The 42,898-nt window shown below is 58.7% G+C and carries 56 protein-coding genes (2 of these 56 only partly in view); 43 read left to right on the plus strand and 13 right to left on the minus strand.

The window, feature by feature from the left end; translation table 11 throughout:
- Positions 1-220 carry the final stretch of a bifunctional GNAT family N-acetyltransferase/hotdog fold thioesterase gene (locus ACTG2T_RS10270; RefSeq protein ID WP_330125276.1) on the plus strand. 689 nt of this gene lie to the left of the window's left edge, so 220 of the gene's 909 nt are visible here — the last part of the coding sequence; its start codon lies off the left edge, out of view; its stop codon occupies positions 218-220.
- Positions 221-274: 54 nt separating this feature from the next.
- Here the strand turns inward: ACTG2T_RS10270 and ACTG2T_RS10275 are convergent, their stop codons facing one another.
- From ACTG2T_RS10275 to gntU, 4 genes are all read right to left on the minus strand, one after another.
- Positions 275-2,392, minus strand: a complete 2,118-nt coding sequence (locus tag ACTG2T_RS10275) for an AsmA family protein (protein ID WP_330125275.1) — start codon at positions 2,390-2,392, stop codon at positions 275-277.
- Between the two features lie 31 nt (positions 2,393-2,423).
- The gene (recG, locus tag ACTG2T_RS10280; protein WP_204480654.1) at positions 2,424-4,493 is read right to left on the minus strand and encodes an ATP-dependent DNA helicase RecG; all 2,070 of its coding nucleotides are present in this window, start codon (positions 4,491-4,493) and stop codon (positions 2,424-2,426) included.
- Between the two features lie 190 nt (positions 4,494-4,683).
- Positions 4,684-6,033, minus strand: coding sequence for a CDP-diacylglycerol--serine O-phosphatidyltransferase (gene pssA, locus ACTG2T_RS10285; protein ID WP_005342654.1), 1,350 nt, complete (start codon positions 6,031-6,033; stop codon positions 4,684-4,686).
- Between the two features lie 150 nt (positions 6,034-6,183).
- A complete protein-coding gene (gntU, locus tag ACTG2T_RS10290; RefSeq protein WP_005355418.1) occupies positions 6,184-7,524 on the minus strand; it encodes a gluconate transporter in 1,341 nt (446 codons plus the stop codon).
- 245 nt (positions 7,525-7,769) lie between these two features.
- On the opposite strand from gntU, the gene ACTG2T_RS10295 reads away from it, so the two are divergent.
- From ACTG2T_RS10295 to ACTG2T_RS10310, 4 genes are all read left to right on the plus strand, one after another.
- Complete coding sequence (locus ACTG2T_RS10295) at positions 7,770-8,279, plus strand: gluconokinase (protein WP_005340649.1); 510 nt, start codon at positions 7,770-7,772, stop codon at positions 8,277-8,279.
- Complete coding sequence (gene edd, locus ACTG2T_RS10300) at positions 8,276-10,072, plus strand: phosphogluconate dehydratase (protein WP_021230776.1); 1,797 nt, start codon at positions 8,276-8,278, stop codon at positions 10,070-10,072. The genes ACTG2T_RS10295 and edd overlap by 4 nt, the downstream gene beginning before the upstream one ends.
- Positions 10,073-10,081: 9 nt before the next feature.
- On the plus strand, positions 10,082-10,723 hold the full coding sequence (locus ACTG2T_RS10305) for a bifunctional 4-hydroxy-2-oxoglutarate aldolase/2-dehydro-3-deoxy-phosphogluconate aldolase (protein WP_033115605.1): 642 nt from the start codon (positions 10,082-10,084) through the stop codon (positions 10,721-10,723).
- A 139-nt stretch (positions 10,724-10,862) separates the two neighbouring features.
- The gene (locus tag ACTG2T_RS10310; RefSeq protein WP_236297650.1) at positions 10,863-11,555 is read left to right on the plus strand and encodes a helix-turn-helix domain-containing protein; all 693 of its coding nucleotides are present in this window, start codon (positions 10,863-10,865) and stop codon (positions 11,553-11,555) included.
- Here the strand turns inward: ACTG2T_RS10310 and ACTG2T_RS10315 are convergent.
- Together ACTG2T_RS10315 and ACTG2T_RS10320 are read right to left on the minus strand one after the other, a co-directional pair.
- Positions 11,544-11,933, minus strand: a complete 390-nt coding sequence (locus ACTG2T_RS10315) for a nuclear transport factor 2 family protein (protein ID WP_330125274.1) — start codon at positions 11,931-11,933, stop codon at positions 11,544-11,546. The two genes, ACTG2T_RS10310 and ACTG2T_RS10315, sit on opposite strands and share 12 nt — an antisense overlap.
- Before the next feature lie 113 nt (positions 11,934-12,046).
- On the minus strand, positions 12,047-13,054 hold the full coding sequence (locus tag ACTG2T_RS10320; protein WP_005355407.1) for a substrate-binding domain-containing protein: 1,008 nt from the start codon (positions 13,052-13,054) through the stop codon (positions 12,047-12,049).
- Between the two features lie 89 nt (positions 13,055-13,143).
- Between ACTG2T_RS10320 and ACTG2T_RS10325 the strand changes: the two genes are divergently transcribed.
- Entirely contained in the window at positions 13,144-13,794 is a 651-nt protein-coding gene (locus ACTG2T_RS10325; protein ID WP_330125273.1) for a Qnr family pentapeptide repeat protein, read from the plus strand.
- 133 nt (positions 13,795-13,927) lie between these two features.
- On the opposite strand, the gene envC is transcribed toward ACTG2T_RS10325, so the two are convergent.
- Entirely contained in the window at positions 13,928-15,280 is a 1,353-nt protein-coding gene (gene envC / locus ACTG2T_RS10330; protein ID WP_330125272.1) for a murein hydrolase activator EnvC, read from the minus strand.
- A gap of 9 nt (positions 15,281-15,289) precedes the next feature.
- Positions 15,290-16,819, minus strand: a complete 1,530-nt coding sequence (gene gpmM, locus ACTG2T_RS10335; RefSeq protein ID WP_005356867.1) for a 2,3-bisphosphoglycerate-independent phosphoglycerate mutase — start codon at positions 16,817-16,819, stop codon at positions 15,290-15,292.
- 246 nt (positions 16,820-17,065) lie between these two features.
- On the opposite strand from gpmM, the gene ACTG2T_RS10340 reads away from it, so the two are divergent.
- From ACTG2T_RS10340 to gpsA, 3 genes are read left to right on the plus strand one after another with little or no spacing between them, the layout of a single operon-like run.
- Positions 17,066-17,497 (plus strand): rhodanese-like domain-containing protein, encoded by a 432-nt coding sequence (locus tag ACTG2T_RS10340; RefSeq protein WP_005340640.1) that lies wholly within the window; start codon positions 17,066-17,068, stop codon positions 17,495-17,497.
- A gap of 50 nt (positions 17,498-17,547) precedes the next feature.
- Positions 17,548-18,018, plus strand: coding sequence for a protein-export chaperone SecB (gene secB / locus ACTG2T_RS10345; RefSeq protein ID WP_042054222.1), 471 nt, complete (start codon positions 17,548-17,550; stop codon positions 18,016-18,018).
- 2 nt (positions 18,019-18,020) lie between these two features.
- Entirely contained in the window at positions 18,021-19,025 is a 1,005-nt protein-coding gene (gene gpsA / locus ACTG2T_RS10350) for an NAD(P)H-dependent glycerol-3-phosphate dehydrogenase (RefSeq protein ID WP_019445045.1), read from the plus strand.
- A 69-nt stretch (positions 19,026-19,094) separates the two neighbouring features.
- Here gpsA and nfuA read toward each other — a convergent pair whose 3' ends face one another.
- Entirely contained in the window at positions 19,095-19,673 is a 579-nt protein-coding gene (nfuA, locus tag ACTG2T_RS10355) for a Fe-S biogenesis protein NfuA (RefSeq protein ID WP_005340636.1), read from the minus strand.
- 80 nt (positions 19,674-19,753) lie between these two features.
- The gene (locus ACTG2T_RS10360; protein WP_330125271.1) at positions 19,754-20,482 is read right to left on the minus strand and encodes a ComF family protein; all 729 of its coding nucleotides are present in this window, start codon (positions 20,480-20,482) and stop codon (positions 19,754-19,756) included.
- A gap of 38 nt (positions 20,483-20,520) precedes the next feature.
- Between ACTG2T_RS10360 and bioH the strand changes: the two genes are divergently transcribed.
- The 4 genes from bioH to ACTG2T_RS10380 all read left to right on the plus strand — a co-directional run bounded on the left by bioH (position 20,521) and on the right by ACTG2T_RS10380 (position 22,723).
- Positions 20,521-21,285: a pimeloyl-ACP methyl ester esterase BioH gene (bioH, locus tag ACTG2T_RS10365; RefSeq protein WP_330125270.1), complete on the plus strand. Its 765-nt coding sequence runs from the start codon at positions 20,521-20,523 to the stop codon at positions 21,283-21,285.
- Positions 21,286-21,356: 71 nt separating this feature from the next.
- Positions 21,357-21,590: a flagellar basal body rod C-terminal domain-containing protein gene (locus tag ACTG2T_RS10370; RefSeq protein WP_005356862.1), complete on the plus strand. Its 234-nt coding sequence runs from the start codon at positions 21,357-21,359 to the stop codon at positions 21,588-21,590.
- Between the two features lies 1 nt (position 21,591).
- Positions 21,592-22,359, plus strand: coding sequence for a putative metalloprotease CJM1_0395 family protein (locus ACTG2T_RS10375; RefSeq protein WP_330125269.1), 768 nt, complete (start codon positions 21,592-21,594; stop codon positions 22,357-22,359).
- An 85-nt stretch (positions 22,360-22,444) separates the two neighbouring features.
- Positions 22,445-22,723, plus strand: coding sequence for a hypothetical protein (locus tag ACTG2T_RS10380; protein WP_005355353.1), 279 nt, complete (start codon positions 22,445-22,447; stop codon positions 22,721-22,723).
- A 70-nt stretch (positions 22,724-22,793) separates the two neighbouring features.
- Here ACTG2T_RS10380 and ACTG2T_RS10385 read toward each other — a convergent pair whose 3' ends face one another.
- Together ACTG2T_RS10385 and greB are read right to left on the minus strand one after the other, a co-directional pair.
- Complete coding sequence (locus ACTG2T_RS10385) at positions 22,794-25,103, minus strand: Tex family protein (protein WP_330125268.1); 2,310 nt, start codon at positions 25,101-25,103, stop codon at positions 22,794-22,796.
- A gap of 190 nt (positions 25,104-25,293) precedes the next feature.
- The gene (greB, locus tag ACTG2T_RS10390) at positions 25,294-25,767 is read right to left on the minus strand and encodes a transcription elongation factor GreB (RefSeq protein WP_005340627.1); all 474 of its coding nucleotides are present in this window, start codon (positions 25,765-25,767) and stop codon (positions 25,294-25,296) included.
- A 249-nt stretch (positions 25,768-26,016) separates the two neighbouring features.
- On the opposite strand from greB, the gene ompR reads away from it, so the two are divergent.
- Both ompR and envZ read left to right on the plus strand, forming a co-directional pair.
- On the plus strand, positions 26,017-26,739 hold the full coding sequence (ompR, locus tag ACTG2T_RS10395; protein WP_005340625.1) for an osmolarity response regulator transcription factor OmpR: 723 nt from the start codon (positions 26,017-26,019) through the stop codon (positions 26,737-26,739).
- The gene (envZ, locus tag ACTG2T_RS10400) at positions 26,736-28,046 is read left to right on the plus strand and encodes a two-component system sensor histidine kinase EnvZ (RefSeq protein WP_005340624.1); all 1,311 of its coding nucleotides are present in this window, start codon (positions 26,736-26,738) and stop codon (positions 28,044-28,046) included. The genes ompR and envZ overlap by 4 nt, the downstream gene beginning before the upstream one ends.
- A gap of 37 nt (positions 28,047-28,083) precedes the next feature.
- Here envZ and ACTG2T_RS10405 read toward each other — a convergent pair whose 3' ends face one another.
- On the minus strand, positions 28,084-28,998 hold the full coding sequence (locus tag ACTG2T_RS10405) for a DMT family transporter (protein WP_005355344.1): 915 nt from the start codon (positions 28,996-28,998) through the stop codon (positions 28,084-28,086).
- Positions 28,999-29,354: 356 nt separating this feature from the next.
- Between ACTG2T_RS10405 and rpsJ the strand changes: the two genes are divergently transcribed.
- The 28 genes from rpsJ to rplQ all read left to right on the plus strand — a co-directional run.
- A complete protein-coding gene (rpsJ, locus tag ACTG2T_RS10410; protein WP_005307944.1) occupies positions 29,355-29,666 on the plus strand; it encodes a 30S ribosomal protein S10 in 312 nt (103 codons plus the stop codon).
- Between the two features lie 22 nt (positions 29,667-29,688).
- Positions 29,689-30,321, plus strand: coding sequence for a 50S ribosomal protein L3 (gene rplC, locus ACTG2T_RS10415; RefSeq protein WP_005340620.1), 633 nt, complete (start codon positions 29,689-29,691; stop codon positions 30,319-30,321).
- A gap of 17 nt (positions 30,322-30,338) precedes the next feature.
- A complete protein-coding gene (gene rplD, locus ACTG2T_RS10420) occupies positions 30,339-30,944 on the plus strand; it encodes a 50S ribosomal protein L4 (protein ID WP_005340616.1) in 606 nt (201 codons plus the stop codon).
- On the plus strand, positions 30,941-31,243 hold the full coding sequence (gene rplW / locus ACTG2T_RS10425) for a 50S ribosomal protein L23 (protein ID WP_005307955.1): 303 nt from the start codon (positions 30,941-30,943) through the stop codon (positions 31,241-31,243). The genes rplD and rplW overlap by 4 nt, the downstream gene beginning before the upstream one ends.
- A gap of 15 nt (positions 31,244-31,258) precedes the next feature.
- Positions 31,259-32,080, plus strand: a complete 822-nt coding sequence (gene rplB, locus ACTG2T_RS10430) for a 50S ribosomal protein L2 (protein ID WP_005340614.1) — start codon at positions 31,259-31,261, stop codon at positions 32,078-32,080.
- 22 nt (positions 32,081-32,102) lie between these two features.
- The gene (gene rpsS, locus ACTG2T_RS10435; protein ID WP_005307960.1) at positions 32,103-32,381 is read left to right on the plus strand and encodes a 30S ribosomal protein S19; all 279 of its coding nucleotides are present in this window, start codon (positions 32,103-32,105) and stop codon (positions 32,379-32,381) included.
- Positions 32,382-32,391: 10 nt separating this feature from the next.
- The gene (rplV, locus tag ACTG2T_RS10440; RefSeq protein WP_005319741.1) at positions 32,392-32,736 is read left to right on the plus strand and encodes a 50S ribosomal protein L22; all 345 of its coding nucleotides are present in this window, start codon (positions 32,392-32,394) and stop codon (positions 32,734-32,736) included.
- Between the two features lie 3 nt (positions 32,737-32,739).
- Positions 32,740-33,453, plus strand: coding sequence for a 30S ribosomal protein S3 (gene rpsC / locus ACTG2T_RS10445; RefSeq protein ID WP_005307962.1), 714 nt, complete (start codon positions 32,740-32,742; stop codon positions 33,451-33,453).
- A gap of 13 nt (positions 33,454-33,466) precedes the next feature.
- Positions 33,467-33,880 (plus strand): 50S ribosomal protein L16, encoded by a 414-nt coding sequence (gene rplP / locus ACTG2T_RS10450; protein WP_005340612.1) that lies wholly within the window; start codon positions 33,467-33,469, stop codon positions 33,878-33,880.
- Positions 33,880-34,071, plus strand: coding sequence for a 50S ribosomal protein L29 (rpmC, locus tag ACTG2T_RS10455; protein ID WP_005307965.1), 192 nt, complete (start codon positions 33,880-33,882; stop codon positions 34,069-34,071). Before rplP ends, rpmC begins: the two co-directional genes overlap by 1 nt.
- Positions 34,071-34,319: a 30S ribosomal protein S17 gene (gene rpsQ / locus ACTG2T_RS10460; RefSeq protein ID WP_005307966.1), complete on the plus strand. Its 249-nt coding sequence runs from the start codon at positions 34,071-34,073 to the stop codon at positions 34,317-34,319. The genes rpmC and rpsQ overlap by 1 nt, the downstream gene beginning before the upstream one ends.
- A 147-nt stretch (positions 34,320-34,466) precedes the next feature.
- Positions 34,467-34,835 carry a 50S ribosomal protein L14 gene (gene rplN, locus ACTG2T_RS10465; protein WP_005307975.1) on the plus strand — a complete coding sequence of 123 codons (369 nt, stop codon included), beginning with the start codon at positions 34,467-34,469 and terminating at the stop codon, positions 34,833-34,835.
- An 11-nt stretch (positions 34,836-34,846) separates the two neighbouring features.
- Positions 34,847-35,164 carry a 50S ribosomal protein L24 gene (gene rplX / locus ACTG2T_RS10470; protein ID WP_005307977.1) on the plus strand — a complete coding sequence of 106 codons (318 nt, stop codon included), beginning with the start codon at positions 34,847-34,849 and terminating at the stop codon, positions 35,162-35,164.
- A 13-nt stretch (positions 35,165-35,177) separates the two neighbouring features.
- Positions 35,178-35,717 carry a 50S ribosomal protein L5 gene (rplE, locus tag ACTG2T_RS10475; protein ID WP_005331162.1) on the plus strand — a complete coding sequence of 180 codons (540 nt, stop codon included), beginning with the start codon at positions 35,178-35,180 and terminating at the stop codon, positions 35,715-35,717.
- Between the two features lie 10 nt (positions 35,718-35,727).
- The gene (gene rpsN / locus ACTG2T_RS10480; protein WP_005340609.1) at positions 35,728-36,033 is read left to right on the plus strand and encodes a 30S ribosomal protein S14; all 306 of its coding nucleotides are present in this window, start codon (positions 35,728-35,730) and stop codon (positions 36,031-36,033) included.
- Positions 36,034-36,054: 21 nt separating this feature from the next.
- A complete protein-coding gene (gene rpsH / locus ACTG2T_RS10485; protein ID WP_005307980.1) occupies positions 36,055-36,447 on the plus strand; it encodes a 30S ribosomal protein S8 in 393 nt (130 codons plus the stop codon).
- Positions 36,448-36,460: 13 nt separating this feature from the next.
- Positions 36,461-36,994, plus strand: coding sequence for a 50S ribosomal protein L6 (gene rplF / locus ACTG2T_RS10490; protein ID WP_005340607.1), 534 nt, complete (start codon positions 36,461-36,463; stop codon positions 36,992-36,994).
- Between the two features lie 9 nt (positions 36,995-37,003).
- Positions 37,004-37,357, plus strand: a complete 354-nt coding sequence (rplR, locus tag ACTG2T_RS10495) for a 50S ribosomal protein L18 (protein ID WP_005340606.1) — start codon at positions 37,004-37,006, stop codon at positions 37,355-37,357.
- Positions 37,358-37,371: 14 nt separating this feature from the next.
- Positions 37,372-37,872, plus strand: a complete 501-nt coding sequence (gene rpsE, locus ACTG2T_RS10500) for a 30S ribosomal protein S5 (RefSeq protein WP_005340605.1) — start codon at positions 37,372-37,374, stop codon at positions 37,870-37,872.
- A 6-nt stretch (positions 37,873-37,878) separates the two neighbouring features.
- Positions 37,879-38,058 (plus strand): 50S ribosomal protein L30, encoded by a 180-nt coding sequence (rpmD, locus tag ACTG2T_RS10505; protein WP_005307985.1) that lies wholly within the window; start codon positions 37,879-37,881, stop codon positions 38,056-38,058.
- A 2-nt stretch (positions 38,059-38,060) separates the two neighbouring features.
- Positions 38,061-38,498, plus strand: a complete 438-nt coding sequence (rplO, locus tag ACTG2T_RS10510) for a 50S ribosomal protein L15 (protein WP_005340604.1) — start codon at positions 38,061-38,063, stop codon at positions 38,496-38,498.
- 8 nt (positions 38,499-38,506) lie between these two features.
- Positions 38,507-39,835, plus strand: a complete 1,329-nt coding sequence (gene secY / locus ACTG2T_RS10515) for a preprotein translocase subunit SecY (protein WP_005340602.1) — start codon at positions 38,507-38,509, stop codon at positions 39,833-39,835.
- Between the two features lie 27 nt (positions 39,836-39,862).
- Positions 39,863-39,976 (plus strand): 50S ribosomal protein L36, encoded by a 114-nt coding sequence (rpmJ, locus tag ACTG2T_RS10520; RefSeq protein WP_005319705.1) that lies wholly within the window; start codon positions 39,863-39,865, stop codon positions 39,974-39,976.
- A 139-nt stretch (positions 39,977-40,115) separates the two neighbouring features.
- Positions 40,116-40,472, plus strand: coding sequence for a 30S ribosomal protein S13 (rpsM, locus tag ACTG2T_RS10525; RefSeq protein ID WP_005307991.1), 357 nt, complete (start codon positions 40,116-40,118; stop codon positions 40,470-40,472).
- Between the two features lie 14 nt (positions 40,473-40,486).
- Positions 40,487-40,876, plus strand: a complete 390-nt coding sequence (gene rpsK, locus ACTG2T_RS10530; RefSeq protein WP_005307993.1) for a 30S ribosomal protein S11 — start codon at positions 40,487-40,489, stop codon at positions 40,874-40,876.
- 39 nt (positions 40,877-40,915) lie between these two features.
- Entirely contained in the window at positions 40,916-41,536 is a 621-nt protein-coding gene (gene rpsD, locus ACTG2T_RS10535) for a 30S ribosomal protein S4 (RefSeq protein WP_005340600.1), read from the plus strand.
- Between the two features lie 25 nt (positions 41,537-41,561).
- Entirely contained in the window at positions 41,562-42,551 is a 990-nt protein-coding gene (locus ACTG2T_RS10540; RefSeq protein ID WP_005307997.1) for a DNA-directed RNA polymerase subunit alpha, read from the plus strand.
- Between the two features lie 43 nt (positions 42,552-42,594).
- Positions 42,595-42,898: the 5' portion of a 50S ribosomal protein L17 gene (rplQ, locus tag ACTG2T_RS10545; protein ID WP_005307999.1), read on the plus strand. Its footprint extends 80 nt past the window's final position; the window shows 304 of its 384 coding nt (coding positions 1-304); it begins with the start codon at positions 42,595-42,597; the stop codon falls past the right edge of the window.

The raw sequence follows: 42,898 nt of genomic DNA on the forward strand, positions 1-42,898 counted from the left end.
ACCGGTGCTGGCCGAGAGCACCATCAAATATCATGGCCCGGTCGATGAGGAGCCGGAGGCGCGGGTGGCTCGCGAGGGGATGCCCGCCGTGCTGCAGCCGCTCAAACGGGGGGAGCCTGCCACCTTCAGCCTCAAGATCCAGCTGTTCAGCGGCAGCAAGCTGGCGGCTGAGTTCTGCGGCCACTACGTGGTGCAGCCGCCCCGCCGTCCGGGCCAGTAACCGCGTCGTTTCCCCATCAAACAACAAGGCCTCATCATGAGGCCTTGTCTGTTTTTACCCTTGCTGGCTTTCGCTTGTCTGCCCGGCTTGGGTCTGCACTTGGGCCTGGTTTTGGGCTTTCGGTGCGGGAGCCGGTCGCCAGAGCGGGGCGCTGTTGCCTTGCGGCGGATAGCGTACTCCCACTTCCCAGCCGCAGGCGTCCTGCTTCTGCGGGAAGCTCCAGGCCAGTGTGGGTTCCGTCAGCGGCCCGCGCCACTGGCCGAGCAGCTCGGCGCAGCGGTTGCCATTGAGGATCCCCAGATCCAGCTGCCACTGCTCGTTGACCAGATCGATCCCCCCTTGCAGCGCCAGCAGATGGGTGATGGTGGAGGCACCAGCCTGCTCGATCTGCAGTTGCCCCTTGTCGATCTTGCCCAGCAGCTTGATGCGGTAGAAGGGGGTATCACCCTCCTGCATCGCCTGCCACAGCTGATCCGGCGTCAGGGTGGGCGGGGTCGCCCCCTTGAACCACTCATCCAGCAGCGGATCTATCTTCACCTTGTCCCAGAACGGCTCGTCGGCATCGAGGGCAAAGCTGCCTTGCAGGGTCTGGCGCCACTCGCCTGCCGTTTTGCCATGTTCGGCTTGCAGGTCGGCACTCACATCCGCCTTGCCGGCGAAGGAGACCGGAGAGTGGAATATCTTGCCCCACTGCTGCAGATCCAGCTTGGTCGCCTGCAGTTGCAGGCGGCTGCTCTGGCCCGGTGTGCGGCCCCACTGGCCACTCAGGCTGAGGCTGCCCTCATCCGGCAGCGAGCTGGTGAGTTTTCCCAGTTGCCAGGAGCTGGGGGTCAGCTCCCCATCCAGCTCGCCGTTGCGGGCGCTGAGGCCATCCCACACCAGCTCGAACCACTTGCTCTCGATACGGGCACGGCCGAGCAGCGGGCCGGGTTGGTTATCGCGCAGGGCGAGATCGCTCAGATAGAGCTGCCAGCCGGTCAGCGACAGGGGCAGGGTATCGTCGAAGGAGAGCACCTTGAGCTTGTCGAACGCCAGCTTGCGGATATCGACCTGCTGCGGGCGCCAGCTCTGCCAATCCTGCCACCACCCCTGTGGCAGGCTGATGTCCATGCCGCTCAGCGCCACGTCTTTCAGGGTCAGCTTCTGCTGCTGGCTATCGAGGGAGAGCTCGACATTGAACTCCCCTTCATAGGCCTTGCCCTGCAGTTCGCCGTCGATCTGCTGGGGCGAGAAGGCGAGCTTGCCCTTGATCTCCTCCAGCTGGAACAGGCCACGGCCCATGTCGCCCAGGGTGCCGCTCAGATAGCCGGTGGGCTGGCTGCCCGCCTGCCAGTTGAAGGCGGTGAGCTGGCCGCTGAAGTTGTTGAAGGAGAGCTCCTGATTGATGTCGTTGAGGCTGACGCCGTCCAGCTGACCGCGATCCAGCGACACGCTTTGCAACGGGAAGCGCTGCGGGAAGCCTTGTTGTGTCAGATCCCCCAGCTCCACCCGCATGCCGCGTGCCTTGAGGTCATGCAGTTGCAGGGTGCGGGCGGGCCAGTCCAGCACCATGCCGGTCTCCAGCAGACCGTCGAACAGGTTGGTCACCAGCTTGTCGGTGCGCAGCACTTCTCCTTCCAGCCGTCCTTGCAGGTTGAGACGGGCGAAGGTGAACTGCGGAGTCTCCAGCTGGCCGATATTGAGGCTCAGGTTGGCCTGTGGCTGCCGTTTAGGGTCGATCAGCTCCCAGTCACTCAGGGTGGCATTGAGACCGCGCAGGGTCAGCTCGCTGCTCTCCAGACTGAGGCGATCGATAGTGCTGTCGTTGATGGTGAGGGAGTGCACCGGCAGGTTCGGCAACTGGTTGGGCAGTGGCAGCTTGATGGCGGGACGAATGAGATCGAGATGGGCGATGCGCACGTCGCGGCTCAGCCAGTCGATGCTCTCGATCTCCAGATAGATCTTGTCGAGGGAGACCGCATCGCCGTAACGCACCTGCTCAGCCAGCAGGGTGTAGGGGTGGAGCGGGTTGAACACCAGTCGCCCTATGGTGACCGGCACACCGGTCTGCTGGCTGATCCAGCTGGCGATGGGGCCTTTGGCGCGCTCGGCGTCGAACAGGCCGAGGGCAACCCAGACAAACAGCAGCAGGAAGGCGAAGGTGTAGAGCAGGCCGCGTAGCCAGGAATTCATGGTTGCTTTCCTCCTGTTTTGGGATGTGTTGTCAGGCGTTTGAGTAGTGGTCTCGCAGACCGAGCCAACGGCGAATCAAGGGTTCGACATGACTCGGGTGCCTATCCATGAGGAAGCGAGCCATCTTCTGCACCTGTGGAATAAGCGGCTGATCCCGCACCAGATCGGCGATCTTGAGATCGGCCAGACCGGTCTGGCGGGTGCCGAGCAGTTCCCCCGGGCCGCGCAGTTCCAGATCGCGCTGGGCGATCTGGAAGCCGTCGTTGGTCTCCCGCAGCACCCCGAGCCGGCTCTGGGCCGTCTTGGACAAGGGGGCATGATAGAGCAGCACGCAGTGTGAGGCCACCGCCCCCCGGCCAACCCGGCCGCGCAGCTGGTGCAACTGCGCCAGCCCGAGCCGTTCCGGGTTCTCGATGATCATCAGGCTGGCGTTGGGCACATCCACCCCCACCTCGATGACGGTGGTGGCGACCAGCAGTTGCAGTATGCCCGCCTTGAACTCCTCCATCACCCGCTGTTTCTCGACCGGACGCATCCGGCCGTGCACCAGCCCGATATGCAGGCCGGGCAGCAGGGTCTGCAGCTCGGCAGCGGTATCCTCGGCGGCCTGGCACTCCAGCACCTCCGACTCCTCGATCAGGGTGCAGACCCAGTAGGCCTGCTTGCCCTCGGTGCAGGCGAGCTTGACCCGCTCGATCACGTCGCCGCGACGGCTGTCGGGCAGCGCCACCGTGGTGATGGGGGTTCGGCCCGGCGGCAGTTCGTCGATGATCGAGGTGTCGAGGTCGGCATAGGCGGTCATCGCCAGGGTGCGAGGGATGGGGGTGGCGGTCATGATGAGCTGATGGGGATGTACCCCTTCCCGCTCCCCTTTCTCGCGCAGGGCTAGGCGCTGATGCACCCCGAATCTGTGCTGTTCATCGATGATGACCAAGGCGAGGCGCTGGAACACCACCAGCTCCTGAAAGATGGCGTGGGTGCCCACCACCATCTTGACGCTGCCATCGGCGATGGCGGCCAGCGACTCTTCCCGCGCCTTGCCTTTCTGTTTGCCCGCCAGCCAGCCGACTCCAATGCCGAGCGGCTCCAGCCACTTGGCAAAGTTGATGGCGTGCTGTTCCGCCAGCAGCTCGGTCGGCGCCATCAGCCCCACCTGACAGCCGTTGCCGATGGCCTGCAGGGCCGCCAGCGCCGCGACCAGGGTCTTGCCGGAGCCTACGTCACCCTGCACCAGCCGCATCATGGGGTGACTCTGTTGCAGATCCTTGCTTATCTCGGCCACCACCCGGCTCTGGGCGCCGGTGGGCTTGAACGGCAGGGCGCCGAGCAGCTGTTCGACCAGCTCGGGCGCCGGTTTGAGGGCGCGAGCCAGCTGGGTTTGTGCCTGAGCACGCACCTTCAAGACCGAGAGGTTGTGCGCCAGCAGCTCCTCCAGTACCAGTCGCTGCTGGGCCGGATGCTGGCCGCTTTCCAGCAGTGGTAGTGCCACCGAGGGGGGCGGACGGTGCAACAGGCGCAGGGCGGCGGCCAGTTCAATCTGGTGGGGATAGAGGCCAGCAGGCAGCAGCTCCTCCACCCCGTACAGGTCGAGTTGAGCCAGCGCCTGATCGGTGAGGTTGCGCAGGGTGAGCTGGCGCAGTCCTTCGGTGGTCGGGTAGACGGGGGTGAGCGCCTCTTCGGTCTGGCCGGCCTGCTCCTCGCCGAGCAGCTTGTACTCGGGGTGAGCCATCTCCAGTCCGTACTTGCCGGGGCGCACCTCGCCAAAGCAGCGGATCAGGCGGCCCGCCGCCAGACTGTTTTTCTGGGCGGCGGTGAAGTTGAAAAAGCGCAGGGTGAGGGTGCCGGTGCCATCGCTGATGCGACAGACCATCATGCGGCGGCGCCCCATCACCAGCTGAGTGTCCTGGATTTCGCCCTCGACTGCGCCGTGAAGGCCGGGCGGCAGATCGCCGATGGGCCATACCTGGGTGCGGTCCTCGTAGCGCAGGGGGAGGTGGAACAGCAGATCCTGTACCGTGGCCAGCCCCAGCCGCTCGAGCTTCTCCAGCATCTTGCTGCCGACACCCTTGAGGCTATCGAGAGGAATTTTATCCAATTTCATCAATTAGATGCCCGAAAACACTGTAAATATGTCCAGATGATAGGGGTTGTTGCGGGGCCGATGCAAGCCGAGTTGCTGCTGGCAGGGCCGCCAAGGTGGGGGAAACGGCGGATATAACAAAGGCCTGCCGAAAACGGGAGGCCTTTGTGCGGCTGCCAACAGGCAAGGTGCGGGCGCATGGCGCCCAAGGTCAGATGATGCGTTTGAGCAGCAGGTGGGCCTTGACCCTGTGGATCCGTCCCAGCAGCTTGCGCACCTGTTCCGGGTAGTCCTGGATCTGTTCCACCTGATCGAAGTGACTGATCCGCTTGGTGTTGGTCAGGATGTTCTCCCGCTCCGCGTTGAACTGGGGACGCAGCAGGTGGCGACGATCGTGCACCAGCAGGCCGTTCTCCAGATCCAGCGCCCAGGCGCGGGGGTTGAGGTTGTTGCCGGTGAGCAGGGCCCACTCGTCATCCACGAAGATCCCCTTGAGATGGTAGGAGTTGCGCTCACAACACCAGAGCATCAGGTTGAGGCGACCGTCGTCGATGTGGCGCTGGTTGCGCTCGGCAAACTTGCGCAGGTTGGTCTCGTAGAGATAGGGCAGGCCACCGATGGTGGAGAACTTCTCTTCCGGCGGAATGAAGAAGTCGTTGGCGGTCTTGTCGCCCACTACGATGGTGACTTTGCAGCCGCGCTGCAGCAGATCCTCGATATCCTTGCTCAACTCCTTGGGCGGGTTGAAGTAAGGGGTGCAGATGAAGATCTCCCGCTCGGTGGCACGCACCAGATTGCGGATCATCAGGTTGAGCTGATTGTTGCGCTTGCCCAGACCCACCATGGGGGTGACGGCCACCTCCTGAGTGTTGACCGGCATGGTGCTGAAGCGGTACTGGCTCTGGCGCAGGTTCTGCTTGAAGCGGCGGATCGGCCCCTTCAGCTGTTTGGCGCTGGGGATGTCGCTGTGATCCAGTCGCTGCACCGCGTCGCTCTTCACGAACAGATCATCCACGTAGTTGACCATGCTGCGGGCCAGCTCCGGGCTGGTAATCTGGTGATAGCGATCGAAGCGGTAGCGATCCTGCTGATGCAGGTAGATGTCGTTGAGGCTGGCGCCGGAGTAGAGCACCACATCATCGAAGATGAAGCCCTTGAGGTGGAGCACGCCGAGCAGCTCGCGCCCTTTGACCGGCACGCCGTAGATTTCGATCTGGTGCTCGTGTTCGGCAGCCATGGCCTGATACATCAGGTGGTTGCCGCCCTGCTTGCCCTTGCCGATCAGGCCGCGCTGGGCACGGTGGAAGTCGACGAACAGCTTGATGTCGAGGGCCGGATTGCGCTGCTTGGCGGCGTAGAGGGCGGAGAGGATCTCCCGGCCCGCTTCGTCATCCTGCAGATAGAGCGCGACCAGATAGATGCGCCGGGTGGCACTGGCGATAAGCGCAAGAATGCGGCGTTTGAAATCCTGGGCGCTATAGAGCACTTCAAACTGATCCGCTGCGACGGCGATCTGGGGCAGGCGCGCCAGCAGTTGTCGATAATGGGCCGATGAATGCATAGATAAACCTGAAATCACGGGGTTAAGCGTTCCACTCGGAGCGATGAATAGGCGATTCTAGCAATCTCGCCCTCTCAGCCAAAGAAAGAATCATCAGAAAGATGAAAAAGGCCTCACGAGTGAGGCCTTTTTGTCAGCATTTAGCCCTTGTCAGAGGAAGCTGTAGATGATCATCGCCATCACGCCGCCAGTGGTGCCGATGATGGTTTCCATCACGGTCCAGGTCTGCAGGGTCTGCTTCTCGGTCAGGCCGAGGTAGCGGTTCGCCAGCCAGAAACCGGAGTCGTTGACGTGGGAGAGCACGATGGCACCGCCGCCGATGGCGATGGTGACGGCAGCCAGCTGGGCACCGTTCAGGCCGAGCGGCTCCAGCATCGGCAGCACCAGACCACAGGCGGTCAGCATGGCGACGGTGGCGGAACCCTGAATCACCCGCACCGCAGCGGCCAGAATGAAGGCCAGCGCGACGATGGGCAGACCGGAATCGGCCAGCATGTTGCCAAGGGCGGCACCCACACCGGAATCAACCAGCACCTGCTTGAACACGCCACCTGCACCGGTAACCAGAATGATGACGCCCGCCGGCTGGATGGCGCTGTTGCAGACGCTCATCACCTCGTCACGGGACATGCCGCGGCGAATACCCAACAGATAGAAGGCAGCCAGACAGGCGACCATGATGGCGGTGAAGGGGTGACCGATGAACTCCAGCCAGTTGTGCAGGGTGGAGCCCGCCTCGACGAAGCGACCGACGATGGTCTTGAGGCCGATCAGCAGCAGCGGCAGACCGATGAGGCCCATGGCCAGCCCGAAGGAGGGCAGGGATTTGCTGTCATCGTGGACGCTGTTCTGGGCATCGGCAGGCAGCGGCACATCGACGATCTTGCTGATGAAGTCACCGAACAGCGGGCCAGCCAGGATCAGCGCCGGTACGGCGGCGATCAGGCCGAACAGGATCATGTAGCCGAAGTCGGCACCCAGCTGGGATGCCACCAGAATCGGGCCCGGCGCCGGAATAAGGAACGCCTGACAGGTGGCGATACCGGCCAGCAGGGCGATACCGATCTTCACCACGCTGCCGCCGCCACGACGGACGATGGCGAAGGCGACGCCGATCAGCAGCACCACGGCTACGTCAAAGAAGAGCGGCAGGGCGCAGACAAAGCCGGTCAGGGCCATGGCCCAGTTGGCGCGCTTGACGCCGAACTTGCCGAGCAGGGTGTGGGCTACCCGGTCGAGGGCACCGGTCACTTCCATCACCTTGCCAAACATGGCGCCCAGCGCCACCACTACCGCGACGAAACCGAGGGTGCCACCCATCCCTTTCTGGATGGTGTTGGCGATATCGGCCGGGTTCATGCCAGCAGCGAGACCCGCCACCATGGAGACCAGGATCAGGGCTACCACGGCGTGGAGCCGGGCCTTCATCACCAGGAAGAGCAGCAGCACAATCGAGCCGGCGGCTGTCATGATCAGGGAGAGGTCAGACATTGTTATGCGTTCCTTTTTCCAAGTTCAGTTGTGACACCTTGCCGATCCGTCGGCAAACCATATCTTTATGATTTATTTAGATTTATGGCAAGGGCTCAACATCATATGCCCAGGTGACTATGGGTTTGCTCAGTCTGTGGCAGACTTCACATTTTCAATCGTTACCGGTAACATGTTACCGGTAACGTGTTAGATTAGAACCCATCAACAGCTGGTTTTTTGAAAAGTGGGACAGAGGTCAAATTATGGCGGGTAAGTGCATTATCGTGATGGGTGTGTGTGGTAGCGGCAAATCCAGCGTGGGTCTGAAAGTGGCCGAAGCGCTGGGCGCCAAGTTCATCGATGGTGATGACCTGCACCCCAAGGCCAACATCCAGAAGATGGCTGGCGGCAACCCCCTCAACGATGAGGATCGTGCCCCCTGGCTGGAGCGGATCCGCGACGCCGCCTACAGTCTCGAGCAGAAGAACGAGACCGGCATCATTGTCTGTTCCGCCCTCAAAAAGAAGTACCGTGACCAGATCCGCGAAGGCAACGAGTCGGTCAGCTTCATCTTCCTCGATGGCAGCCAGCCGCTGATCCTCGAGCGGATGCGTGCCCGCAAGGGCCACTTCATGCGTGAAAGCATGGTACAAAGTCAGTTCGATACTCTGGAGCGCCCGGATGGCGAAGCCGGTGTATTCCACATCGATATCGACGGCACCTTCGAACAGGTGGTTGACCGCGCCGTCACAGCATTGGAGCAAGCCCAATGATTCATCAGGTAATTTCCGACGTCACCGCCCGCATCCGCGAGCGCAGTGTCGCCCGTCGTCAGGCATTTCTGGCCCGTATCCAGCGTCAGGCAGAGCAGGGCAAGACCCGTGCCGCGCTGGCCTGCGGCAACCTGGCCCACGCCGTGGCCGCCTGCAGCAGTGACGAGAAGGGTCGCATTCTCGATATGACCCGCGCCAACGTCGGCATCGTCACCGCCTACAACGACATGCTGAGCGCCCATCAGCCCTATCAGGGCTATCCGGATCAGATCAAGGCGGTACTGGCCGAGCTGGGCCACAGTGCCCAGGTCGCTGGCGGCGTGCCCGCCATGTGCGACGGCGTGACTCAGGGTCAGCCGGGGATGGACATGTCCCTCTTCTCCCGCGACCTGATCGCCCAGGCGACCGCGCTGTCGCTCTCTCACAACACTTTCGATGCCACCCTGCTGCTCGGTATCTGCGACAAGATCGCCCCGGGCCAGATCATGGGGGCCCTCTCCCACGCCCACCTGCCGACGGCGTTTGTTCCTGCTGGCCCGATGGCGAGCGGCATCAGCAATGACGAGAAGGTGAAGGTGCGTCAGAAGTACGCCGCCGGTGAAGTGGGTCGCGATGCCCTGCTGGAGATGGAGTGCGGCGCCTACCACGCGGCAGGCACCTGCACCTTCTACGGCACCGCCAACACCAACCAGCTGGTATTCGAGGCCATGGGCCTGATGCTGCCGGGTTCTGCTTTTGTGCACCCGCATAGCGAGCTGCGCCGCGCCCTGACCGCCGAAGCGGCCCGCCGCATCAGCGCCATGATCCCGGGTTCCCCGGCCTATCGCCCGCTGAGCGAGGTGCTGGATGAGCGCTCGCTGGTCAACGGTCTGGTGGCCCTGCTCGCCTCCGGCGGCAGCACCAACCACAGCATCCACATGGTGGCGCTGGCCCGCGCGGCCGGTCTGGTACTGACCTGGGATGACATCAGCGATCTCTCCGACGTGGTGCCGCTGCTGGTTCGCATGTACCCGAACGGCCCGGCCGACGTGAACGCCTTCGAACAGGCAGGCGGCGTGCCCGGCCTGATGCGCCGTCTGGCGCAAGAGGGGCTGATCCACATGGACGCCACTCCGGTCTTTGGCGAGATGCAGGATTACCTCAGCCGTCCGGCACTGGTCGATGGCCAGCTGGTATGGCAGCCGGTCGGCGAGAGCGGCGATGCCAGCGTGCTGTCACCTTCCGGCAGCGTGTTCCAGGCCACCGGCGGTACCAAGCTGCTGGCGGGCAATCTGGGCCGCGCCGTGGTCAAGGTCTCCGCCGTGGCTCCCGAGTATCGGGTGATTGAAGCGCCAGCGCGGGTCTTCTCCTCCCAGCATGCGGTGGAAGCGGCCTACAAGGCGGGTGATCTCAATCAGGACGCCGTGATCGTGGTGCGCCACAATGGCCCGGCCGCCAACGGCATGCCGGAGCTGCACAAGCTGATGCCGGTGCTCGGCAACCTGCAGAAGGCGGGTTACAAGGTGGCGCTGGTCACAGATGGCCGCCTCTCCGGTGCCTCCGGCAAGATCCCGGCTGCCATCCACGTCACCCCGGAAGCGCTGCACGGCGGGGCCATCGGCCTGCTGGCCGATGGCGACCTGCTGCGGGTTGACGCGGTAAACGGCAGCCTCGACTGCCTGACTGATTTGAGTGGCCGTACCCAGGCCGAGATTGACCTCACTCTGGAACAAGAGGGGTGGGGTCGTGAACTGTTCAGCGTGATGCGTCGCGCGGTATCGAGCGCCGAGTGTGGCGCTACCATCTTTGACTAAGGAAGAGCTATGCAGAACTGGAAAGTGACCCCGGCCGAGGTGTTTGCCGCCTCCCCCCTGGTACCTGTGATGGTTATCAACGAGCTGGATCAGGCCCTGCCGATGGCCAAGGCGCTGCTCGACGGCGGCATCTCTGTCTTCGAAATCACCCTGCGCACCCCGGTGGCGCTCGATGCCATTGCCCTCATCGCCAAGGCGATGCCGGATGCCATGGTCGGTGCCGGTACCGTGCTCAACTGCGCGCAGTTTGACGCCGCCGTTGCTGCCGGTGCCCGCTTCGTCATCTCTCCGGGGATGACCCCAGCCCTGCTGGCCCACGCGGCCAAGAGCACTGCACCGCTGATCCCGGGCGTGGCAACTCCGTCTGAAGTGATGCAGGCGCTGGAAGCGGGCTATGACCATCTGAAGTTTTTCCCGGCCGAAGCGAACGGCGGCACCAAGGCGCTTTCCGCCATTGCCGCGCCGTTGCCCCAGGTGAAGTTCTGCCCGACCGGCGGTATCGGCCCGAAAAACGTGGCCGACTATCTGGCGCTCAAGTGCGTCGCCACCGTCGGCGGCTCCTGGATGCTGCCGGCCGATGCGGTCAAGAGCGGCAACTGGGAGGAGGTAACTCGCCTCTCCCGCGAAGCGGTTGAGCTGGTTAAACGCTAAGCATCAGTTGTGCAGAAAACCAAACAGGCCACCCTCGGGTGGCCTGCTTCTTTTGGCCATTTTGACAGCGGAAAAGCCATTTACAGGGTGCCGTCTGCTCCCTTATGGTCGTGGTCGGTTTCTTATCCGGCTGGCCGATATGTCCTTTCTCCATCGCTCCTGCCCGCAAGGGCACTTCACTCCGCTGCACTGCCATCCGCAGGCCCAGTATTGCTACATGCAAGAAGGTGGCGGCGTTATCACCGGCGGTGCTGCCAGCGAGCTGCTGGTTGCCGGCCAGCTCTGCTTTATTCCGGCGGGCTGGGAGCACGAGTTTCGCGTGCTGCGCCACTCTCGTCTGTCGCTTATCTATACCGATTCGTCCGCATCAGCCCCTTTTGGTCTGCGGCAGGTAACGCCGCTGCTGGCTGGACTCTTTGCCCGCCTGATCGATTTGGAGGAGGGGGCCGAGCAGGAGGCCTATCTGACAGTGATTGGCCACGAGTTGGTGCGAGCTGCTCCGCAAGCAGCCCAGCCTGCGCTGGCGGCCAACCTCGACCCGCGCCTGCTGCGGGTGCTGGAGCGTTTCTGTCAGGCACCCTCAATCAACACCATGCTTGCCGAGCTGGCCATGGATTGCGGCGCTTCGCTGCGCACCCTCAACCGGCTTTTCCTCCAGCAGCTGGGTTGTACCTTCCGCCAGTGGCGCGAGCAGGTGGTGATGGGGCGGGCCCGTCAGTTGCAGTATCAGGGGTTCACATCGGTGCAGATTGCCGACCTGCTCGGTTACGAAGATCCCGCCGCCTTCTCCCGCGCGCTCCAGCGCTTCGCCCGGCGTGACTCAGCGTCGTGAACCTATGTCGGCATCCTGCTTGCTGCCGCTCAGCAGGCAGGTCACCTCGTCGGTCTGGCAGATCTTGCCGTCGCGAAAGGTGAAGAGGCCGCTCACCTTGCAGACCAGTGGGGCGCCATCGTGGCGGGTAGCTCGCACCACATGGGTCGAGTGCACCTTGTCCCCTTGCGCGATTGTGGCGATAAACTCGATGGTGGCTTCGGCCAGATGATCTCTCAGAGTCGCAATGTGCTGGCGAAAGGCGGCGTAGCCGAGCTGCTCGCCATTCACCTGTTGGCAGTAGTCCAGGGTGAACCACTGGTCGAGCTCGGCCAGGGTAAAACGAGGATCGCAGACAACGCGCTGCAGGCAGGTTCGCAATCGTTCGGTGTTGTTCATTATCTGCTCCTGAAATGTGGCTGTAATGCCGGGCCAGCATAGAGCAGAGGATGGTGATAAGAGGTTGCAGGATGCGCCATCATAGCGGGTAAACACGCCATGATGGCTGGGGGTCAGCCCAGACTCTCCCCGACATAGAGGGAGAAGCCGATATCCTTGCGGGTGTCGGGTTGGGATTGGCCGTTGAGACGTGCCAGCAGCATGGTGGCCGCCTCCCGACCTATCGCTTCCCGCGGGGTGGCGATACTGGCCAGCTTGGGGGTCATGGCGTGGCCGATGTCGAGGGCGTTGCAACCGGCGATGGCGATCTGCTGCGGCACCGGGATCCACTTGGCCTGACACTGCAGCAGGGCGCCCACCGCCAGGTCATCGTTGGTGCAGAACAGGCCGTCGAGGTCGGGATAGCGTACCAGCGCCTGATCCAGCAACTCACCCCCCAGGGTGAAGCTGGAGGATTGCTCGGTCAGCAGATGCTGGCCGGTGAGGCCGAAGTCGGTCATCGCCTGATAGTAGCCCTCCATCCGCAGCTGGGTACGCACGTCGAGCCGCGCTCCCAGATAGACCACCTTGCGTCGGCCCCGGTGCAGCATCTCTGTTACCATGGCCCGGGCCGCGGCTCTATGGTCCATGCCGACCACCATGTCGATGGGGGTTTGCGGCAGATCCATGGTCTCCACCACCGGAATGCCGGCGGTGGCGATCATTTTGCGGGTGCGTTCGGTGTGCTGGCTGTCGGAGAGGATCAGCCCATCCACGTGATAGGAGAGCAGGGACGCGACCTGCTCTTCCTCTCTCTCCGGACTGTAGCCGTAGTGGGCAAGCAGGGTCTGGTAGCCAGCCGGTCGGGTCACCGACTCGATGCCATGGATTACCGCCGAGAATACCTGGTTTGAAAGCGAGGGGATCAGGATGCCAATCGCCTTGCTGGTCGCGTTGGAGAGAATGTCCGGCGCCCGGTTGGGGATATAACCCAGCTCTTCCACCACAGCCGCGATCCGCTCGCGGGTCCCCTCCGCCACGGTCTGTGGGTCGCGCAGATAGCGGCTGACAGTCATCTTGGTCACGCCGGTCTGGTCGGCGATATCTTGCAGGGTGGGGCGGCGCTTGCGGGTGGGGCTCATAGGGGTGTCCAGCGTGGATGTTACATGTAACATTACCGTTTTTGGCGGATAAAGTCAGCATATGAAGCCGTTTTTGCAGGAGTTTTCCGATGATCAGAGGCAAGCAGTTCGTGGATGTCCGGTTCGAGCAACAGGATGTGGAGGGGGAGCAGTTCTCGGAGTGCCGCTTTATCGGCTGCAACTTATCCTGGCTGGATCTGAGCGATAGCCGCTTCATCGACTGCAGCTTCTACGATCGGGAGAGTGAACGGGGCTGCCTGTTGCAGGGTTGCGATCTGCGCGAGGCCAGCTTTCTACGCTGCGATCTCACCATGGCCGATTGCAGCCGGAGCCAGTGTCTGGGGCTGGAGATGCGCGACTGTCAGGCGGTCGGTATCAACTTCGGCCACGCCAGCTTCGCCAACCAGATCACCGCCAAAAGCTACTTCTGCGAGGCCCATCTGACCGGCAACAACTTCAGTTACGCCAGCTTCGAGGGCTGCCTGCTGGAGAAGTGCGAGCTGACCGGCAACCGTTGGCAGGGGGCCAACCTGTTTGGTGCTTCGCTGGCGGGTTCCGATCTCAGCGGCTCCGAGTTTGGCCAGATTGACTGGACCAGCTTCAAGCTGCAGGGCTGCGATCTGCGCCAGTGCGATCTGCCAGGGCTGGATCTGCGCCGGGTCGATCTGCAAGGGGTGCAAATTAACGAGGATCAGCAGCAGACATTGCTGGAGCAGATCGGTCTGGTTGTCTTCCCCTGAGCCGAGCGAAAAATTAGGTAATTTTTCATCAAATGGGAGTGACAGCGGGTTGCTGTACTCCTGAAACGACAAAAGCCTGCGTGAGGCAGGCTTTTGCTAGTGAGCGTGTGATGCGTTTGTCGGCCGGGTTGACTCAACCCTTGGCCAGCCATTTGGTCGGGTTGATGGCCTCGCCCTGATAGCGAATTTCGAAGTAGAGGCCCGGTCTGTCCTGACCGCCACTGTCACCGACCAGCGCCACCGGCTCACCCTGTTCCACATTCTGGCCAACCTGACGCAGCAGCGACTGATTGTGACCGTAGAGGCTCATATAGCCCTTCCCGTGGTCGATCACCAGCAGCATACCGAAGCCGTCGAGCCAGTCGGCGTAAACCACTTGTCCCGGTGCGACCGCCTTGACCTGGGTTCCTTCGCTGGCGCCGATCAGGGTGCCTTTCCACTTGAGCTGGGCGGTACGGGGCGAGCCATAGGAGATGAGGATCGGTCCCTGCACCGGCCAGCGCAGGCTGCCATTGGTCTTGAGGCCGCTATAGTGGCCAGCACTGCTGATGCCCGAGCCGCGCTCCGGTTTGCTGCTGGCCACCTCTTCGGCCGGTTCTGCCGGTTTGACGGTTTTATTCTGCTGGGCGGCGAGTCGTTGTTGCTCGGCGCGGCGCTGTTCGGCCAGCTTGCGCTGACGCTCCTGCTCTGCTTTCAGCTTGGCCAGCCGTTCCCGCTCGGCCCGTTCACGGCGCTCCTGCTCTTCCCGCTTGCGACGCAGCTCTTCCAGCCGGGCTTTCAGCGCTTTCTCCGCCTTGACCAGCTTGGTGAGCTTCTGCTCGTCATCCTGTACCGACTGCTGCAACTGGTTGCGCACCTTGGCCCGGCTCTGCTGGCTGGCCAGCAGGGTCTGGTGATGCTCTTGCTGTTCGGCAAGCAGGGTCTGCAGTCTGGTCTCGGTCTCTTTGGTTGCCTGCTGGTTTTTCGCCAGCTTGTCGCGGGTGGCGCGCAGGGCGTCGATGGCCTCGATGCGGGCCTTGTTGAGGTAGTCGTAGTAGTCGAGTGAGCGGCTCAGTTTGGCCGGATCCTGCTGATTGAGCAGCAGTTTCAGGTAGTCGTGGTTACCCGCTTGAAAGGCGCTTTCCGCCTGCTTGGCCAGCAACTGCTTTTGATGTTTGGCTTGAACTTCCAGCCCCTGCTTGTCTTTTTGCAGGGTCGCCAGCGTCTGCTGGTTCTGCTTCAACTGCTGCCTGGTCTGGTTGAGTTTGGCGGCGGCGGCCGAGATGGCCTGCTCGTCAGCCTTGAGCTGGGTATTGAGCTTGGCAAGCTCCTGCTTGCTGAGCTTGATGGTCTGCTGTTGTTCCTTGATCTGGGACTGCATGGTCCCCAGCTGCTGATTGGCGGCCAAAGCCGGTTTGCTGGCGCCAATCGACAGGCAAAAAAACAGCGCGCCGGCCAACAGGCCGACGCGACTGGTTTTCTGTGAAATAACTTCGCATCCCCGCATGGGGAAGGATTATTTCAGAATCATCAGGGGCTTGCCAGTCATTTCCGGCGGCACCGGCAGACCCATCAGGGTCAGCATGGTGGGGGCCAGATCGGACAGTTTGCCACCTTCAACTACCTCGGCTTTGCGACCGAAATAGATGAGCGGAACCGGCAGATTGGTGTGGGCGGTGTGGGCCTGACCAGTCTCTTCGTCCAGCATCTTCTCGGCGTTGCCGTGGTCGGCAGTGATCAGGCACTCGCCACCCACTTCGGCCAGGGCGTCGGTGACACGACCGATGCAGTGGTCAACGGCTTCACACGCTTTGACTGCGGCATCGAATACACCGGTGTGACCAACCATGTCGCCATTCGGGTAGTTACAGATGATGACGTCGTACTTGCCGCTCTTGATGGCGGCAACCAGCTTGTCGGTCAGCTCTTCGGAGCTCATCTCCGGCTGCAGGTCATAGGTCGCCACTTTCGGGCTGGCCACGATCTCGCGATCTTCGCCGGTGAAGCAGGACTCTTCGCCACCGTTGAAGAAGAAGGTGACGTGAGCATACTTCTCTGTTTCGGAGATGCGCAGCTGGGTTTTGCCCTGCTTGGCCAGCCACTCACCCAGGGTGTTGACCAGAGCGGTCGGCGGGTAGGCACAGGCAGTTTTGATGTCGGCCGCGTATTCGGTCAGCATCACGAAGTTCAGCTTTGGCTCGACTGCACGGGCGAAGCCGGTGAAGTCTGTGTCAACGAAGGCGCGGGTGATTTCACGGGCACGGTCGGCACGGAAGTTCATGAAAATCAGCGCATCGCCATCTTCCATCGGTGCCGCTTCACCGATGCGAGTGGCTTTGACGAACTCGTCGTTCTCGTCGCGAGCATAGGCGGCAGCCAGTGCTTCGGTGGCGCTCTCGGCGGTGAACTCGCCCTTGCCCTGGGTCATCAGGTCATAGGCTTGCTGCACGCGATCCCAGCGGTTGTCACGGTCCATGGCGAAGTAACGGCCGATCATGGAGGCGAAACGACCCTTGCCCAGCTTGGCGAACAGGGCATCGAACAGCTCGATGGAGGACTGAGCGGAGCGCGGCGGAACGTCACGGCCATCCAGGAAGGCGTGCAGATAGATCTTCTCTGCGCCACGCTTGGCAGCCATTTCGATCATGCCCATGATGTGCTCTTCGTGGCTGTGTACGCCACCCGGAGACATCAGGCCCATGATGTGAACGGCTTTGCCATTGGTCACGGCAGCGTCAACAGCCTTGGCCAGCTCGACGTTCTGGAAGAATTCGCCGTCCTGGATGTCTTTGGAGATGCGGGTCAGCTCCTGATAGACGATGCGACCGGCACCGATGTTGACGTGGCCCACTTCGGAGTTGCCCATCTGGCCATCCGGCAGACCGACGTCCAGACCGGAGCCGGAGATCAGGGTGCTGGTGTAGTCACGGGCCAGACGGTCGAGGTTGGGAGTCTTGGCGGCAGCGACGGCGTTGTGCTCTTGCTTGGTGCTGTAGCCCCAACCGTCCATGATGACCAGAACCAAAGGTTTCTTAGCTGTTGACATAAGACTATGTCCTCTCGGATTGGAAAAAATGCGGGAAATGAAACTAGCGTAATATTACTACATCTGCCGAAATAGTCACCTGATAGCCAAGGGGCGCTCCCGCGGCCCCGCAAGCCACGCCTTTCCTGCCATGCTCGCTGCCCAATGATGATGGGAGCCTGCTCGCGCTTTGCCGCCAAGATGGCTGATCTTATCAATACCCCCATGTATACTCGGGCCCTTGTCTTGGTCCCTGGATAGTAGAAGATGCAAGAGTATTTGGATTTTGCGGCCCGTAACCCGCTGCTGACCGCAGCCTGGTTGGGTCTGGCTGGCACCCTGGTTTACACCACTGTGCGTGCCCGTTTGTCACCGGTAAAAACCGTCAACAATCACACCGCGACCCTGCTGATCAACCGCGAGAATGCCACCGTGGTGGATATTCGCAGTCAGGAAGAGTACGCCAAGGGCCATCTGGCCGGTGCCCAGCACCTGCCGCTGACCCAGATCCAGAGCAATAATCTGGGCCCGGTTGAAAAGCATAAAGATGCCCCCATCATAGTGGTGTGCGAGTCGGGAATGACTGCGGGCGGCGCGGGCCGTCAGCTGAGCAAAGCTGGCTTCAAGCAGGTTTATGTGCTCGGCGGTGGCATGGCCCAATGGCGTGCAGAAAATCTGCCGGTAACCAAGAAACGCTGATTTAAGCAGGGCCTGAGCCCACTTATCCATATAACAAGGAATCAAACGAAATGGCTGACGAGATCAACAACCAGGAAGTACAACCGGAATTCCACATCCAGCGTGTTTACACCAAGGATGTCTCTTTCGAAGCGCCGAACACCCCGCACATCTTCCAGAAAGAGTGGCAGCCGGACGTCAAGCTGGATATGGATACCAAGACCAACATCCTGGCTGAGAGCGTGTACGAGGTTGTGCTGACCCTGACCGTAACCTGCAAACTGGAAACCGAAACCGCCTTCCTGTGCGAAGTACAGCAAGCTGGTATCTTCACCATCGGTAACCTGCCGGAGCCGCAACTGGCTCACTGCCTGGCTGCCTTCTGCCCGAACATCCTGTTCCCGTATGCCCGCGAAGCCGTGGCCAACATGGTGAGCAAGGGTTCCTTCCCGCAGCTGAACCTGGCACCGGTCAACTTCGATGCCCTGTTTGCCCAGCACATGGCGCAAGCACAGGCCCAGCAGGCGACTGCGGAAGCCTGATAATGGCTGACCAGATCGCTATCTCGGTCTTGGGGGCGGGGTCTTATGGCTCCGCCCTTGCCATTTCTCTGGCGCGCAACGGTCATCCGACCCTGCTGTGGGGTCACGACCCTGCTCATGTCGCCGAGCTGGAACAAGACCGCTGCAACAAGGCTTTTCTGCCTGATGTCCCTTTTCCTGCCGATCTGCAGCTAACTGCGGATCTGCAACGTGCGGTACAGGCTGCCCCCGTGCTGCTGCTGGTCGTGCCGAGCCATGTATTTGGCGATGTGCTGACCCGGATCAAGCCCTTCCTGCGCCCCGATACCCGTATCGCCTGGGCCACCAAGGGTCTGGAGCCGGACAGTGGCCGTCTGCTGCAGGATGTGGCTCGTGAAGTGCTGGGTGACGAGATGCCGCTGGCGGTCATCTCCGGCCCCACCTTCGCCAAGGAGCTGGCTGCCGGTTTGCCGACCGCCATCTCGGTCGCCTCGACTCACGACGAGTTCGCCGACGATCTCTCCCACCTACTGCACTGTGGCCGCTCGTTCCGGGTCTATACCAATCCGGACTTCGTCGGTCTACAGCTGGGTGGGGCGGTGAAGAACGTCATCGCCATCGGTGCCGGTCTCTCCGACGGGCTCGGGTTTGGCGCCAATGCCAGAACCGCGCTCATCACCCGGGGTCTGGTGGAGATGCAGCGTCTGGGGGCTGCGCTGGGTGCCGATGCCAAAACCTTTATGGGGATGGCGGGGCTCGGGGATCTGGTGCTCACCTGTACCGACAACCAGTCGCGCAACCGTCGCTTCGGGCTGGCCCTCGGGGCTGGCAAGGATGTGAACACCGCCATGACCGAGATCGGTCAGGTGGTGGAGGGGTATCGCAACACCAAAGAGGTGCATCTGCTGGCGGCCCGCTGCGGCGTCGAGATGCCCATCTGCGAGCAGATCTTCAAGGTGCTTTACGAGGGTAAGAACCCGAAAGAGGCGGCCATCGCCCTGCTGTCGCGAGACAAGAAGGACGAGTAATCTGCCGATTGCCCATGCAAAAGGCCCCTCCAGATGGCGGGGCCTTTTCTTTGCTGCAAGGGCTGCAAATCAGTAGTAGGAGTGGTCGCCGCGCTGGTGCTCGGTGGCGTCTTTCACACCGTTGAGCTCACCCGGGAACTTCTCCAGCAGCTGCTTCTCGATTCCCTCTTTCAGGGTGTAATCGACCATGGAGCAACCGTTGCAACCACCGCCAAACTGCAGGATGGCCAGTTTGTCTTCAGTCAGCTCGACCAGGGTGACTTTGCCACCGTGACCGGCCAGCATGGGGTTCACTTCGGACATCAACACGTACTCGATGCGCTCGATCAGCGGCGCGTCGTCGGCCACTTTACGCATCTTGGCGTTCGGTGCTTTCAGGGTGAGCTGGGAGCCCATCTGATCGGTCACGAAGTCGATGGTGGCATCCACCAGGAAGGGGGCGCTCAGGGGATCGACCATGCAGTCGAAGCCGCTGAAGGGCAGGTGTTGATCTTCCGGGTCCACGGCATCGGGTGGGCAATACGATACGCCACACTCGGCATTCTGGGTTCCCGGATTGACCACAAACACCCGGATATTGGTGCCATCAGGCTGTTTTTCCAGCAGTTTACGGAAATGGGCCTGGGCGGCGTCGGAAATGCTGATCATCACTATCCTCATAAACCTGAGTGTACGACTAGGGTATTCATGATAACGCGGTTATTAATGCTTGGGTAGCATGCCGATGGCTACTTGCTGTGCCGCAGGGTACGACAGATCGCCCACACTTCCACCTTTGTGATGCCGCTCTCATGGAGCAAACGGCTGAGCTGACCAGCGGTGGCGCCTGTGGTCACAACGTCATCGAGCAGGGCGACATGGCGATAGTGGTGGGGGCGGATCCGGAATGCCCCGCGCAGATTGCGCCGCCGCTGCCCGGCGCTCAGGGTTGTTTGTTGCGGGGTCGCCTTGATGCGCTGCAACAGGGTGTTGTCGCAGGGAATGTCGGTGAACTCACCAAGGGCTTGCGCGATCTCCTCCGCCTGATTGAACCCGCGCCGCCACTGCCGCCACCAGTGCAGGGGAACCGGAATGATCGCCTCCGGCGGCTCGCGGCTATCCAGATGATCGGCCAAGAGGCGTGCCAGTAGCGGCGCCAGCAGGATATGGCCGGAATATTTAAGCCGGGGGATCAGCATGGGGTAGGGGATTTGGTAGTCGCCGATCACCTGCAACCGCTCCCAGGGGGGAGGTCTGCGCTGGCAGCGACCACAGACCGGTATGCTCTCTTCTATATAGTCAGCCAGCGGTGCGGCGCAGAGGCGGCATCTTGGCTCTGATTGATGCAACGCCTGCCGACACCAGCTGCAGAGCAGGGGCTCGTTGTCGCAAGGCTGATGGCAGAGCAGGCAACTCCCTTGCCAGTCACCGTGGCTGCCGAGCAGCGGGCTTGCTTTAGCGAGCAGTCGCTTTAACATGCTGACCCCAAGAGCATGAACAGGGATCTTGAGTCTAGATGAGCATATCGGTAGAGCAGTTTGGCCAGGGGCCCGATCTGGTGCTGTTGCACGGTTGGGGGATGAACGGCGCGGTCTGGCATGGCATTGCCCAACAGTTGGCGTCTCACTATCGGGTTCATCTGGTGGATTTGCCCGGCTTTGGCAACAGCCTGCTGGCAGACGAGGTGGATTACAGCCTGCCCTGGCTTGCCGAGCAGGTGGTCGCCATCTTGCCGCAGAAGAGTCATCTGCTTGGCTGGTCGCTCGGCGGTCTGGTGGCAAGCCAGTTGGCGCTGACGCATCCCGAGCGGCTGCACTCCCTGATCACCGTGGCCAGCTCCCCCTGTTTCATGGCCCGTGATGAGTGGCCGGGGATCGCCCCCAAGGTACTGACCGGCTTCAACCAGATGCTGGCGGGGGATTTTCGCCAGACCATAGAGCGCTTTCTGGCGATCCAGGCCATGGGCAGCGAACATGCCAGAGACGATATCCGTCAGTTGCGCCAATGGCTGGCCGAGCGGCCGGTGCCCGAGTTTGCCGCACTCGAGGCTGGACTGACGCTGTTGGCCGAGATTGACCTGCGCGAACCGCTACGGGATCTGGATCTGCCCTGGTTGCGGATCTATGGCCGACTGGATTCATTGCTACCCAAGGCGGCCATTCCCCTGCTGGATGATCTCTACCCTGCCAGCCGCAGCGTGACCCTTAATAAGGCCTCACACGCACCTTTTATCTCCCATCCTGACGAATTCATTGAAATTGTTCGAGATTTTGTTGGCTAAAAAACAGCCTGCAAGCTTCATTAATCCTCTGGTCTGGCGGATAATTAAGCTGTGACCAAAGGAGTAACACCATGCGTATTGATTCTGCTTTCAACAGCGGGGTTCAGGGATTTCAGCGAGCCGAGCAGATTGCCGACAAGGCATCTGGTCAGATCGCCCGCCTCAACACCCCCAGCGGGGATCAGGTGCAAGTGACCGATGAGCTTGTCAATCTCAAGGTGGCCGAGCAACAGGCTGGCGCTTCCGCCAAGGTAGTGCAGACTGCCAGCGATATGATGGGAACCCTGATCGACATCCGGGTGTGAGATGAACATCAATGTCAGTCTGCCTCCCCTTATCCCGACACAGCTGCAACCCCAGGTGGAAGCGGCGAGGACGGATAATCGCCGGGCAGAACTGATCCCGCAGGCCCGAGCGGGTCAAGCCTCCGTTGCCGAATCCGAAGTCGGCTCCCAGAAAGAGAAATCCAAAGCCGGTCAGACCTCCAGCAATCAGACCTCCCAGAACAGCCGTGAAACCGGGCAACCGGCGCCGACGACACTGCCAGATAATCGCTTTGTCGAGGCAACCGGTGAGGATGGTCAGCGCAAGCAGCAGGATCCCAAACAGCAGGAGCAGCAACAGCGGCAAGAGCAGCAGGTTCAGGATCTTGTCGAGCGTGACAAGGAGGTGCGCACTCACGAGCAGGCGCACCAGTCTGCGGGTGGAGAGTACGCCAGCTCGCCCACCTATCAGTTTACGCAAGGGCCGGATGGCAAGCGTTATGCGACGGGTGGCGAAGTCCAGATCGATACCAGTGTCGTACCCGGTGACCCTGCCGCTACCATCGCCAAGATGCAGCAGATCCGTACTGCAGCGCTGGCGCCTGCCGAGCCTTCCGCGCAGGATCTGGCCGTCGCGCGCAGCGCCGCCGCGAGTGAGGCCAAGGCACGCAAAGAGCTGATGGCCGAGCAGAGCGCAAAATCGGGCGGCGTGCTGAGTGCCTATATGGACAAGCGCAACAGCGTTATCGCGGGCCACTATCGACAGGCTGTCAGCCCGGCCTCGACCCAGTCCCTCAGTCTGCATATCTGAATCACGCTCACCAAACTTTCAGCTGCTTTGCCTGTTTTGCAACTAACCTGAAGATCAGGCCCATTCCAATTTCACAGGAGCTGTCATGCATTTCGATGAAGTCAAAGCGGAAGATTTCACCACCTTCTCCCGTGTACCGCCCCCCCACCTGCAGATGGAGCAATTTCTAATGCAGCTCGGAGGAGGGGGAACTGAAGGAACCAGTTTCAAGAAGAAAGTGATGCTGGCGGCTGGCTGGAGCCACACCGGCGTCGTCTCTTACGGCAAGTATCCGCAAGAGGCCTGCAAGGCATTCAACCGACTGCGGGAGGTGCTGGCCCAGCATGGAGAGCCCGAGAGCATTCTTGCTGCCCTGACGCAGTGATCCTGAGCTTCGCGTGTAAAAAAGCCCCTTGCGGGGCTTTTTGCATTCAGAGGCGTTCCGGACGGTTTCGTTACTTTTTCGCTTTGGAGAGCGCCGCCGCGAAGGCGTTGCCCATGGCGCCACCCATAGGGGCGCTTTGCCGCGGCTCATTTCTTGGCTTGGTGTTGCCAGCACTGCTGTTGCGCGCTTCAGCCGGCTTGCGGGCGGGTTGCCCTGCCTTTTCGTCGAGGCGCATGGTCAGACTGATCCGCTTGCGCGGGGCGTCCACTTCCAGCACCTTGACCCGCACAATGTCGCCCGCCTTGACCACCTCACGGGGATCCTTGACGAAACGGTCGGTCAGGGAGGAGATGTGCACCAGACCGTCCTGATGAACACCGATATCGACGAAGGCGCCGAAGTTGGTGACGTTGGTGACTACACCTTCCAGTACCATCTCTGGCACCAGGTCGCTGATCTGCTCCACACCTTCCTTGAAGGTCGCGGTTTTGAACTCGGGGCGCGGGTCGCGGCCCGGCTTGTCAAGCTCGCCGATGATGTCGGTGACGGTAGGTACGCCGAATTGCTCATCGGTGTAATCGGCCGGTTTCAGGCTGCGCAGCAGGCTGCTGTTGCCGAGCAGGCTCTCCACGGTCTGCTCCAGCTTGGCGAGGATCCGCTCCACGACCGGATAGGACTCCGGGTGTACCGCTGAGCTGTCGAGGGGATTGCTGCCGCCGCGAATGCGCAGGAAGCCGGCGCACTGTTCGAAGGCTTTGGGGCCGAGTCGGCTCACTTTCAGCAACTGCTGACGGCTCTTGAAGGCGCCGTGCTCATCCCGATAGGCGACGATGTTCTGGGCCAACGTCTGGGAGAGGCCGGAAACCCGGTTGAGCAGGGCGACCGAGGCGGTGTTCACATCGACCCCGACCGCGTTCACGCAATCCTCAACCACGGCATCCAGTCGGCGGGCCAGCTGGCTCTGGCCGACGTCGTGCTGATACTGGCCCACCCCGATGCTCTTGGGGTCGATTTTGACCAGTTCGGCCAACGGGTCTTGCAGGCGGCGGGCGATGGAGACGGCGCCACGGATCGAGACATCGAGATCCGGGAATTCCTGGGAGGCGAGCTCGGAGGCGGAGTAGACCGAGGCCCCCGCTTCGCTGACTACTATCTTCTGCGCCTTGGCGGCGGGGTAGCGCTCGAACAGATCGCTTACCAGCCGGTCGGTCTCTCGCGAGGCGGTGCCGTTGCCGATGCTGATGAGCTCGACCTTGTGTTTTTGGCACAGCTCGCTCAGGGTCTTGAGGCTCTGATCAATCTGGCGTTTCGGTTCGAACGGATAGATGGTGGCGTGATCGACCAGCTTGCCGGTGGCATCCACCACGGCAACCTTGACCCCGGTGCGGATGCCCGGATCCAGCCCCATGGTACAGCGCATGCCGGCCGGGGCCGCCATCAGCAGATCCTTGAGGTTCATGGCGAACACCTTGATCGCCTCCTCCTCTGCCGACTCGCGGATGCGACCGATCAGCTCGGTCTCCATCTGAAGCGACAACTTGATCTTCCAGGTCCAGCTCACTACCCCCTGCAGCCATTTGTCGGCCGGGCGGTTCTGCAGATTGAGCTTGAGGTGGTGGGCAATGATCCCTTCGCAGGGGCTGGCACTCTCGTCGTCACCGGTGACCAGCGCCAGATTGAGGATCCCCTCATTGCGGCCGCGCAGCATGGCCAGCACCCGGTGGGAGGGGGCCTTGTGCAGTGGTTCGTCGTGTTCGAAATAGTCCTTGAACTTGGCCCCTTCCTGCTCCTTGCCTGCCACCACGCGGGCGCGCAGGGTGGCATTTTGCCACAGGTAGTCGCGCAACTTCTCCAGCAGGTCGGCCTGCTCGGCGAAGCGCTCCATCAGGATATAGCGGGCGCCGTCGAGGGCAGCCTTGCTGTCGGCAATGCCCTGTTCGGGATTGAGGAAGGTGGCTGCAGCTTGCTCGGGATCCTGCATCGGGTCGCTGAGCAGCAGGTTGGCAAGCGGCTCCAACCCGGCTTCGATCGCCATCTGCCCCTTGGTGCGGCGCTTGGGCTTGTAGGGGAGGTAGAGGTCTTCCAGTCGGGTCTTGCTGTCGGCGCCATTCAATTCGCGCATCAGCTCGGGGGTCAGTTTGCCCTGCTCTTCGATGGAGCGAATGATCACCTGACGGCGATCTTCCAGTTCACGCAGATAGCCGAGGCGGCTCTCCAGAGTACGTAGCTGGCTGTCGTCCAGACCGCCGGTCACCTCTTTACGGTAACGGGCGATAAAGGGCACGGTCGAGCCTTCATCCAGCAGGCGTACTGCGGCCTGCACCTGCTCCGGGCGAGCATTGAGCTCACCGGCAATCTGTCTCTCTATGGTTTGCATCATGATGTTGTTGAGGGCCTCTGTGGTCGAGTCCGCGCCATCAGGCGCCAAGTGTGAGCACTATATGGGGTCGTGTTGCGGGATGCCACCCTGCGCCGAGGTCTGCACCCGTCAGACTGATAAAGTCGCAGGGAGGGCGCGTATCTTGCCATTGCACCTGTGACTCAGGATGTGCCTGTGGCAAGCAGTCCGGCTATTTGGGGTAGCTTATCTCGTTGATATACCAGCAGACGTCACCAACTGGCGTACGGACGATGGCCTCATCACCGACCTCTTTCTTGAGCAGGGCGCGGGCCATGGGGGAGTCGATGGAGATGTAATCCTTGCGCTCGAAGATCTCGTCATAGCCGACGATGCGAAAGCGCTTGGTCTCGCCCTCATCGTTTTCCACCTCGACCCAGGCGCCGAAGAAGACCTTGCCCTCCTGCGCGGGGGCATAGTCGACGATTCCCAGCTCTTCGAGGCATTTGCGCAGGTAGCGCACCCGCCGGTCGATCTCCCGCAGCCGCTTCTTGTTGTACTGGTAGTCGGCATTTTCGCTGCGATCCCCCAGGCTGGCGGCCCATGCCACCTTTCTGGTTACCTCGGGGCGCTCCTGACGCCAGAGGAAATCGAGCTCTTCTTTCAGCTTGTTGTAGCCTTCGCGGGTGATCAGCTTTGTCTTCATGGTGATGCGGACCTGGTCAAAGAGGGGTATTCATCGCTAACTGCTCGGGAATATTAGCTTTTGTCCTCTTGCTGTCGAGGGAAATCGTGATGGCTCGGTTGGCGCCATTCAGGGAGTGGATGGCCATCGCGGTGACTTGATGGCCGTCACGCTCTCGGGATGGGTAATAACCGGTAACATATTTGTGCTTTGCTCCCGCTATATCCCCCCCTAGTATTGGGGGCAGCTAAAGAATGAAGAGGCAAAGCAATGAGTCAGCAGCAATACAAGGTCCTGGTCGTGGACGATGACCTGAAATTACGTTCCCTGTTGGAGCGCTATCTCACCGAGCAGGGCTTCGTAGTGCGCGGTGTGGCCAATGGCGAGCAGGCCGATCGCTTGCTGACTCGTGAAAACTTCAGCCTGATGGTGCTCGACCTGATGTTGCCGGGGGAGGATGGGCTCTCCATCTGCCGCCGTCTGCGGGAAGCGGGTAACCAGATCCCGGTGCTGATGCTCACCGCCAAGGGGGATGAAGTGGATCGCATCGTCGGGCTCGAGATGGGGGCCGATGACTATCTGCCCAAGCCGTTCAACCCCCGCGAACTGCTAGCGCGGATCCGTGCCGTGCTGCGCCGTCATACCGTCGAGTTGCCCGGGGCCCCCTCGGCTGCAGAGAAGGTGGTCAACTTCGGGGCCTTCCAGCTCAATCTCGCGACCCGCGAGCTGAGCCGGGATGGCGAGCCTATGGCGCTCACCAGCGGTGAGTTTGCGGTGCTCAAGGTGCTGGTCAGCCATCCGCGTGAACCGCTCTCCCGCGACAAGCTGATGAATCTGGCCCGTGGCCGCGAATACACCGCCACCGAGCGCAGCATCGACGTGCAGGTCTCTCGTCTGCGCCGCCTGCTGGAGCAGGATCCGGCCCAGCCCCGCTACCTGCAGACCGTCTGGGGTCTGGGGTATGTGTTCGTGCCAGATGGTGACGGTGCATGAAAAAGGTCGGCAGCATGTTCTCGCGCATGCTCTGGTTTCTGGCCGCCGTTCTGGTGGTCTATCAAGCAGTCTCCTACGTCACCTTCTACAACTATCTGCTGGCGCCAACCGTCAAGCAGATCAGTCACTTGCTGGCCAATCAGGTCAAGCTGATCTTTCCGGTTAACACTGAACAACTGGCGCTGAGCGAAGATGCCGAGGCGCTGGTCTATGTGACGACCGGTACCGACATCTATACCCAGAGCGAGGCGGTGCAGCATGGCTTCAACGATGCCAAGCCGTACCCCTATCTGGAGGAGAACATCAGCCGCGAGCTGGGTGGCCCGGCCAAGGTGCGGGTCGAGATCCAGGATCACTACATCATCTGGATCCAGCCGCCGCAGGCCAGCAAAATCTGGGTGCGGATCCCGCTGACCGAGATCGAAGATGACGATATCGAACCCCTTATCATCTATCTGAGCGTGCTGCTGGTGATCACCCTGTTTGCGGCCTGGCGCTTTGCCCGGCAGCTGGTGCGCCCGCTCGAAGATCTCGAGGCTGGTGCCGTTGCTGTTGCCAGGGGCCATTTCCCCGAGGCGCTGGGGGAGCTGGGATCACGGGAAGTGCGGCGACTGACCCGCACCTTCAACCACATGTCGCACTCCATCAAGAGCCTGATCGAAGAGCGTAACCTGATGATGGCGGGGGTTTCCCACGATCTGCGCACCCCGCTGACCCGCATCCGGCTGGCGACCGAGATGATGTCCTCCGGTGACGAGTACCTCAAGGAGAGCATCAACGCCGACATCGATGAGTCAAATGCCATCATCGATCAGTTCATTGATTACATCCGTCCGGATGAAGGCCAGGATCTGGAGCCTATCGACCTGACCCAACTGGTGCACGATACCTTGCTGATCTACTCGGAGCAGGGGTTGGAGGTCGATCTGGCGCTGCCGCAAGAGGCGGTGCGGGTGGCCTGCAATCCGGTCAGTATCCGGCGGGTGTTGAACAACCTATCAAGCAACTCGCAGCGTTACGGGGCGAGCCGCTTGCATGCTGAGCTCAAGGACGATGGGCACTGGGTGCGCCTGCGCCTATCCGATGATGGCCCCGGCATTCCGGAGCAGGACTACTCCCGGGTGCTCAAGCCGTTTACTCAGGGTAATGTGGCCCGGACCGTTGGCGGCAGTGGCTTGGGGTTGGCTATCGTGGCCAAGATAGTCGCCCAGCACCATGGCACTATCCGACTGGGAAGTTCGGATCTCGGCGGCTTGCTGGTCGAGATGCGGCTGCCGAAACATCAGCCACAGGAGTGGATGGATTGAGAGAAGGGCGTATCCGTTGATACGCCCTTCTGCATGGTCAGCTCTTGGTTTCGACTGATGCTCGATAGCGTTTGCCGTACTTGAGCTGCTGGATCAACAGGGCGGCAACGATGAGCGCCAACCCGATTGGGGTGGCTGGATGGATGGCTTCGCCGATCAACAGGTTGAGCAGCACCAGTGAGGCAAACGGCGAGATAAAGATGAGGTTGCTGATGGGAGCCGTGTTGGTGGCATGGCGCAGCGCCATCAGCCAGAGCACGAAACCGAAGCCCATTTCGAACAGTCCCACATAGATGGCTCCAGCCCATCCCTGCCAGGCGGTCATGGCAAAATCGGAGAGCAACCAGGTTGCAACGACGATAAAAGGCAGGCTGATCATAAAACCGAGCAACAGGCTGACAATGGGATCGCCCTGATTGCGGGTGTTGAGGATCCAGTAGCTGGCCCAGATGAGGGTCGAGACCAGCGCCAGCGTCACGCCGAGGGGGCTGTCGAACTGCAGGCCGAATACATCGCCTCTGGTGGCGATCACCAGTGCGCCAAAATACCCCAGCACGATGGCGACGCCATCACGCCGACGCAGCTTCTGGCCGAGGAAGGGGACGGCCAGCAGACTGAGGGTAATGGCCCAGGTGTAGTTGAGGGTCTGTGCCTGCTGGGCAGGCAGCAGATCATAGGCTTTGAACAGCAACAGGTAATAGAGAAAGGGATTCAGCACGCCCAGAGTCAGATAGTAGAAAGGGCGGGCCTTGATGTAGCTCCCCAGCAGCGGCAGTTTGCCCTGTTTGGCGACGACGGCTGTCAGCGTGAGAGTCGAGGTGAAGGCGGCCACAAGCAACAGTTGCACAGGTTCGAAATAGGCGAGGGAGATCTTGAAGGCTGTGGCGACCGTCGACCAGAGGGCAACGGCGCAAAGGCCATACTGATAGGCTTTCTTTTGATCTTTGAGCATGGGATGTCGTTCCACTGACAGAGGCAAGCACACAGTCTACCAGTCTGCTTGTAACATTGTCGTTACTTGGGTGTTGGCTGCAGAGTGTGTTGCCGTAGGCGAGATCCATCTGTCACATAAAACTGCGCATAATCTGTTCGCTCTCCCTTGCGCAAATTTGAAAAATCCGTATAATCCCTTCCGCTTACCCATGAGGTAAGCCAGACGATATGTCTGCTGCTGAGTTTCCTGTTTACAGGAGCCAGCCATACAGTCCTCCCGATATGGGAGGAAACGTGAAAAATCACACCTCTGGCGGGAGTAATCTCGGTCGGGCGGTGTTGATTTATGTTCTTTTATCTATTGGAGCTCTGTCAATGCAGAACCAAAGAATCCGTATCCGCCTGAAGGCTTTTGATCATCGCCTGATTGATCAATCCACTGCGGAAATCGTTGAAACTGCAAAGCGCACTGGCGCGCAGGTTCGCGGTCCTATTCCGCTGCCGACTCGCAAAGAGCGCTTCACCGTCCTGATCTCCCCGCACGTCAACAAAGATGCGCGTGATCAGTACGAGATCCGCACTCACAAGCGTCTGGTAGACATCGTTGAGCCGACTGACAAGACCGTAGACGCCCTGATGCGTCTGGATCTGGCAGCTGGTGTAGACGTCCAGATCAGCCTGGGTTAATTACGGAAAGAGGTTGATAACAATGACAATCGGTCTTGTAGGTCGCAAAGTGGGTATGACTCGCATCTTCACTGAAGATGGCGTTTCTATCCCGGTGACTGTTATCGAAGTTGAAGCTAACCGTGTAACTCAGGTCAAATCTGTAGAAACCGACGGCTACAACGCTATTCAGGTTACCACTGGCGCCAAAAAAGCCAGCCGTGTGACCAAGCCGGAAGCTGGCCACTTCGCCAAAGCTGGTGTAGAAGCCGGTCGCGGTCTGTGGGAATTCCGCCTGAACAACGGTGAAACTTTCACTGTTGGTAGCGAGCTGAAAGTAGATCTTCTCGCTGACGTTAAGCTGGTAGACGTTACCGGCACATCCAAAGGTAAGGGCTTTGCTGGTACTGTTAAGCGCCACAACTTCCGCACCCAGGATATGACCCACGGTAACTCCTTGTCTCACCGCGTTCCGGGTTCTATCGGTCAGAACCAGACTCCGGGTCGTGTATTCAAGGGCAAAAAGATGGCTGGTCACATGGGTGCTGAGCGTGTAACGACTCAGAACCTGGAACTGGTTCGTGTTGACGCTGAACGCAACCTGCTGCTCATCAAAGGTGCAGTACCGGGTGCAACCAACGGCAACGTGATCGTCAAACCTGCCGTCAAAGCGTAACGTCTGAGGAGATAGTAATGGAATTGGTAATGAAAGACGCCAAGAGCGCTCTTGAAGTTTCCGAGACTACCTTCGGGCGCGAATTCAACGAAGCTCTGGTTCACCAGGTCGTCGTTGCATATGCCGCTGGTGCCCGTCAGGGTACTCGTGCGCAGCTGACTCGCTCTGAAGTGTCTGGTGGCGGCAAAAAGCCGTGGCGTCAGAAGGGTACTGGTCGTGCCCGTGCTGGCTCCATCCGTTCGCCCATCTGGCGTTCCGGTGGTGTGACTTTTGCTGCTAAGCCGCAAGATCACAGCCAGAAAGTAAACAAGAAGATGTACCGCGGCGCTATCCGTAGCATTCTGTCCGAGCTGGTACGTCAAGAGCGCCTGATCGTTGTTGAGAAGTTCGGCATCGAAGCTCCGAAGACCAAAGAACTGATCGCCAAGCTGAAAGAAATGGAACTGACTGACGTTCTGATCGTGACTGCTGAAGTCGATGAGAACCTGTTCCTGGCTGCTCGCAACCTGTACAAAGTTGACGTGCGTGACGTTGCCGGTATCGACCCGGTCAGCCTGATCGCTTTCGACAAGGTTCTGATGACTGCTGACGCAGTTAAGCAAATCGAGGAGATGCTGGCATGATCCGTGAAGAGCGTCTGCTGAAAGTTCTGAAGGCTCCGCACATCTCTGAAAAGAGCACCATGGTTGCAGAAAAGCAGAACACTATCGTGTTCAAAGTTGCTGTTGATGCTACCAAGGCGGAAGTCAAAGCTGCAGTTGCGAAACTGTTCGAGGTCGAAGTTGAGACCGTCCGTACCCTGAACATGAAGGGTAAGACCAAGCGCGCAGGTGCACGCGTAGGCCGTCGTTCCGATTGGAAAAAGGCTTATGTGACCCTGAAAGCTGGTCAGGACATCGACTTCATGGGCGCAGCCGAGTAAGAGGAGTTCTCAAAAATGGCAATCGTTAAGTGCAAGCCTACTTCTCCGGGCCGCCGCCACGTCGTCAAGATCGTCAATCAAGAGCTGTACAAGGGCAAGCCCTTCGCCGCTCTGCTGGACAGCAAAAGCAAGTCCGGTGGTCGTAACAACAACGGCCGTATCACTACCCGTCATATCGGTGGTGGTCACAAGCAGCACTACCGTATCGTCGACTTCAAGCGCGACAAAGACGGTATCCCGGCTAAAGTAGAGCGCCTGGAATACGATCCGAACCGTACCGCTAACATCGCTCTGGTGTTGTATGCAGACGGTGAGCGTCGTTACATCCTGGCTCCGAAAGGCCTGAAAGCTGGTGACGCGATCGCTTCTGGTGCTGATGCAGCCATCAAGGTAGGTAACGCCCTGCCGATGCGCAACATCCCGGTTGGTTCTACCGTTCACGCTGTAGAGATGAAGCCTGGTAAAGGTGCCCAGCTGGCTCGTTCCGCTGGTACTTTCATCCAGATCCTGGCTCGTGAAGGTAACTATGTAACTCTGCGTCTGCGTTCCGGCGAAGTACGTAAAGTTCTGGCCGAGTGCCGCGCTACCATCGGTGAAGTCGGTAACTCCGAGCACATGTTGCGTCAACTGGGTAAAGCCGGTGCAAACCGCTGGCGTGGTATTCGTCCGACCGTTCGCGGTATGGCGATGAACCCGGTTGACCACCCGCACGGTGGTGGTGAGGGTCGTAACAAGGGCATGCAGCCTGTGTCCCCATGGGGCCAGAAGGCTAAAGGCTTCAAGACCCGTAAGAACAAGCGTACCGACAAGTACATCGTACGTCGTCGTAACAAGTAATTGTTAACATAGAGGAATCACCATGCCACGTTCTCTCAAGAAGGGTCCATTTATTGACCTGCACTTGCTGAAGAAGGTAGAGAAAGCGGTGGAAAGCGGGGATAAAAAGCCGGTTAAAACCTGGTCCCGTCGTTCAATGATCATCCCGAACATGATCGGTTTGACCATCGCTGTCCATAATGGTCGTCAGCACGTTCCGGTTTTCGTTACCGAAGAAATGATCGGTCACAAACTGGGTGAATTCGCACCGACTCGTACTTATCGCGGCCATGCTGCTGATAAGAAGGCTAAGAAGCGCTAAGGGATAAATGATGGAAGCTATCGCTAAACACCGTTATGCCCGTACTTCTGCCCAGAAAGCTCGTCTGGTAGCCGATCAAGTACGTGGTCTGTCCGTAGACAAGGCTCTGAATATCCTGACCTTCAGCCCGAAAAAGGCTGCAGTGCTGGTTAAGAAAGTGCTGGAATCTGCCATTGCAAACGCTGAGCACAACGAAGGCGCCGATATCGACGCGCTGCGTGTTGCTACTATCATGGTCGACGAAGGTCCCTCCATGAAGCGCATCCGTCCGCGTGCCAAAGGTCGTGCGGATCGTATCCTCAAGCGTACCGCTCACATCACTGTAGTGGTATCCGACGCTAAGGCTGGGAGATAAGCAATGGGTCAGAAAGTACATCCTAATGGCATTCGCCTGGGTATTACCAAGCCTTGGAATTCTACCTGGTTCGCGAACACCAAAGACTTCGCTGACAACCTGTACAGCGATTTTCAAGTACGCCAGTTCCTGACCAAGGAACTGAAAAACGCGTCCTTGTCCAAGATCACCATTGAGCGTCCGGCCAAGAGCATCCGTGTGACCATTCACACCGCTCGTCCGGGTGTTGTCATCGGTAAGAAAGGCGAAGACGTTGAGAAGCTGCGCAAAGCTGTAGCCACTATTGCTGGCGTGCCTGCTCAGATCAACATTTCCGAAGTCCGCAAGCCGGAGCTGGATGGCAAACTCGTTGCCGACAGCATCACTTCCCAGCTGGAGCGTCGTGTAATGTTCCGTCGTGCTATGAAGCGCGCCGTACAGAACGCAATGCGCCTGGGTGCCAAGGGCATCAAAGTGGAAGTTTCCGGTCGTCTGGGCGGCGCTGAAATCGCGCGTACCGAATGGTACCGTGAAGGTCGTGTGCCGTTGCACACCCTGCGTGCCGACATCGACTACGCAACTTCTGAAGCCCACACCACTTACGGTGTGATCGGCGTTAAAGTTTGGATCTTCAAGGGCGAAGTTCTGGGCGGTCTGGCTGCTGTTAACGCTGCTGCTGCTCAAGAGCAAGCTCCTGCAAAGCCCAAGCGTGACAACAAGCGCCGCGCTGCTAAGTAAGGAGATTCGGTAAATGTTGCAACCTAAGCGTACTAAATTCCGCAAGACCCACAAGGGTCGTAACCGCGGTCTGGCCACCTCTGGTAACGAAGTATCCTTCGGTACCTTTGGCCTGAAGGCGACATCCCGTGGTCAACTGACTGCTCGTCAAATCGAAGCAGCCCGTCGTGCCATGACCCGTCACGTTAAGCGTCAAGGTAAGATCTGGATCCGTGTGTTCCCGGACAAGCCCATCACCGAAAAGCCCCTCGAAGTTCGTATGGGTAAAGGTAAGGGTAACGTGGAATACTGGGTTTGCCCGATCCAGCCTGGCAAGGTTCTGTACGAGATGGACGGTGTACCTGAGGCTCTGGCGCGTGAAGCGTTTGCCCTGGCCGCAGCTAAGCTGTCTGTTCAGACCACTTTCGTAATTAAGACGGTGATGTGATGAAAGCCCAAGATCTGCGTCAAAAGAGCGTCGAAGAACTGAACCAGGAGCTGCTGGGCCTGCTGCGTGAGCAATTCAACATGCGCATGCAAGCGTCCACCGGCCAGCTGGCTCAGACTCACACTCTGAAACAAGTGCGTCGTGACGTCGCACGTATCAAGACTGTACTGACTGAGAAGGCAGGTGCGTAATGACTGACAAGATCCGTACTCTGCAAGGTCGTGTAATCAGCGACAAGATGGACAAGTCCATCACTGTTGCTATCGAGCGCAAGGTAAAGCACCCGATCTACGGTAAGATCATCAAGCGCACTACCAAGCTGCACGTGCATGACGAAAACAACGAGTGCAAAGCTGGCGACCTCGTGGAAATCCGCGAATGCCGCCCGCTGTCCAAGACCAAGTCCTGGACCCTGGTTGCCGTTGTAGAAAAGGCCTAATCGGTACTTTGTAGTCCAAGCGGCCCCTTTCAGGGGCCGTTTGTTTTTTAGGCTACCTTTTCTGAAAATCCTGTGTTATAGTTTCGCGCCTTTTGAAGGCAGCCAGATCCCATTAGGGATAAGAAGTAAACAAAGCGGAGCACTAAGATGATCCAGATGCAAAGTATGCTGGGTGTTGCCGACAACTCCGGCGCTCGCAGTGTAATGTGTATTAAGGTTCTGGGTGGCTCGCACCGCCGTTACGCCGGCATCGGCGACATCATCAAGGTTTCCATCAAGGAAGCCATTCCTCGCGGTAAAGTGAAGAAAGGTGATGTGTATAACGCGGTGGTCGTACGCACCCGTAAAGGCGTTCGTCGTCCGGACGGCTCTGTCATCCGTTTCGACAACAATGCGGCTGTGTTGCTTAACAACAACCAACAGCCAATCGGTACTCGTATTTTTGGCCCGGTGACCCGTGAACTGCGTAATGAGAAGTTCATGAAGATTGTGTCCCTGGCACCCGAAGTACTGTAAGGAGTCGAACGATGGCAGCTAAAATCCGTCGCGAAGACGAAGTGATTGTTCTTACCGGCAAAGACAAGGGCAAGCGTGGCAAAGTCACTCAAGTCCTGATTGCAAAAGGTAAGGTAATCGTGGAAGGCATCAACCAGGTGAAGAAACACCAGAAGCCGGTACCCGCACTGGGTCAGGCTGGCGGTATCGTCACCAAAGAAGCCCCCATCGATGTATCAAACGTAGCGCTGTTCAACTCTGCCACTGGCAAAGCTGACCGCGTTGGTTTCCGGATTGAAGACGGCAAAAAAGTCCGTTTCTTCAAATCCACCGGCGAACTTGTGAAGTAATTGGAGTTTAACGATGGCGAAACTGCATGATTACTACAAATCCGATGTAGTAAATGAACTGTCCAAGCAGTTCGGTTACAAGACTATCATGCAAGTCCCTCGGATCGAGAAAATCACCCTGAACATGGGTGTTGGTGAAGCGATCTCTGACAAGAAGTTGCTGGAAAATGCTGCTGCCGATATGGCTGCCATTTCCGGTCAGAAGCCGCTGATCACCAAAGCTCGCAAATCTGTTGCGGGCTTCAAGATTCGTGAAGGCTACCCGATAGGTTGTAAAGTAACCCTGCGTGGCGAGCGTATGTGGGAGTTCCTGGAACGGCTGATCTGCATCTCCGTACCGCGTATCCGTGACTTCCGTGGCCTGAACGCTAAAGCGTTCGACGGTCGTGGTAACTACTCCATGGGCGTGCGTGAGCAGATCATCTTCCCGGAAATCGACTATGACAAGGTCGATCGCGTCCGTGGTCTGGATATCACCATCACCACTTCCGCGAATACCGATGAAGAAGGCCGTGCTCTGCTGGCTGCCTTTAACTTCCCATTCCGCAAGTAAGGTTAGGGTTATGGCTAAAACATCCATGAAAGCGCGCGAAGCAAAGCGTGCCAAGCTGGTAGCCAAGTACGCGACCAAGCGTGCCGAGCTGAAAGCTATCATCGTTGACATGAACGCTTCTGAAGAAGCGCGTTGGGATGCTGTACTGCAACTGCAACAGCTGCCCCGTGATTCCAGTCCGTCCCGCCAGCGTAACCGTTGCAATATTACTGGTCGTCCGCACGGTTTCCTGCGCAAGTTTGGCCTGTCTCGCATCAAGGTGCGTGAGCATGCCATGAAGGGCGAAATTCCGGGCCTGAAGAAGGCTTCTTGGTAACGAATCTCGGGAGTTAGACTTATGAGCATGCAAGATCCGATCGCGGATATGCTGACCCGCATCCGTAACGGTCAGGCGGCGAGCAAAGTTGCGGTTTCCATGCCTTCTTCCAAGCTGAAAGTGGCTATCGCCAAAGTGCTGAAAGAAGAAGGTTACATCGCTGGCTACTCCGTAGCTGGTGACGTGAAGCCGGAACTGGAAATTGAACTGAAATATTTCCAGGGCAAGCCAGTTGTAGAACTGATCCAACGCGTAAGCCGTCCAGGCCTGCGTATTTACAAGCGCACTACTGATCTGCCGAAAGTTATGGGCGGTCTCGGTGTTGCTATCGTGTCCACGTCTAAAGGTGTGATGACTGACCGTGCTGCTCGTAAAGCAAGCATGGGCGGTGAGATCATCTGCTACGTCGCTTAATAGGAGGTAGGAAATGTCTCGTGTTGCTAAGGCACCCGTCACTATTCCTGCTGGCGTAGAGGTGACTCTGAACGGCCAGGAACTGACCATCAAAGGTGGTAAAGGTTCTCTGGTTCGCTCTATTCACGCCGGTGTAGAAGTGACCAAAGAAGACAATGTACTGAAGTTCGCCCCGCGCGGCAGCATCGCTGGTGCTGACGCTCAGGCCGGTACTGCCCGTGCATTGGTCAACAACATGGTAATCGGTGTTACCCAAGGCTTCGAGCGCAAGCTGCAGCTGGTTGGTGTAGGTTATAAAGCCTCCATCAAGGGCAATGCTGTTGCGCTGGCTCTGGGCTTCTCTCACCCGGTAGAGCATGCGCTGCCGGCTGGTGTGACCGCTGAGTGCCCGACTGCTACAGAAATCGTTCTGCGTGGCGTCGACAAGCAGCTGGTTGGCCAAGTCGCCGCCGATATCCGTGCTTACCGCGCTCCGGAGCCCTACAAGGGCAAGGGTGTACGCTATGCCAACGAGCAAGTGCGTACTAAAGAAGCTAAGAAGAAGTAAGGTAACACTATGGACAAGAAAGCAGCTCGTCTCCGTCGTGCTACTCGTGCTCGGAAAAAGATGCAGGAACTGGGAGCTACCCGTCTGGTTGTTCACCGTACCCCGCGTCATATCTATGCGCAGGTTATTGCAGCCAACGGTTCCGAAGTTCTGGCCTCTGCTTCCACAGTAGAGAAAGCCATCAGTGAAGCTCTGAAATACACCGGTAACGCAGATGCTGCTACCGCTGTAGGTAAAGCTATCGCTGAGCGTGCTATTGCCAAAGGCGTTCAGAACGTATCTTTCGATCGTTCCGGTTTCAAGTATCACGGTCGCATCGCTGCCCTGGCAGCTGCCGCACGTGACGCTGGTCTTCAGTTCTAAGCTAGGAGTCGAAGATGGCTAAAGTCGAATCTCAAGCCGGCGAACTGCAAGAAAAGCTCATTGCAGTAAACCGTGTTTCGAAAACTGTTAAAGGTGGTCGTATCATGTCCTTCACCGCGTTGACCGTGGTGGGTGATGGTAACGGCCGTGTAGGTTACGGTTACGGTAAAGCCCGTGAAGTTCCGGCTGCTATTCAAAAAGCAATGGAACAGGCTAAGCGTAACCTGAACAAGGTTGAGCTGAACAACGGCACTCTGCACCACCCGGTGCGTGGTGTTCACTCTGGCTCCACCGTGTTCATGAAGCCGGCCTCCCAAGGTACTGGTATCATTGCAGGCGGCGCCATGCGTGCTGTTCTGGAAGTTGCCGGTATCCACAACGTGCTGGCCAAGACCTACGGTTCCACCAACCCAATCAACGTTGTTCGCGCTACTGTAGACGCTCTGGTTCACGGTCAATCACCGGAACAGATCGCTGCCAAGCGTGGTCTGCGCGTTGAAGAAATTCTGGGGTAATGCGACATGGCTAACACTGTAAAAGTAACTCAAACTCGCAGCTCTATCGGCCGTCTGCCAAAGCACAAGGCGACTCTGCGTGGTCTGGGTCTGCGTCGCATTGGTCACACCGTTGAGCTGGAAGATACTCCTTGCGTACGCGGCATGATCAACCAGGTTTATTACATGGTTAAGGTGGAGGGCTAAGCATGCGTCTGAACACTCTGTCTCCGGCCGCTGGTTCCAAGCCTGAAAAACAACGTCGTGGTCGTGGTATCGGCTCCGGCCTGGGCAAGACTGGTGGTCGTGGTGTTAAAGGCCAGACCTCTCGTTCCGGTGGCGGTAAAGTCCGCAACGGTTTCGAAGGCGGCCAGATGCCTTTGAAAATCCGTCTGCCGAAGTTCGGTTTCTTCTCTCGCAAATCTTTGGTTTCTGCCGAAGTGCGTCTGAACGAAATCGCCCTGGTAGAAGGTGATGTGGTCGACCTGAGCACTCTGAAGCAAGCCGGTGTTGTTACTAAGAACATCGTGTTCGCTAAAGTTGTTCTGTCAGGCAACATTGACCGTGCTGTGACCGTTCGTGGTCTGTCCGTCACCAAAGGTGCACGCGCAGCCATCGAGGCCGCTGGCGGTAAAATCGAGGAATAATCAGTACAATGGCTAAGAAACCAGGATTGGATGTTAAAGCACAGGGTGGTCTGAGTGAACTGAAGAGTCGTCTGCTCTTCGTTCTCGGGGCGATTATCGTTTTCCGTGCAGGCTCTTATGTGCCGATTCCTGGTATTGACGCCGCCGTACTGGCCGAGTTGTTCCAGCAACAGAAGGGCACCATCATTGAGATGTTCAACATGTTCAGTGGTGGTGCACTCTCGCGTGCTTCTATTCTTGCGTTGGGGATCATGCCGTACATTTCGGCGTCGATCATTATCCAGCTGCTGACAGTGGTTCACCCCGCTCTTGCTGAACTCAAGAAAGAAGGTGAATCCGGCCGTCGCAAGATTAGCCAATATACCCGTTGGGGCACGCTGGTTTTGGGAACTTTCCAGGCCATTGGTATTGCAACCGGTCTGCCGAATATGATGCATGGACTCGTGACTAATCCGGGTCTGGGCTTCTATTTCACAGCGGTTGTGAGTCTGGTCACCGGTACCATGTTTTTGATGTGGTTGGGTGAACAGATTACCGAGCGTGGGATTGGTAATGGTATCTCGTTGATTATTTTCACAGGTATCGTTGCTGGTCTGCCGCATGCCATTGGCGCTACGGCCGAACAGGCACGTCAAGGGGAATTGCACATCCTGCTGTTGTTGTTGCTGGGCTTGATTGTTTTCGCAGTGACTTACTTTGTGGTGTTCGTGGAGCGTGGTCAGCGTCGTATCGTCGTTAACTATGCCAAGCGTCAACAAGGCCGCCAGGTATTTGCCGCGCAAAGCACACACCTGCCGTTGAAAGTGAATATGGCTGGTGTGATTCCTGCGATTTTCGCATCCAGTATCATCCTCTTCCCGGGGACCATTACCTCTTGGTTTGGTCAGGGAGAGGGTAAAGTAGCTGATATCCTGCAACAGGTCTCTATGGTCCTGCAGCCGGGTCAACCGCTTTACGAGATGCTGTATGCAGCAGCCATTATCTTCTTCTGCTTCTTCTATACCGCGCTGGTGTTCAACCCCCGCGAGACAGCAGATAATCTGAAGAAGAGTGGAGCCTTTATCCCGGGGATTCGCCCGGGCGAGCAGACAGCACGTTACATCGATAAGGTTATGACTCGCCTGACATTGGCAGGTGCGCTCTATATAACCTTTATCTGTCTGGTACCCCAGTTCTTGATGACTGCCTGGAACGTACAGTTCTACTTCGGTGGCACTTCGCTGCTGATTATCGTGGTAGTTATCATGGACTTCATGGCTCAGGTACAAACCCATATGATGTCTCATCAATATGGTGACGTCCTGAGGAAGGCCAACCTGAAGGGCTACGGCCGCTAAAGGTCGGCGTAGTTACGGAGTTAAGCAATGAAAGTTCGTGCTTCCGTTAAGGCAATCTGCCGTAACTGCAAAATCATCAAGCGTCACGGTGTGGTGCGTGTGATTTGCAGCGAGCCAAAGCATAAACAGCGCCAAGGCTAATTTTTTACGGTTAGTACTTGCAACAAATAGTTGTGCTGGCTAATATAGCCAGCCAACTTTTGTTGTGTATTGGTTGACCGCCACGTATCCGCTCACGGGCTTTGTGGTGGTCGTAATCTACTATATGTAGGAGTGAATAGTGGCCCGTATCGCTGGCATTAACATTCCTGACCATAAGCATGCAGTCATCGCTTTGACTGCGATTTATGGCGTCGGTCGTACCCGCTCCAAGGCCATCTGTGCCGCAGCCGGTATCGCTGAGAATGTGAAAATTAAAGACCTGGACGAAGCTCAGATCGAGAGTCTGCGTGAACAAGTAGGTAAATTCACCGTTGAAGGTGACCTGCGTCGTCAGATTTCCATGAACATCAAGCGATTGATGGATCTGGGTTGCTACCGTGGTTTGCGTCACCGTCGTAGCCTGCCTGTTCGTGGTCAACGTACCAAGACCAACGCTCGTACCCGTAAGGGTCCGCGCAAGGCTATCAAGAAGTAACGGGAAGGTAGAAAATGGCTAAAACTCCGACTCGTGCTCGCAAGCGCGTTAAAAAGCAAGTGAGCGACGGTATTGCGCACGTTCATGCATCTTTCAACAACACAATCGTGACCATTACTGACCGTCAGGGCAATGCTCTGTCTTGGGCTACTTCTGGTGGTTCCGGTTTCCGTGGTTCTCGTAAGTCCACCCCGTTCGCTGCTCAGGTAGCTGCAGAGCGCGCTGGTGAGATGGCCAAAGAATATGGCGTCAAGAACCTGGAAGTCATGGTCAAAGGTCCGGGTCCCGGTCGTGAGTCTTCCATCCGCGCCCTGAACGCGGCTGGTTTCCGCATCACTAACATTACTGATGTGACTCCGATCCCGCACAACGGTTGTCGTCCTCCCAAGAAGCGCCGCGTATAACGCTGTAGCTACTTGGTCTAGGATTGTTGGAGAAAGAAGATGGCAAGATATATCGGTCCTAAGCTTAAGCTTAGCCGTCGTGAGGGCACCGACCTCTTCCTGAAGTCAGGTGTTCGTGCGATTGATTCTAAGTGCAAGATTGACACCGCCCCTGGTCAGCACGGTGCGCGTAAAGCGCGTCTGTCCGACTACGGTGTTCAGCTGCGCGAGAAACAAAAAGTTCGTCGTATCTACGGCGTATTGGAAAAACAGTTCCGCAACTACTACCGCGACGCTGCCCGTCAAAAGGGTAACACCGGTGAAAACCTGTTGCAGCTGCTGGAAGGTCGTTTGGACAACGTTGTTTACCGTATGGGCTTCGGCGCTACCCGTGCTGAATCTCGTCAGCTGGTGAGCCACAAGGCCATCATGGTAAACGGTCGCGTTGTGAACATTCCTTCTTTCCAGGTTTCCCCTGAGGACGTGATCTGCGTTCGTGAGAAGGCTAAGAAGCAAGCGCGTATCAAAGCTTCCCTGGAAGTTGCTGGTCAGCGTGAGAAGCCGACTTGGGTAGAGGTTGACGCCGCTAAAATGGAAGGTGCTTTCAAGCGTCTGCCAGAGCGTTCCGACCTGTCTGCCGACATTAACGAACAGCTGATCGTCGAGCTTTACTCCAAGTAAAGCTAGCTTCTAAAGAGAGGACACAATGCTGGGTTCTGTAACAGATTTTCTTAAACCGCGGCTAGTTGACATCGAGCAAGTTAGCCCGACTCATGCGAAAGTGACTCTTGAGCCACTCGAGCGTGGCTTTGGTCACACGCTGGGCAACGCCCTGCGTCGTATTTTGCTGTCATCTATGCCCGGTTGTGCAGTTACTGAAGTCGAAATTGACGGGGTACTGCATGAGTACAGCAGCAAAGAAGGTGTACAGGAAGACATTCTTGAAATCCTGCTCAACCTGAAAGGTATCGCTGTGAAGCTGGAAGGCAAGGACGAGGTAACTCTGTCCCTGACCAAGTCTGGAACAGGCCCCGTTACCGCTGGTGATATCACTCACGGTGATGAAGTCGAGATCGTAAACCCGGAGCACGTAATCTGCCATCTGACTGGTGCCAATGCTGAAATCAGCATGCGCCTGAAAGTTCAGCGCGGTCGTGGTTATGTGCCTGCTTCTGCTCGTGTTCACAACGATGACGAAGAGCGTCCTATTGGTCGCCTGCTGCTGGACTCCGCGTTCAGCCCCATCGTTCGTATTGCCTACAATGTTGAGGCAGCACGTGTGGAACAGCGTACCGACTTGGACAAGCTGGTCATCGACATGGAGACCAATGGTACCCTAGATCCTGAAGAAGCCATCCGTCGTTCTGCCACTATCTTGGCCGAGCAACTGGAGGCCTTCGTGGATCTGCGCGATGTCAGCGTGCCCGAGAAGAAAGAAGAGAAACCCGAGTTTGATCCGATTCTGCTACGTCCTGTCGATGATTTGGAGCTGACAGTTCGTTCTGCGAACTGTCTGAAGGCAGAAGCTATCCACTATATTGGTGATCTGGTACAGCGTACCGAAGTTGAGTTGCTTAAGACTCCTAACCTCGGTAAGAAGTCCCTGACTGAGATCAAGGACGTGTTGGCCTCCCGTGGTCTGTCTCTTGGCATGCGCCTTGAGAACTGGCCGCCCGCCAGCATCGCTGACGAGTAATCCAGATTACGGGTTTCACAGATTTAGTTAGAAGGATAAGGTCATGCGCCATCGTTTGAGTGGTCGTCAACTGAACCGGAACAGCAGCCATCGTCAGGCAATGTTCCGCAACATGGCCAGCTCCCTGGTTCGTCATGAGATCATCAAGACGACTCTGCCTAAGGCAAAAGAGCTGCGTCGTGTAGTTGAACCGCTGATCACCCTTGCCAAGACTGATAGCGTTGCTAATCGTCGCCTGGCATTTGCCCGTACTCGCGATAACGCGATCGTGGCTAAGCTGTTCAATGAACTGGGCCCGCGCTACCTGGAGCGCGCCGGCGGTTATACTCGCATTCTGAAATGCGGTT

Source organism: Aeromonas sp. 75A (assembly GCF_051919425.1).
Lineage (GTDB): Bacteria > Pseudomonadota > Gammaproteobacteria > Enterobacterales > Aeromonadaceae > Aeromonas > Aeromonas veronii.

Excerpts from the sequence above, each read along its gene's own strand:
- ACTG2T_RS10275 (WP_330125275.1), bottom strand. The coding sequence starts at position 2,392 with ATGAATTCCTGGCTACGCGGCCTGCTCTACACCTTCGCCTTCCTGCTG.
- recG (WP_204480654.1), bottom strand. The coding sequence starts at position 4,493 with ATGAAATTGGATAAAATTCCTCTCGATAGCCTCAAGGGTGTCGGCAGC.
- pssA (WP_005342654.1), bottom strand. The coding sequence starts at position 6,033 with ATGCATTCATCGGCCCATTATCGACAACTGCTGGCGCGCCTGCCCCAG.
- gntU (WP_005355418.1), bottom strand. The coding sequence starts at position 7,524 with ATGTCTGACCTCTCCCTGATCATGACAGCCGCCGGCTCGATTGTGCTG.
- ACTG2T_RS10295 (WP_005340649.1), top strand. The coding sequence starts at position 7,770 with ATGGCGGGTAAGTGCATTATCGTGATGGGTGTGTGTGGTAGCGGCAAA.
- edd (WP_021230776.1), top strand. The coding sequence starts at position 8,276 with ATGATTCATCAGGTAATTTCCGACGTCACCGCCCGCATCCGCGAGCGC.
- ACTG2T_RS10305 (WP_033115605.1), top strand. The coding sequence starts at position 10,082 with ATGCAGAACTGGAAAGTGACCCCGGCCGAGGTGTTTGCCGCCTCCCCC.
- ACTG2T_RS10310 (WP_236297650.1), top strand. The coding sequence starts at position 10,863 with ATGTCCTTTCTCCATCGCTCCTGCCCGCAAGGGCACTTCACTCCGCTG.
- ACTG2T_RS10315 (WP_330125274.1), bottom strand. The coding sequence starts at position 11,933 with ATGAACAACACCGAACGATTGCGAACCTGCCTGCAGCGCGTTGTCTGC.
- ACTG2T_RS10320 (WP_005355407.1), bottom strand. The coding sequence starts at position 13,054 with ATGAGCCCCACCCGCAAGCGCCGCCCCACCCTGCAAGATATCGCCGAC.
- ACTG2T_RS10325 (WP_330125273.1), top strand. The coding sequence starts at position 13,144 with ATGATCAGAGGCAAGCAGTTCGTGGATGTCCGGTTCGAGCAACAGGAT.
- envC (WP_330125272.1), bottom strand. The coding sequence starts at position 15,280 with ATGCGGGGATGCGAAGTTATTTCACAGAAAACCAGTCGCGTCGGCCTG.
- gpmM (WP_005356867.1), bottom strand. The coding sequence starts at position 16,819 with ATGTCAACAGCTAAGAAACCTTTGGTTCTGGTCATCATGGACGGTTGG.
- ACTG2T_RS10340 (WP_005340640.1), top strand. The coding sequence starts at position 17,066 with ATGCAAGAGTATTTGGATTTTGCGGCCCGTAACCCGCTGCTGACCGCA.
- secB (WP_042054222.1), top strand. The coding sequence starts at position 17,548 with ATGGCTGACGAGATCAACAACCAGGAAGTACAACCGGAATTCCACATC.
- gpsA (WP_019445045.1), top strand. The coding sequence starts at position 18,021 with ATGGCTGACCAGATCGCTATCTCGGTCTTGGGGGCGGGGTCTTATGGC.
- nfuA (WP_005340636.1), bottom strand. The coding sequence starts at position 19,673 with ATGATCAGCATTTCCGACGCCGCCCAGGCCCATTTCCGTAAACTGCTG.
- ACTG2T_RS10360 (WP_330125271.1), bottom strand. The coding sequence starts at position 20,482 with ATGTTAAAGCGACTGCTCGCTAAAGCAAGCCCGCTGCTCGGCAGCCAC.
- bioH (WP_330125270.1), top strand. The coding sequence starts at position 20,521 with ATGAGCATATCGGTAGAGCAGTTTGGCCAGGGGCCCGATCTGGTGCTG.
- ACTG2T_RS10370 (WP_005356862.1), top strand. The coding sequence starts at position 21,357 with ATGCGTATTGATTCTGCTTTCAACAGCGGGGTTCAGGGATTTCAGCGA.
- ACTG2T_RS10375 (WP_330125269.1), top strand. The coding sequence starts at position 21,592 with ATGAACATCAATGTCAGTCTGCCTCCCCTTATCCCGACACAGCTGCAA.
- ACTG2T_RS10380 (WP_005355353.1), top strand. The coding sequence starts at position 22,445 with ATGCATTTCGATGAAGTCAAAGCGGAAGATTTCACCACCTTCTCCCGT.
- ACTG2T_RS10385 (WP_330125268.1), bottom strand. The coding sequence starts at position 25,103 with ATGATGCAAACCATAGAGAGACAGATTGCCGGTGAGCTCAATGCTCGC.
- greB (WP_005340627.1), bottom strand. The coding sequence starts at position 25,767 with ATGAAGACAAAGCTGATCACCCGCGAAGGCTACAACAAGCTGAAAGAA.
- ompR (WP_005340625.1), top strand. The coding sequence starts at position 26,017 with ATGAGTCAGCAGCAATACAAGGTCCTGGTCGTGGACGATGACCTGAAA.
- envZ (WP_005340624.1), top strand. The coding sequence starts at position 26,736 with ATGAAAAAGGTCGGCAGCATGTTCTCGCGCATGCTCTGGTTTCTGGCC.
- ACTG2T_RS10405 (WP_005355344.1), bottom strand. The coding sequence starts at position 28,998 with ATGCTCAAAGATCAAAAGAAAGCCTATCAGTATGGCCTTTGCGCCGTT.
- rpsJ (WP_005307944.1), top strand. The coding sequence starts at position 29,355 with ATGCAGAACCAAAGAATCCGTATCCGCCTGAAGGCTTTTGATCATCGC.
- rplC (WP_005340620.1), top strand. The coding sequence starts at position 29,689 with ATGACAATCGGTCTTGTAGGTCGCAAAGTGGGTATGACTCGCATCTTC.
- rplD (WP_005340616.1), top strand. The coding sequence starts at position 30,339 with ATGGAATTGGTAATGAAAGACGCCAAGAGCGCTCTTGAAGTTTCCGAG.
- rplW (WP_005307955.1), top strand. The coding sequence starts at position 30,941 with ATGATCCGTGAAGAGCGTCTGCTGAAAGTTCTGAAGGCTCCGCACATC.
- rplB (WP_005340614.1), top strand. The coding sequence starts at position 31,259 with ATGGCAATCGTTAAGTGCAAGCCTACTTCTCCGGGCCGCCGCCACGTC.
- rpsS (WP_005307960.1), top strand. The coding sequence starts at position 32,103 with ATGCCACGTTCTCTCAAGAAGGGTCCATTTATTGACCTGCACTTGCTG.
- rplV (WP_005319741.1), top strand. The coding sequence starts at position 32,392 with ATGGAAGCTATCGCTAAACACCGTTATGCCCGTACTTCTGCCCAGAAA.
- rpsC (WP_005307962.1), top strand. The coding sequence starts at position 32,740 with ATGGGTCAGAAAGTACATCCTAATGGCATTCGCCTGGGTATTACCAAG.
- rplP (WP_005340612.1), top strand. The coding sequence starts at position 33,467 with ATGTTGCAACCTAAGCGTACTAAATTCCGCAAGACCCACAAGGGTCGT.
- rpmC (WP_005307965.1), top strand. The coding sequence starts at position 33,880 with ATGAAAGCCCAAGATCTGCGTCAAAAGAGCGTCGAAGAACTGAACCAG.
- rpsQ (WP_005307966.1), top strand. The coding sequence starts at position 34,071 with ATGACTGACAAGATCCGTACTCTGCAAGGTCGTGTAATCAGCGACAAG.
- rplN (WP_005307975.1), top strand. The coding sequence starts at position 34,467 with ATGATCCAGATGCAAAGTATGCTGGGTGTTGCCGACAACTCCGGCGCT.
- rplX (WP_005307977.1), top strand. The coding sequence starts at position 34,847 with ATGGCAGCTAAAATCCGTCGCGAAGACGAAGTGATTGTTCTTACCGGC.
- rplE (WP_005331162.1), top strand. The coding sequence starts at position 35,178 with ATGGCGAAACTGCATGATTACTACAAATCCGATGTAGTAAATGAACTG.
- rpsN (WP_005340609.1), top strand. The coding sequence starts at position 35,728 with ATGGCTAAAACATCCATGAAAGCGCGCGAAGCAAAGCGTGCCAAGCTG.
- rpsH (WP_005307980.1), top strand. The coding sequence starts at position 36,055 with ATGAGCATGCAAGATCCGATCGCGGATATGCTGACCCGCATCCGTAAC.
- rplF (WP_005340607.1), top strand. The coding sequence starts at position 36,461 with ATGTCTCGTGTTGCTAAGGCACCCGTCACTATTCCTGCTGGCGTAGAG.
- rplR (WP_005340606.1), top strand. The coding sequence starts at position 37,004 with ATGGACAAGAAAGCAGCTCGTCTCCGTCGTGCTACTCGTGCTCGGAAA.
- rpsE (WP_005340605.1), top strand. The coding sequence starts at position 37,372 with ATGGCTAAAGTCGAATCTCAAGCCGGCGAACTGCAAGAAAAGCTCATT.
- rpmD (WP_005307985.1), top strand. The coding sequence starts at position 37,879 with ATGGCTAACACTGTAAAAGTAACTCAAACTCGCAGCTCTATCGGCCGT.
- rplO (WP_005340604.1), top strand. The coding sequence starts at position 38,061 with ATGCGTCTGAACACTCTGTCTCCGGCCGCTGGTTCCAAGCCTGAAAAA.
- secY (WP_005340602.1), top strand. The coding sequence starts at position 38,507 with ATGGCTAAGAAACCAGGATTGGATGTTAAAGCACAGGGTGGTCTGAGT.
- rpmJ (WP_005319705.1), top strand. The coding sequence starts at position 39,863 with ATGAAAGTTCGTGCTTCCGTTAAGGCAATCTGCCGTAACTGCAAAATC.
- rpsK (WP_005307993.1), top strand. The coding sequence starts at position 40,487 with ATGGCTAAAACTCCGACTCGTGCTCGCAAGCGCGTTAAAAAGCAAGTG.
- rpsD (WP_005340600.1), top strand. The coding sequence starts at position 40,916 with ATGGCAAGATATATCGGTCCTAAGCTTAAGCTTAGCCGTCGTGAGGGC.
- ACTG2T_RS10540 (WP_005307997.1), top strand. The coding sequence starts at position 41,562 with ATGCTGGGTTCTGTAACAGATTTTCTTAAACCGCGGCTAGTTGACATC.